General features: G+C 71.5%; 55 protein-coding genes, 1 tRNA gene and 3 pseudogenes (1 of these 59 running past the window's edge). 33 read left to right on the top strand and 26 right to left on the bottom strand.

Translation table 11 applies throughout. From position 1 onward, the window contains the following. Positions 1-1,773 carry the 5' portion of an intein-containing Rv2578c family radical SAM protein gene (locus AB0K00_RS31570; protein ID WP_363527652.1) on the bottom strand. It extends 621 nt beyond the left edge of the window, so only the first 1,773 of its 2,394 coding nucleotides appear in the window; it begins with the start codon at positions 1,771-1,773; its stop codon lies beyond the left edge, outside the window. Between the two features lie 231 nt (positions 1,774-2,004). Next, positions 2,005-2,358: pseudogene (trxA, locus tag AB0K00_RS31565) on the bottom strand (thioredoxin); the annotation flags it as partial. Between the two features lie 123 nt (positions 2,359-2,481). Between trxA and AB0K00_RS31560 the strand changes: the two are divergent. Next, positions 2,482-2,889 carry a DCC1-like thiol-disulfide oxidoreductase family protein gene (locus AB0K00_RS31560; protein ID WP_363527649.1) on the top strand — a complete coding sequence of 136 codons (408 nt, stop codon included), beginning with the start codon at positions 2,482-2,484 and terminating at the stop codon, positions 2,887-2,889. 104 nt (positions 2,890-2,993) lie between these two features. Beyond that, a complete protein-coding gene (locus AB0K00_RS31555) occupies positions 2,994-3,476 on the top strand; it encodes a hypothetical protein (protein WP_363527646.1) in 483 nt (160 codons plus the stop codon). A 119-nt stretch (positions 3,477-3,595) separates the two neighbouring features. Here the strand turns inward: AB0K00_RS31555 and AB0K00_RS31550 are convergent, their stop codons facing one another. Together AB0K00_RS31550 and AB0K00_RS31545 are read right to left on the bottom strand one after the other, a co-directional pair. After that, the gene (locus AB0K00_RS31550) at positions 3,596-4,354 is read right to left on the bottom strand and encodes a DUF695 domain-containing protein (protein ID WP_363527643.1); all 759 of its coding nucleotides are present in this window, start codon (positions 4,352-4,354) and stop codon (positions 3,596-3,598) included. Between the two features lie 24 nt (positions 4,355-4,378). Continuing rightward, complete coding sequence (locus AB0K00_RS31545; protein ID WP_327006459.1) at positions 4,379-4,873, bottom strand: MaoC family dehydratase; 495 nt, start codon at positions 4,871-4,873, stop codon at positions 4,379-4,381. Between the two features lie 319 nt (positions 4,874-5,192). On the opposite strand from AB0K00_RS31545, the gene AB0K00_RS31540 reads away from it, so the two are divergent. The 10 genes from AB0K00_RS31540 to AB0K00_RS31495 all read left to right on the top strand — a co-directional run bounded on the left by AB0K00_RS31540 (position 5,193) and on the right by AB0K00_RS31495 (position 12,945). Further along, a complete protein-coding gene (locus AB0K00_RS31540; protein ID WP_363527639.1) occupies positions 5,193-5,600 on the top strand; it encodes a hypothetical protein in 408 nt (135 codons plus the stop codon). Continuing rightward, positions 5,597-6,586, top strand: a complete 990-nt coding sequence (locus AB0K00_RS31535; protein WP_363527636.1) for an MFS transporter permease — start codon at positions 5,597-5,599, stop codon at positions 6,584-6,586. Before AB0K00_RS31540 ends, AB0K00_RS31535 begins: the two co-directional genes overlap by 4 nt. Before the next feature lie 166 nt (positions 6,587-6,752). After that, positions 6,753-7,370 (top strand): RNA methyltransferase, encoded by a 618-nt coding sequence (locus AB0K00_RS31530; RefSeq protein WP_363527633.1) that lies wholly within the window; start codon positions 6,753-6,755, stop codon positions 7,368-7,370. A gap of 19 nt (positions 7,371-7,389) precedes the next feature. Continuing rightward, positions 7,390-8,070: a DUF6758 family protein gene (locus AB0K00_RS31525; protein WP_363527630.1), complete on the top strand. Its 681-nt coding sequence runs from the start codon at positions 7,390-7,392 to the stop codon at positions 8,068-8,070. Between the two features lie 137 nt (positions 8,071-8,207). After that, complete coding sequence (locus AB0K00_RS31520; protein ID WP_203853873.1) at positions 8,208-8,366, top strand: hypothetical protein; 159 nt, start codon at positions 8,208-8,210, stop codon at positions 8,364-8,366. Between the two features lie 5 nt (positions 8,367-8,371). Next, positions 8,372-9,202 (top strand): PH domain-containing protein, encoded by an 831-nt coding sequence (locus AB0K00_RS31515; RefSeq protein ID WP_363527627.1) that lies wholly within the window; start codon positions 8,372-8,374, stop codon positions 9,200-9,202. Between the two features lie 211 nt (positions 9,203-9,413). After that, positions 9,414-10,109, top strand: coding sequence for a SigE family RNA polymerase sigma factor (locus tag AB0K00_RS31510; protein WP_363527624.1), 696 nt, complete (start codon positions 9,414-9,416; stop codon positions 10,107-10,109). A gap of 2 nt (positions 10,110-10,111) precedes the next feature. Then, positions 10,112-11,338, top strand: coding sequence for a hypothetical protein (locus AB0K00_RS31505; RefSeq protein WP_363527621.1), 1,227 nt, complete (start codon positions 10,112-10,114; stop codon positions 11,336-11,338). Continuing rightward, entirely contained in the window at positions 11,339-12,187 is an 849-nt protein-coding gene (locus tag AB0K00_RS31500) for a PHP domain-containing protein (RefSeq protein ID WP_363527617.1), read from the top strand. Next, the gene (locus AB0K00_RS31495) at positions 12,184-12,945 is read left to right on the top strand and encodes a TetR/AcrR family transcriptional regulator (RefSeq protein ID WP_363527614.1); all 762 of its coding nucleotides are present in this window, start codon (positions 12,184-12,186) and stop codon (positions 12,943-12,945) included. The genes AB0K00_RS31500 and AB0K00_RS31495 overlap by 4 nt, the downstream gene beginning before the upstream one ends. 22 nt (positions 12,946-12,967) lie before the next feature. Here AB0K00_RS31495 and AB0K00_RS31490 read toward each other — a convergent pair whose 3' ends face one another. Next, positions 12,968-14,209, bottom strand: coding sequence for a glycoside hydrolase family 18 protein (locus AB0K00_RS31490; RefSeq protein ID WP_363527612.1), 1,242 nt, complete (start codon positions 14,207-14,209; stop codon positions 12,968-12,970). A 116-nt stretch (positions 14,210-14,325) separates the two neighbouring features. Between AB0K00_RS31490 and AB0K00_RS31485 the strand changes: the two genes are divergently transcribed. Both AB0K00_RS31485 and AB0K00_RS31480 read left to right on the top strand, forming a co-directional pair. After that, positions 14,326-14,943 (top strand): MarC family protein, encoded by a 618-nt coding sequence (locus AB0K00_RS31485; RefSeq protein WP_363527609.1) that lies wholly within the window; start codon positions 14,326-14,328, stop codon positions 14,941-14,943. A gap of 33 nt (positions 14,944-14,976) precedes the next feature. Beyond that, on the top strand, positions 14,977-15,819 hold the full coding sequence (locus tag AB0K00_RS31480; protein WP_363527606.1) for a PD-(D/E)XK nuclease family protein: 843 nt from the start codon (positions 14,977-14,979) through the stop codon (positions 15,817-15,819). Between the two features lie 124 nt (positions 15,820-15,943). On the opposite strand, the gene AB0K00_RS31475 is transcribed toward AB0K00_RS31480, so the two are convergent. Next, positions 15,944-16,519 (bottom strand): TetR family transcriptional regulator, encoded by a 576-nt coding sequence (locus tag AB0K00_RS31475; protein WP_363527603.1) that lies wholly within the window; start codon positions 16,517-16,519, stop codon positions 15,944-15,946. A gap of 83 nt (positions 16,520-16,602) precedes the next feature. Here AB0K00_RS31475 and AB0K00_RS31470 point away from each other — a divergent pair, with 83 nt between their 5' ends. After that, positions 16,603-17,505: an oxidoreductase gene (locus AB0K00_RS31470; RefSeq protein WP_363527601.1), complete on the top strand. Its 903-nt coding sequence runs from the start codon at positions 16,603-16,605 to the stop codon at positions 17,503-17,505. On the opposite strand, the gene AB0K00_RS31465 is transcribed toward AB0K00_RS31470, so the two are convergent. The 3 genes and pseudogenes from AB0K00_RS31465 to AB0K00_RS31455 form a co-directional block, all read right to left on the bottom strand. Beyond that, a complete protein-coding gene (locus tag AB0K00_RS31465) occupies positions 17,439-19,595 on the bottom strand; it encodes a hypothetical protein (RefSeq protein WP_363527598.1) in 2,157 nt (718 codons plus the stop codon). The two genes, AB0K00_RS31470 and AB0K00_RS31465, sit on opposite strands and share 67 nt — an antisense overlap. Positions 19,596-19,637: 42 nt before the next feature. After that, complete coding sequence (locus tag AB0K00_RS31460) at positions 19,638-20,489, bottom strand: oxygenase MpaB family protein (RefSeq protein WP_363527595.1); 852 nt, start codon at positions 20,487-20,489, stop codon at positions 19,638-19,640. Between the two features lie 116 nt (positions 20,490-20,605). Next, positions 20,606-21,040, bottom strand: a pseudogene (locus AB0K00_RS31455) (Fur family transcriptional regulator); the annotation flags it as partial. Between the two features lie 123 nt (positions 21,041-21,163). On the opposite strand from AB0K00_RS31455, the gene AB0K00_RS31450 reads away from it, so the two are divergent. Beyond that, positions 21,164-21,637 carry a DUF2231 domain-containing protein gene (locus AB0K00_RS31450; RefSeq protein WP_363527592.1) on the top strand — a complete coding sequence of 158 codons (474 nt, stop codon included), beginning with the start codon at positions 21,164-21,166 and terminating at the stop codon, positions 21,635-21,637. 43 nt (positions 21,638-21,680) lie between these two features. Here the strand turns inward: AB0K00_RS31450 and AB0K00_RS31445 are convergent, their stop codons facing one another. Both AB0K00_RS31445 and AB0K00_RS31440 read right to left on the bottom strand, forming a co-directional pair. Beyond that, on the bottom strand, positions 21,681-21,980 hold the full coding sequence (locus AB0K00_RS31445; protein WP_363527589.1) for a translation initiation factor 2: 300 nt from the start codon (positions 21,978-21,980) through the stop codon (positions 21,681-21,683). 68 nt (positions 21,981-22,048) lie between these two features. Continuing rightward, positions 22,049-22,213 (bottom strand): hypothetical protein, encoded by a 165-nt coding sequence (locus AB0K00_RS31440; RefSeq protein ID WP_363527586.1) that lies wholly within the window; start codon positions 22,211-22,213, stop codon positions 22,049-22,051. An 85-nt stretch (positions 22,214-22,298) separates the two neighbouring features. Here AB0K00_RS31440 and AB0K00_RS31435 point away from each other — a divergent pair, with 85 nt between their 5' ends. After that, positions 22,299-22,481 carry a hypothetical protein gene (locus AB0K00_RS31435; protein WP_327011986.1) on the top strand — a complete coding sequence of 61 codons (183 nt, stop codon included), beginning with the start codon at positions 22,299-22,301 and terminating at the stop codon, positions 22,479-22,481. Positions 22,482-22,560: 79 nt separating this feature from the next. After that, positions 22,561-22,752, top strand: coding sequence for a hypothetical protein (locus AB0K00_RS31430; protein ID WP_363527873.1), 192 nt, complete (start codon positions 22,561-22,563; stop codon positions 22,750-22,752). A 14-nt stretch (positions 22,753-22,766) separates the two neighbouring features. Here the strand turns inward: AB0K00_RS31430 and AB0K00_RS31425 are convergent. After that, positions 22,767-22,907: pseudogene (locus tag AB0K00_RS31425) on the bottom strand (FmdB family zinc ribbon protein); the annotation flags it as partial. Positions 22,908-22,910: 3 nt separating this feature from the next. Beyond that, on the bottom strand, positions 22,911-23,546 hold the full coding sequence (locus tag AB0K00_RS31420; protein ID WP_363527861.1) for a 5-formyltetrahydrofolate cyclo-ligase: 636 nt from the start codon (positions 23,544-23,546) through the stop codon (positions 22,911-22,913). Positions 23,547-23,617: 71 nt separating this feature from the next. On the opposite strand from AB0K00_RS31420, the gene AB0K00_RS31415 reads away from it, so the two are divergent. The 6 genes from AB0K00_RS31415 (at position 23,618) to AB0K00_RS31390 (ending at position 29,516) form a co-directional block, all read left to right on the top strand. Then, positions 23,618-25,693: a diguanylate cyclase gene (locus AB0K00_RS31415; RefSeq protein ID WP_363527583.1), complete on the top strand. Its 2,076-nt coding sequence runs from the start codon at positions 23,618-23,620 to the stop codon at positions 25,691-25,693. A gap of 9 nt (positions 25,694-25,702) precedes the next feature. Beyond that, on the top strand, positions 25,703-26,638 hold the full coding sequence (locus AB0K00_RS31410) for a UTP--glucose-1-phosphate uridylyltransferase (protein WP_363527580.1): 936 nt from the start codon (positions 25,703-25,705) through the stop codon (positions 26,636-26,638). Next, a complete protein-coding gene (glp, locus tag AB0K00_RS31405; RefSeq protein WP_363527577.1) occupies positions 26,635-27,930 on the top strand; it encodes a gephyrin-like molybdotransferase Glp in 1,296 nt (431 codons plus the stop codon). The genes AB0K00_RS31410 and glp overlap by 4 nt, the downstream gene beginning before the upstream one ends. Beyond that, complete coding sequence (locus AB0K00_RS31400) at positions 27,927-28,541, top strand: GNAT family protein (protein ID WP_363527574.1); 615 nt, start codon at positions 27,927-27,929, stop codon at positions 28,539-28,541. The genes glp and AB0K00_RS31400 overlap by 4 nt, the downstream gene beginning before the upstream one ends. 155 nt (positions 28,542-28,696) lie before the next feature. Then, a complete protein-coding gene (locus AB0K00_RS31395) occupies positions 28,697-29,377 on the top strand; it encodes a hypothetical protein (protein ID WP_363527571.1) in 681 nt (226 codons plus the stop codon). Between the two features lie 65 nt (positions 29,378-29,442). Further along, positions 29,443-29,516, top strand: a tRNA-Ala gene (locus tag AB0K00_RS31390). A 232-nt stretch (positions 29,517-29,748) separates the two neighbouring features. On the opposite strand, the gene fxsT is transcribed toward AB0K00_RS31390, so the two are convergent. The 7 genes from fxsT to phnD form a co-directional block, all read right to left on the bottom strand. Beyond that, the gene (fxsT, locus tag AB0K00_RS31385; RefSeq protein ID WP_363527568.1) at positions 29,749-32,244 is read right to left on the bottom strand and encodes an FxSxx-COOH system tetratricopeptide repeat protein; all 2,496 of its coding nucleotides are present in this window, start codon (positions 32,242-32,244) and stop codon (positions 29,749-29,751) included. Between the two features lie 85 nt (positions 32,245-32,329). Further along, positions 32,330-33,367: a zinc-binding dehydrogenase gene (locus tag AB0K00_RS31380; protein WP_363527565.1), complete on the bottom strand. Its 1,038-nt coding sequence runs from the start codon at positions 33,365-33,367 to the stop codon at positions 32,330-32,332. Between the two features lies 1 nt (position 33,368). Beyond that, entirely contained in the window at positions 33,369-34,037 is a 669-nt protein-coding gene (locus AB0K00_RS31375; protein WP_363527562.1) for an HAD-IA family hydrolase, read from the bottom strand. A 2-nt stretch (positions 34,038-34,039) separates the two neighbouring features. Next, a complete protein-coding gene (locus AB0K00_RS31370; RefSeq protein ID WP_363527559.1) occupies positions 34,040-35,188 on the bottom strand; it encodes a TIGR03364 family FAD-dependent oxidoreductase in 1,149 nt (382 codons plus the stop codon). Continuing rightward, a complete protein-coding gene (phnE, locus tag AB0K00_RS31365) occupies positions 35,185-36,924 on the bottom strand; it encodes a phosphonate ABC transporter, permease protein PhnE (protein ID WP_363527556.1) in 1,740 nt (579 codons plus the stop codon). The genes AB0K00_RS31370 and phnE overlap by 4 nt, the downstream gene beginning before the upstream one ends. Further along, a complete protein-coding gene (gene phnC, locus AB0K00_RS31360; RefSeq protein ID WP_363527553.1) occupies positions 36,921-37,700 on the bottom strand; it encodes a phosphonate ABC transporter ATP-binding protein in 780 nt (259 codons plus the stop codon). The genes phnE and phnC overlap by 4 nt, the downstream gene beginning before the upstream one ends. Before the next feature lie 11 nt (positions 37,701-37,711). Next, positions 37,712-38,641, bottom strand: a complete 930-nt coding sequence (gene phnD, locus AB0K00_RS31355; RefSeq protein ID WP_363527550.1) for a phosphate/phosphite/phosphonate ABC transporter substrate-binding protein — start codon at positions 38,639-38,641, stop codon at positions 37,712-37,714. Positions 38,642-38,807: 166 nt separating this feature from the next. Here phnD and AB0K00_RS31350 point away from each other — a divergent pair, with 166 nt between their 5' ends. From AB0K00_RS31350 to AB0K00_RS31335, 4 genes are all read left to right on the top strand, one after another. Further along, on the top strand, positions 38,808-39,554 hold the full coding sequence (locus AB0K00_RS31350; protein WP_363527546.1) for a GntR family transcriptional regulator: 747 nt from the start codon (positions 38,808-38,810) through the stop codon (positions 39,552-39,554). 157 nt (positions 39,555-39,711) lie between these two features. Beyond that, positions 39,712-41,904 carry an alkaline phosphatase family protein gene (locus AB0K00_RS31345; protein ID WP_363527543.1) on the top strand — a complete coding sequence of 731 codons (2,193 nt, stop codon included), beginning with the start codon at positions 39,712-39,714 and terminating at the stop codon, positions 41,902-41,904. A gap of 58 nt (positions 41,905-41,962) precedes the next feature. Further along, positions 41,963-42,907, top strand: a complete 945-nt coding sequence (gene sigJ / locus AB0K00_RS31340) for an RNA polymerase sigma factor SigJ (RefSeq protein WP_363527540.1) — start codon at positions 41,963-41,965, stop codon at positions 42,905-42,907. Between the two features lie 93 nt (positions 42,908-43,000). Continuing rightward, positions 43,001-44,197 (top strand): FAD-dependent oxidoreductase, encoded by a 1,197-nt coding sequence (locus AB0K00_RS31335; RefSeq protein WP_363527537.1) that lies wholly within the window; start codon positions 43,001-43,003, stop codon positions 44,195-44,197. Here AB0K00_RS31335 and AB0K00_RS31330 read toward each other — a convergent pair. The 3 genes from AB0K00_RS31330 to AB0K00_RS31320 all read right to left on the bottom strand — a co-directional run bounded on the left by AB0K00_RS31330 (position 44,158) and on the right by AB0K00_RS31320 (position 49,108). Then, positions 44,158-44,688 (bottom strand): DinB family protein, encoded by a 531-nt coding sequence (locus AB0K00_RS31330; protein ID WP_363527534.1) that lies wholly within the window; start codon positions 44,686-44,688, stop codon positions 44,158-44,160. The genes AB0K00_RS31335 and AB0K00_RS31330 overlap by 40 nt on opposite strands. 143 nt (positions 44,689-44,831) lie before the next feature. Then, complete coding sequence (locus tag AB0K00_RS31325) at positions 44,832-46,154, bottom strand: ricin-type beta-trefoil lectin domain protein (protein ID WP_363527531.1); 1,323 nt, start codon at positions 46,152-46,154, stop codon at positions 44,832-44,834. A 146-nt stretch (positions 46,155-46,300) separates the two neighbouring features. After that, positions 46,301-49,108: a GH92 family glycosyl hydrolase gene (locus AB0K00_RS31320; protein ID WP_363527528.1), complete on the bottom strand. Its 2,808-nt coding sequence runs from the start codon at positions 49,106-49,108 to the stop codon at positions 46,301-46,303. Between the two features lie 197 nt (positions 49,109-49,305). Here AB0K00_RS31320 and AB0K00_RS31315 point away from each other — a divergent pair, with 197 nt between their 5' ends. Next, positions 49,306-50,109, top strand: a complete 804-nt coding sequence (locus tag AB0K00_RS31315; protein ID WP_363527525.1) for a hypothetical protein — start codon at positions 49,306-49,308, stop codon at positions 50,107-50,109. A 111-nt stretch (positions 50,110-50,220) separates the two neighbouring features. Continuing rightward, positions 50,221-51,048, top strand: coding sequence for a metallophosphoesterase (locus tag AB0K00_RS31310; protein WP_363527522.1), 828 nt, complete (start codon positions 50,221-50,223; stop codon positions 51,046-51,048). Between the two features lie 31 nt (positions 51,049-51,079). On the opposite strand, the gene AB0K00_RS31305 is transcribed toward AB0K00_RS31310, so the two are convergent. The 3 genes from AB0K00_RS31305 to AB0K00_RS31295 form a co-directional block, all read right to left on the bottom strand. Then, positions 51,080-51,994, bottom strand: a complete 915-nt coding sequence (locus AB0K00_RS31305; protein WP_363527519.1) for a TIGR03619 family F420-dependent LLM class oxidoreductase — start codon at positions 51,992-51,994, stop codon at positions 51,080-51,082. A gap of 80 nt (positions 51,995-52,074) precedes the next feature. Continuing rightward, on the bottom strand, positions 52,075-52,893 hold the full coding sequence (locus AB0K00_RS31300) for a S1 family peptidase (RefSeq protein WP_363527516.1): 819 nt from the start codon (positions 52,891-52,893) through the stop codon (positions 52,075-52,077). Between the two features lie 46 nt (positions 52,894-52,939). Then, positions 52,940-53,650, bottom strand: a complete 711-nt coding sequence (locus tag AB0K00_RS31295; protein ID WP_363527513.1) for a DUF2470 domain-containing protein — start codon at positions 53,648-53,650, stop codon at positions 52,940-52,942. A gap of 44 nt (positions 53,651-53,694) precedes the next feature. Between AB0K00_RS31295 and rpsD the strand changes: the two genes are divergently transcribed. From rpsD to AB0K00_RS31280, 3 genes are read left to right on the top strand one after another with little or no spacing between them, the layout of a single operon-like run. Further along, entirely contained in the window at positions 53,695-54,303 is a 609-nt protein-coding gene (rpsD, locus tag AB0K00_RS31290) for a 30S ribosomal protein S4 (protein ID WP_363527510.1), read from the top strand. Between the two features lie 18 nt (positions 54,304-54,321). Further along, positions 54,322-55,470, top strand: a complete 1,149-nt coding sequence (gene solA / locus AB0K00_RS31285) for an N-methyl-L-tryptophan oxidase (RefSeq protein WP_363527507.1) — start codon at positions 54,322-54,324, stop codon at positions 55,468-55,470. After that, the gene (locus tag AB0K00_RS31280; protein WP_363527504.1) at positions 55,457-55,891 is read left to right on the top strand and encodes a hypothetical protein; all 435 of its coding nucleotides are present in this window, start codon (positions 55,457-55,459) and stop codon (positions 55,889-55,891) included. The genes solA and AB0K00_RS31280 overlap by 14 nt, the downstream gene beginning before the upstream one ends. The last annotated feature ends 346 nt before the right edge of the window (positions 55,892-56,237 follow it).

Below are 56,237 nucleotides of genomic sequence, written 5' to 3'. Positions count from 1 at the left end.
CGGGTGCTCGCGGGCCAGCCATGCCTGATACCACTCCCGCGCACCCGGGCGCAGGTGCAGCGCGAGCGGCACGACGCTGGCGGCACCCGCGGCGGCGAGGGCGGCGACGGTCGCGTCGATCGACTCCGGGGTGTCGGTGAGGCCGGGCAGGATCGGGGCCATGAGGACGCCGACCGCGAACCCCGCGTCGGCGAAGCGCCGCACCACGTCGAGCCGGCGGCGGGGGCTGGGCGTGCCCGGCTCCACCGACCGCCACAGCGGCTCGTCGACGAAGCCGATCGACATCGACACGCTGACGCTCGTCACCGCCGCGGCCTGGGACAGCAGGTCGAGGTCGCGGGCGATCAGGGTGCCCTTGGTGAGGATCGAGAACGGGTTGGCGTGGTCGCGCAGCGCGGCCAGGATGCCGGGCATCAGCCGGTAACGGCCCTCGGCGCGCTGGTAGCAGTCGACGTTGGTGCCCATGGCCAGATGCCTGCCCGGCCAGGACGGCGCGGCCAGCTCCCGGCGCAGCACCTCCGCGGCGTTGACCTTGACCACGATCTGCGAGTCGAAGTCGTGGCCGGCGTCGAGGTCCAGGTAGGTGTGGCTGTTGCGGGCGAAGCAGTTGTGGCTGACGACCCCGCCGGCGATGAAGTCGCCGGTGCCGGTGGTGATGTCGAACATCGGCACGTCGACGCCGAGCGGCTCGATCGCAGTCACCCGCAGCCGGTCGTCGCCGCGGACGAGCTCGCCGGCGACGGTGCCGGTCGGCGTGACCGGGGCGAACATCAGCCCGAACCGCAGCCGCTCCCGCACCCCGCCGAGCACCCTGGTCAGGGCGCCGTCGGTGACGGTGGCGAACCCGAGCACCGACAGGCACTCGACCAGCCAGTCGACGACGACCTTGTCGACCACGTCGAAGGCGGGCAGCCCGGCGTCGCCGGGGATGAGCTGGCCGGCGGCGTCGAACAGGCCGGCCACGAACCCCTGCCGCCAAGCGCGGGTGGGCACGGCGGGCCAGTCGAGCACGGCGCTCGCGTCGCGGACGCTGGCGCCCGCATACTCGCGGTCGTCGGCGGCCATCGCGTGCAGCCCGCCGCACGCCGTGGCGTAGTCGCGGGCCCGGCGCAGTGCGGCGGGCGCGACGGGGCCGACGTGACCGTCGCCGTGCACGAACCCGCAGAGATAACCCCGCCGGTAACCCGAGGACTCCTCGGGCCGCTCGGGCAGGGTGCCGAAGCCGGCGAGCCGGTTGGCGGTGGTCAGGTGCGGCCGGCGGGCGCGGCCGTGCCGGGCGCCCGTGACGTGCTTCCAGCCACGGTCGGACAGGAACCGGTGATCGCCGGACGCGACCAGTGTCGTGCCGTCGTGGAGGGTGACGCGGTGTGCCGGTTTGACGGTCGACCAGTGCGCCAGGACCGTGGTCGCAACGTACTTGCGCAGCCGGCCGTCGCGCACGGTGCCGATGATCGCGTCACCGGTGCGCAGGTCGGCGAGTGGCCGGGTGGTGCCGTCGGCCATGAGGATGGCGGTGTCGCCGGCGAGGCAGTAGACGCACGCGTGCGAGCAACCCCGATACGGGTTGATCGTCCATTCGAACGGCACACGTGACTGTCCCGGCACTCGGTTGACCAGGGACTTTGCCTGCACCTCGTAGAACGTGACGCCGCGGAACTCCGGGGTGTCGAAGGTGCGGGCGACGGCCCCGGGCAGTGCGAGCGGCAGGGCTCGCACTGTCCCGGCGTCACCGGTGTCGGGACGGCCAGTCGCCTTCAGGTTGTCCCATCGCACGGGTTCATTCGAACACGCGTACGAACGAACCGCAAGCTACGCCTCGACGGTTTCCCCGACCGCGTTCTCGCGCTCCGTGACCCCCGCCGGCTCGGCGTCCGCGGTCTCCGTCTTCGGAGCGGCGGCAGCCTTCGAAGCCTCAGCGGTCTTCGGCGTGTCGGCGGTCTTCGGTGCGTCAGCGGTCTTCGGAGCTTCCGCCGCGGCCTCGGCGTCGTCGTGCTTGCCGGCCGAGTGCTCGGCGATCTGCGCCCGCACCTCGTCCATGTCAAGCTCACGGACCTGCTTGATCAGCGATTCGAGCTGCTGCTCGCGCATCATGCCCGGCTGGGAGAACACCGCGACCCCGTCCCGCACGATCATCAGCGTGGGGATGGAGCGGATCTGGAACTCCATCGCGAGCTCCTGCTGCGCTTCGGTGTCCACCTTGCCGAAGGTCAGGTCCGGGTTGTTCTCGGAGACCTTCTCGTACGTCGGTGCAAAGGCCCGACACGGCCCGCACCACTCGGCCCAGAAGTCGACGAGGGTGATGCCCTCGCCGCCGACCTTCTCGGCGAAGTTCTCGGCGGTCAGTTCTACGGTTGCCATGTCTGTCCGATCCTTTCGGGCGGTCGGGTACGCACCGTTGTAACCACGTACCCCTTACCTGCATTCCCAACCGGTGTCCGGGCTCACCATGGCGCCGGCGTGCGGGTGATCCATGATGGAGCCATGCATCGGCCGACGTTCGTCTTCGACGGTGACTGCGCCTTCTGTTCATCATGCGCCCGGTTCATCGAAAACCGCATCAAGCCGGCCGCGCACGTCGTGGCGTGGCAGTTCACCGATCTCGACGCGCTCGGGCTCACCGAGGAGCAGGCGGGCGCCGCGGTGCAGTATGTGACCGCCGGGCGCGCCCCGACCGCAGGTCCGGTCGCGATCGCCGACCTGCTCAGGACCGCCCCCGGGCTGGCCGGCCGGCTGCTGTGGCGGCCCGCCGGCGCCGTCCTCGGACTGCGGCCGGTCTCGGCCCTCGCCTGGCCGGTGTACCGGTGGGTCGCCCGCAACCGGCACCGGATGCCCGGCGGCACCGCGGCCTGCGCGTTGCCGCCCGGCCACCCCGCCCGCGCCGGCCACTGAACCAGCGCCGTCCCAGGCTGACCCGGGCCAGCCGCCTAGGGCAAACCAGCAGATTTGCGGCTGGGTCGGACTTTTCGGCATACGCTCGCGGTGGGAGGTACGCCATGTCGAGCCAGCCCACACCGAGCCAGCCCAGCGCCGGGGTCGACCTGCCGCTGCACCGGCACGAGTGGGACCGGCTCGTCCGGCTTCCTCGCCAGGTCCTCGTCGTCGCCAGCGCCGGGGACGACGAGGTCGACGCCGTCGCCGGGGTCGAGGCCATCGCGGCCGGTCAGCGCTCCCGGGCGCTGCTCGTCCGGGGTGTCGTCGCGGCGATCTTCGCCGAGCAGACCACCGACGCCCCGCAGCTGGACCGCGACGGCGTGCTCGCCGAGTGCGGCGCGGCGGTGCGGATGCTGGCCGATCGGCTGGGCGCGGACGTCGCGCTCGCCTACGGCGAGTGGCTGATGGACGTCGCGGCCAGCGTCGGCCGGACCGCGTGGCGGCCCGGCGTGATCCGGCTCGGCGGGGTCGAGGTCCTGCTCGCCGAGCGGGAGTTCGTCAACGAGATCGGTAGGGAATTGGCGCGGGCCCTGCACCGCCAGTAGCGGTCGCGCCGGTGGTCGCCGGTCGGGTGGGCTGGGCAATCCTTCTCATCCGGCTGGCCTCCAACACCCCGACGACCGCCTGAGCCGCCTTGTGCTCACTCAGGCCGGCGAAGGTCGGCTCAGGCCTGGACCATGCAGCCCCAGCCGTCGTACATGCCGTCATGGCGCTCCACGACGCCCCGGACCTCCCAGGTGACCTCGTGCAACGCCGGCGGCTCGACCGCGTCCCGCCGGATCGCCTGCAGCACGAAGTCGGCCTCGTCGCCCCGCTCGACGGTCACCGCGAACCCGAGGTTGCGCAGGTCCTCGGCGGCCGACTCGGCGTGGACGGCGTCGGGGAAGTACGCGAGGAACTCCACCGGCCGCGGCTGGTTGAGCCGGTCGCCGTGGCCCTCGAGCTCCTGCACGACCTGGTTGTCGTCCATGATGTTGCGCTGCCAGGCGTCGGGGGTGAGTTCGTCGCGGACCCTGGTCCAGCCGGGGTCGGAGCTGAGCGTGCCGACGGGGGACAGCGCCGGGAGGTCCGGCAGCGGCGGTGCGACCGCGCCGTCGGGCAGGTAGCCGGTGATGCGGCCGGTGTTGGCCGTGACCACCCGGCCGACCATTGCGCCACCGGCGGCGCGCAGCGCCTGCCGCACGGCCTCGTCGAGCGCGTGGATGGCCCCCAGCTCGGCGTCGGCGGGCATGCCGCTGGTGCCGTCACCGGTGTAGGTGAAATCGACGTCGAGGCGCTGCGGCAGCTTCCCCACCGGCGCGGCCTCGACCGCGCCGAGGTCGATGTTGTACATCGCGAGGGCGTCGCCGATCTCGCCGGGATACACGGCCCAGCGTTCGACCCATGCCGGCTCACGCCCCAGCAGCCTGCGCAGCAAACCCACTGCCGTCCTCCTCAAACGCGCGGTTTATTCGCGGGGCACCGGAAAGCTCGGCATCTCCGGGCCGGCGTGCGACTTCTTCGGCACCATGACCTTGCGCCGGAACACGCAGATCAGGGTGCCGTCCTGCTTGTAGCCCTTGGTCTGGACAGTGACCACGCCGCGGTCATCCTTCGACTCCGACTCGCGCTTGTCCAGCACCGTGGTCTCGCCGTAGATGGTGTCACCGTGAAAGGTCGGCGCGGTATGCCGCAGCGACTCGACCTCAAGATTGGCGATCGCCTTGCCGGACACGTCGGGCACCGACATGCCGAGCAGGATCGAATAGACGTAGTTGCCGACGACCACGTTGCGCTGGAATTGTGTCGACGTCTCGGCGTAGTGGACGTCGAGGTGCAGCGGATGATGGTTCATCGTCAGCAGGCAGAACAGGTGATCGTCGGATTCGGTGACCGTTTTGCCCGGCCAGTGCCGGTAGACGGCGCCGACCTCGAACTCCTCGAAATACCGGCCGAACTGCATCTGCAACTCCCTCGTCGTTGTGGGGTCTGCAAGCATGCCGGGTACGGCCGCGGAATTCAGCCGAGTGTGACAAAAACGCAGTGAGCGGCGGGGCCCTCCCTGGCACCCGCCGCCCACGCTCTGTGACGAGTATCTTGATGCCGAAGGCAACGCTCCGTATAGAGATGCAGATCACAGTTATGGAAATGAGACGAAAATTGAGCGTAACAACTACGGAGTGTGTCAACGGTCTCACTACACAGCGTAGTGGTGTGTCGGGCGACGAGACGGCTGACGGTAAAGTCCGGCGGCGATGGAACGGTTGAGCACGCGGGGGCGCGTGACACGGGTGGCGGTGACGCTGGTGATCGTCGGGCTGACGGTCGCCGGCACGGTCGCCGGCAGCGACAGCCACTTCCCATTCGCCCCGTTCCAGATGTTCTCGATTGCGGACAACCCCAACGAGCCGATCATGGTGCTGCGCACCGACGGCATCGACACCACCGGGGCGCGGATCGAGCTCGACGAGCGCAATGCCGGGGTCCGGCGGGCCGAGATCGAGGCGCAGATCGATCGCTTCAAGGCCGACCCGAGCCTGCTGCGCTCCGTCCAGGATGCCTACGCGGCCCGCAACCCGGGCCGGCCGCCACTGGTGGAGGTCGACATCGTCGAGGTTCAGCACCATCTGCACAACGCCCAGCCGACCGGCGTGATCACCGAGGTCGTGCTGGCGAGGTGGCGGCCGTGAACAAAACCGTGACCGTCCTGCGCAACTGGCTGTTCGAGCCGGTGCCGAAGGGCCGCATCGCCGCCTTCCGCACCCTGGTCTACGTGTTCGTCGCGCTGGACGTGGTGTTCTTCAGCGCGTGGGTGAAGAGCCACGGCGACCTGCCCGGCAACCTGTACCAGCCGCTCGTCATCGGCAAGCTCCTGCCGCTGCCGACCCCGACCCCGCTGGTCGTCGGCTCGATCTACTGGGCGCTGATCCCGCTGTCCCTCGCGGCCGCGACCGGCCGGGCGCACCGGCTGCTCGGCTGGAGCGTGTTCATCCTGTACTTCGAATGGATGATCATCGCGATGAGCTACGGCAAGGTCGATCACGACCGGTTCGGCCTGCTCGTCGCCCTGGCGGTGCTGCCGGCCGCCGGCCGGGCCCGGCACGGCGACAAGGAGACCACCGAGGCCGGCGGCTGGGCGCTGCGGCTCACCCAGGTCGGCGTCGTCTGCACGTACTTCCTGGCGTCCATCGCCAAGCTGCGCTTCGGCGGCCTCGCCTGGCTGACCGGGGCCACGCTGACCCGGTCCTTCATCCGGCGGGGCACCCAGCTGGCCCACTGGCTGCTCGGCATCCCCGGCTTCACCACGGCCAGCCAGATCGGCATCGTGGGCTTCGAACTGTTCAGCCCGCTGGTGTTCGTGGTGAAGCCGAAGCTGCGTTACGCGATGGTCGCCGGGTTCTACGCCTTCCACGTCGTGACCTTCTGCCTGATCACGATCTCCTTCATCCCGCACCAGGTGGCGATGGCCAGCTTCCTGCCACTGGAGAGGGTCACGCCCGTCATCTGGACGCGCCGGCTGCTCAAGCGCGGTGGCTCAACCACCGAAGCGCACGGTGGCCCAACCGCCGAAGAGCACGGTGACTCAGCCGCCGAACAGGCTCGCGAAGAAGTCACCGAAGCCGCCGGCGATGTCCATCAGCGCTCCGCCGATGGACTTGACCACCTCGGCCGCTGACTGCGGCCGATACGCGACGAAGAAGATGAGGAAGGCAATGCCTCCCCAGGTGAGGACCTTCTTGACCATTTTCGCCAATCCCCTCTGGGTCTGCGATTGCAAGGAACGTAGCGTATCGGGTGAGCGCCACAGGGTGAATGAGTGTCGGCCCGGGGATTCACGGTAGATGCACAACGAAGATGAAGTCGGCGTGGGGCCATGGGTCGGTGACCGGCCGGCCGGGGCGCACTACGACCCCGAGCTGCTCGCCGCCGGCGACCGGCGCAATGTCGTGGACCGTTACCGCTACTGGAGTCTCGAGGCGATCGTCGCCGACCTCGACACCCGCCGGCACGGCTTCCACGTCGCGATCGAGAACTGGCAGCACGACCTCAACATCGGCACCGTGGTCCGCAACGCCAACGCGTTCCTCGCCGCCGAGGTGCACATCGTCGGCCGCCGCCGCTGGAACCGGCGCGGCGCCATGGTCACCGACCGCTACCAACACGTGCGGCACCACCCGACGGTCGAGGAGTTCCTCGACTGGACCGCGGCGCACGACCTGCCGGTGATCGGCATCGACAACCTGCCCGGCGCCCTGCCGCTGGAGCGGGCCGAACTGCCCCGCCGGTGCGTGCTGCTGTTCGGCCAGGAGGGGCCCGGCCTGTCGGAACCTGCCCGCAAGGCATGTGCCGCCGTGTACTCCATCGCCCAGTACGGCTCGACCCGCTCGATCAACGCCGGTGTCGCGAGCGGGATCGCGATGCACGCCTGGATCCGGGCGTACGGCGACAACAGCCCATAGGACCCATTACCGTGGGTACATGGGCGTCGCAGTCAGCTGTCCCCGTTGTGGCGGCCCGGTGCGGCCACCGGACCTCATGCACTCCGAGTGGAGGTGCGATGAGGACGGCGGGGTGCTGCCGCTGCACGTTGCGCAGCACATCGGGCCGGAGATCGTCGAGTCGGCGAAGGCGAGGCTGATCGCCGCGGCGCACCGCGTCGGCGACCGGCGGCCGATGCCGATGTGGTGCCCGTGGCCGCTGCCGACGGGCTGGACGGTGACCGGCGTCGGCTGGGTCGGCGACGAGCGCTCCGGCGTGCGCGCCACCGCGGTCGCGTGCAGCGGCCCGGGCCCGGTCGAGAACGGCCCGGCGGACTGCGTGCTCATCGCCGAGGAGCCCGGGATCGGCCTCGGCACCAGGTTCGCCGGCATCCCCGGCACGGACCCCGGCCCCTTCTTCGACGGCGACATCACCAAGACGGTCGCGCACGCCAAGGTCCGCGCCGCCGGCTGGCCCACGCCGCTGTGGATGGCCAAGTCGCCGGAGGACCGCTGCGCGTACGTCGGCGAGGCGATGGGCGTGTGGCTGTATGTGGTGACGTGGCCGGCGGCCGCGGGCTACCTCCTGGAGGAGGGCCTCGACCTGCACGATCTCGCCGACGATGTGCCAACCCATCTCGTTTACGGCGCGCCGTCGCCGTATCTTCACGGCAAGGCGTAGAAGGACACCACTAGGATCAACCTTCGGGTCGATGGGGTCGCTGTCGGCGCGGCGCACATTCACCGTGTGCCGTGCAACTGATACGCTGAGTTCGCCGCGGTGCCGTGCACTACGCCGCGGGGAGGGGATTGACGGCAATGGTCAAAAAGGTCCTCACCTGGGGAAGCATTGCTTTCCTTATCTTCTTTGTGGCATATCGGCCGCAGTCCGCGGCTGAGGTCTTCAAGTCCATCGGCGGCGGCATCATGGACATCGCCACCGGTTTCGGGGACTTCTTCTCCAGTCTGGTTGCCTGACTGCGATGTCCACCGGGCCTGAGCCACCCGCCGAAGAGCCGGGCGCACGCCGCTGGGAAGACCGCGACACCGAGCCGATCCCCCGGGCTCGCCCCACCAATCCCGACCCCGACGATTTCGCCGACCCCTACAACGACGGTGCACAGTCGGCCTCGCTCGGCGGCTACGGCCGCGACGACTACTACGTCGAAGAGGGCCCGCCGACCTTCACCGAGGACGAGTTCTCCGGCCTGCGCTCGGGCGACTCGGGCCCCTCGGTGCCGCCCGGCAGCCGGATGGCGCCCCTCGACGAGGAGGCCAGCCGGCACGCCGCGCGGTATCTCTTCCCGACCGAGAAGTTCCGCGGCGAGTGGAAGCGGCACTGGATCCAGCTCGCCCGCGAGGGCGGCATCGCGGTGGCCGCGACGATCGCGATGGGCTACATCGCGGGCTGGCTGACCAAGCACAACCAGACGCAGTTGCGCACCGCGGTCCTGGTCATCTGGGCCGTCGTGATCATGTACTGCGCCTGGCAGGTCGCGGACTGGTGGTATGACCGCTTCATCCTCACCAACAAACGGGTGATGGTGGTCTCCGGGATCTTCACCCGCAACGTGGCCATGATGCCGCTGCTGCGGGTCACCGACATGAAATACGTGCAGTCGTTGACCGGCCGCATGTTCGGCTATGGGCATTTCGAGCTGGAGTCCGCGGGTCAGGACCAGGCGTTGCGCAACATCCGCAACCTGCCGAACCCCAACGAGCTCTACCTGCGCATCGTCGAGGAGATGTACGAGCCCGAGGCCGTCGAGGCCCGCCTGGGCCGCGCCGCCGGCGTCGAAGACGACGGAACGTAGCTCGAAACAGCGATCGAAGACGACGGCACATAGCTGAAACAGCGTCGTGGACGACGGCATTTGAGACTGCGGAGTGGCTCGTGGGGGTGGGCCCCCACGAGCCGCCACCGCCAGGCCGGAGAATCAGCGACAGATTTCTCCGCCCGAGGTGCAACCGTGCCGCCCCTCTATCGCGTCTTGCCTGGTGGGCGGAGCGGGGGAGGGAGCGGCGGTGCCGGATGAGGCGGGGTTCCGTGAGGAAGACTTCCGTGATTTCGTCGAGACCAGGTCCAGTGCGCTGCTGCGCACCGCGTACCTGCTCGCCGGGGACTGGGCGACCGCCGAGGACCTGCTCCAGATCGCGCTGACGAAGACGTACCTCGCGTGGAAGCGGCTGGGCCACATCGAAGCGGTCGAGCCGTATGCGCGCCGCGTCCTGGTGAACACCGCCACGAGCTGGTGGCGGCGCCGGTGGCACGGTGAACGCCCCACCGAGGTGCTGCCGGAGTCAGCGGCCGCCGACCGGGTCGAGGAGAGCCTCGAACGTGACGCGCTGTGGCGGCACGTCCGGGAGCTGCCCAACCGGCAGCGTGCCGTGCTGGTCCTGCGCTTCTACGAGGACCAGTCGGAGGCGGAGACGGCGCGCCTGCTCGGCGTGTCCGTCGGCACGGTGAAGAGCCAGGCGTCCAGGGCGCTCGCCACGCTGCGGCTGCGGCTCAGCGCGGAAGGCATCGAACCCGCGGCCCGCCCCGCCAGGCCGCCGACCGTCCGGTTGCGGCCCGCCGCCCCGGCGCCGGTGAAGACCGCACAGGCAGTTCAAGTGGTACCGAAGGAGCAGCCCGCACGCGACGACGAGTGCGAGACGCCCGAACGGGAGGCCGTCCTGGTGGAAGCCTCCGGGTCGGTGGAAGTGGGACTGGTGACGTGACCATGATCGAAGATGCGCTCCGCGAGGCGTTCGCGGCCAAGGCGGGCACCAAGCCGCCGACGTCGCTGGACGACATCGCCGACGTCGCCATCCGCAACGCCGGGAGGATCCGGCGCCGCCGGCGCGTCACGGCGACCGGGTTCGCCGCGTTCATCGTCATGGCGGTCGCGGCCGTCGCCACGTTCCACGTCATCACCCCCGGCGCGCCCACCAGCACGGTCGCGCGGGGCGACACCGCCACGCAGGCATCCGAGCCGAAGGCCACCCCCAACACCGAGACCGCTCCGCCGGCTGCCGCACGGGAGGTCGACGCGATCGACGGGCAGGGCCAGCAGTCGCAGAACGTGCGGCTGAAGCTGCCCGACAACGGCACCGTCGCCGCCGCGTACAAGGCGAAGGACGGCTACCTGGTCGTCAACACCGAGCCCGACGGCGACAAGCAACTGGTGCTGCAGGACGAGCACGACAACCAGCAGGTCCTGGTCAACAAGGCCTCGAACATCGCGGTGGCCAAGGACGGCAAGAAGGTCGCCTGGGCGCAGGAGGGCAAGATGACCATCGCCGCCCGCACCACCACGCCCGGCGCCACCACCGCCACCACGAAGTCCGCCCCCGCCGACGAAGGGCTCACCGAGCAGGCGAGCATCGACGTGCCGCAGACCGCGGTGCCGGTCACGTTCGTCGGCTCGGACCTGGTCCTCGGCCGGGAAGAGGGCGGCGGTTTCGACGTCTGGTACACGGACCGCGCCTACAAGGGGTCGTGGGACGCGACGGTCGTGCGGATCTTCGGCACGCACCCCGACACGCGCAGCGTCTACGCCGAGGTCAAGCCCGTCGACGGCGACGCGCCGATGTGCCTGGCCATGCTCACCCTCGGTCAGCCGTTCAAGGTCGAGCACCGCCGGTGCGGCCTGCCGGTGGCGGCGAAGGCCGGCGGCGGCCGGGTCTCCCCGGACGGGCACTGGTTCGCCTACCCCGTCGAGGGCCTCAAGCAGGTCGCGGTGCTCGACCTGACGAAGATCTTCACCGACGCGGCGGCCAAGACCTGGACCAAGACCTGGACGCTGAAGGTCACCACGAAGACGGTGTGGATGAACGCGACGACGTTCGTGGTGGACAGCGGCGGCAAGTTCCGCGCGATCATCCCGACGGCGGCGGAGGGCAGCACCACGGAGCCGCTCGTCGAAAGTGAAGGCGTGGTGCTGATCGAACCGCTCTACTCTGGTTGAGTGCGGATCGATCTTCACTGTCACTCGACGGCCAGTGACGGCACGTCGAGCCCGGCCGAGCTGGTCGCTGAGGCGGCCGCCGCCGGGCTCGACGTCATGGGGCTGACCGACCACGACACGACGTCCGGGTGGTCCGCGGCGATCGCCGCCCGCCCGGCCGGGCTCACCCTCGTGCCGGGCGCCGAGCTGTCCTGCCGGTGGCACGGCGGACCCTGGCCGATCTCCCTGCACCTGCTCGCCTATCTCTTCGACCCGACCGACATCCAGCTGAGCGGGCAGCTGGCCCGCATCCGCGCCTCCCGGGAGACCCGCGCCGAGCGCATGGTCCACCTGATGCGCGCCGACGGCATCGACGTGACCTGGGCCGAGGTCCTCGAACACGCCGGCGGCGGCACCGTCGGCCGGCCGCACCTGGCGCAGGCGCTGATGCGCCGCGGGCTCGTCGACACGGTGTCGGAGGCGTTCCTGCCGGAGTGGCTCGGCAACCGCTACCGGGTGGGCAAGGAGGACCTCGACGTCTTCGTCGCGCTCCGGCTGATCATCGAGGCGGGCGGCGTGCCGGTCTTCGCCCACCCGAGGGCCAGCAGCCGCGGCCCCGTCGTCCCCGACGAGGTGATCGAGGAGATGGCCTTCGAGGGGCTGTTCGGCGTCGAGGCCGACCACACCGACCACACCCCGGCGGAGCGGGCGCACGTGCGGGCGATCGCAGACCGGCTCGGGCTGGTCGTCACCGGCTCCAGCGACTACCACGGCACCAACAAGACGGTCCGCCTCGGCGCCATGACCACGGCACCGGCCGTGTACGAGCAGATCGTCGAGGCCGCCACAGGCTCCGAAGTGATCGCGTGACCACCGAGTACAGCGGCGCCGGCGACCCCAGGCGCAGCATCGAGCTGCTGTGGGGCACCGCCGCGCCGGCCAGGCGCGGTCCGAAGGCCAAGTTCACCGTCGGCGACGTGACCGCGGTCGCGATCGCCCTCGCCGACGCGGAAGGCCTGGCCGCCGTGTCGATGCGGCGGGTCGCGGAGCAGCTCGGCGTGACGGCGATGTCGCTGTACACCTATGTCCCCAGCAAGGCAGAGCTGCTGGACGTCATGGTCGACACCGTGTGCGCGGAGGCGGTCCGGCCGGCGTTCACCGGGTCCGGCTGGCGGGAGCGGCTCGGCGAGATCGCGGCGAACAACTGGGACGTGTACCGGCGGCATCCGTGGCTGCTGCAGGTCGCCACCACCCGGCCGGTGCTCGGGCCGAACGTGATCGCGAAGTACGACTTCGAGCTGCGCGCCTTCGAGTCCTGCGTGGTGCCCGACGTCGACGCCGACCTGCTGCTCAGCCTGGTGCTCAACTACGTCGCCGGCGCGGTGCGCGCGGTCGTGCAGGCCGAACAGGCCGAGCAGCGCACCGGGATGAGCGAGGAGCAGTGGTGGGAGGCGCACGCGCCGCTGCTCGGCGAGGTCCTCGACCCGGCGCGGTTCCCGACGGCGGCGCGGGTGGGCCAGGCGGCCGGGGAGGAGTACGGCGCGGGTGATCCGGTCCGCGCCTACGAGTTCGGCCTCGAACGGGTCCTGGACGGGATCGACGCGCACCTGGGCCGCCCTCGTCACTGAGGGCGGCCCAGGTCCGCAGCTTTTACCTGAGGGCCGTGTAGATCGTCTTGGTGAGGGTGCCGTTGGCGTCGTCACCGTCGAGTGACCAGACCATCGCGCCGCCGTAGCCGGAGAGCCGGATGTACAGCGACTTCTGCGCGACCGTGAGCTGGTCGTCGTAGGTCCAGAACGTGGTGCCGTTGAACAGCCATGCGTGGCCGGAGAGCAGGTCGCGGTACACCTTGTACCCCTGCTGCGGCAGCGTGGCGAGGACCTTGTAGTCCTCGTTGCCGGCGGCCCACGTGCCGGGCGCCGGGCCGGTCGCGGCCTGGAAGAGACCACGGTTGGCGTCGGTCACGCCGGTCCAGCCCTGCCCGTAGTACGGGATGCCCAGGACGAGGGCCTTCTTCGGCGCGCCACGGTCGGTCCAGGCCTTCAGCGTGGTGGCGCCGCTGAAGTCCGGGGTGGTCGGCGCGCCGCGCGGCACGAACAGCGCGGACTGCTGGTTGGTGGTGGGCTCCCACGTACCGTGGAAGTCGTAGCCCTGCACGGTGCCGAAGTCGAGGTACTTGAAGATCTTGTTGACCTCGAACCCGGCGTCGATCTTCGCCGGCGCGGCCGGGAGGAACGCGGTCAGGGTGGCCTTCTTGCCGAGCTGCTTGCGGAACTCCGCGACCATGAGGGTGAAGTTCTGCTTGTCCTCGGGGCGGATCACGTTACCGGGGTTGCCCTCGGAGCCCGGCCATTCCCAGTCGAAGTCGAAGCCGTCGAAGACCCCGGTCGAGTAGAACGTGTCGATGCAGGACTGGACGAGCGCCTTGCGCGACGCGTCGGTCAGCACGGCGTTGGAGAAGTTCGCCGACAGGGTCCAGCCGCCGAGCGACAGCAGCACCTTCAGCCCGGGGTGCTTGAGCTTGAGCTTGCGCAGCTGGTTGAAGTTGCCGTTGAGCGTCTGGCCCGGGGCGTCGGCGACACCGTCGACGCTCTCTTCGGCGGAGACCGGACGCTGGTAGTCGGCCCAGGGGTCGGCCGAGGCGCACTTGCCGGTCGCGTCCACGTTGCCGAACGCGTAGTTGATGTGCGTCAGGCTCTTGGCCTGCCCGCTCGTCTCGAGGTTCTTGACGTAGTACTGGCGGCCGTAGATGCCCCACTGGATGAAGTACCCGACGCGCTTGTACTGGTCCTGATGCGGCGTGCTGTGCGCCTGTGCGGTGCCGGGCACGACTGCCAGCGACGCGAGCGTCAGCGACACCGCCAACCCGGCCAGGACGGAGCGTCTGCCCATGAACCCTCCATGACTGTAAGGAAACTTTGCTGTTCATGGGGAACGTAGGGGTGCCGTTCGATGCCGTCAAGACCCTGGTTTCCCCTCGATGCGGGCGCACCACGACAATCCGGGATGTGGATCTCAAGCTTTTCGGCGAAGTGTTCGTCACCCTCCTCGTCATTCTCGACCCGCCGGGCGCGGTGCCGATCTTCCTCGCCCTGACCGGATCGATGGCCGCCAAGCACCGCCACCGCGCCGCGCTGCAGGCCGTGGCCCTCGCATTCGGCGTCATCGTGGCGTTCGCGCTCGTCGGCCGGCAGATCCTCGCCTACCTGCACATCGACCTGCCCGCCCTGCAGGGCGCCGGCGGCCTGCTCCTGCTGCTGGTCGCCCTCGAACTGCTCACCGGCAAGACCGACGACCCGCGCCAGGAGGTGACGTCCAACGTCGCGCTGGTGCCCCTCGGCACCCCGCTGCTGGCCGGCCCGGGCGCGATCGTGGCCACGATGCTCTTCGTCCAGCGCACGTCGTCGTGGTCGGGCTACCTGGCGATCGCCGTCGGCATCGTCGCCGTCATGGCCATCGTCTACCTGGTCCTTCGCTTCTCCGGCATCCTGGTGCGCATCCTGCGTCCGAGCGGCATCGAGGTCGTCACCCGCATCGCCGGCCTCCTCGTCGCCGCGATCGCCGTCCAGCTGCTCGCCGACGCGATCGGCGCCTTCGTCACCGAATATCTGCATTCACCCCATTGAGGTTTTGTCGTACCCCGGTGGCAGGATCGAGGTGTGGACAACGAGCAGCTCGGTCTCTTCGCCCCGCCCCGGCGCCTGTTCACCTGCACGCCCAGCAAGCTCGGCAGCTATGAGGACTGCCCCCGCCGTTACCGGTTCACCTATGTCGACCGCCCCTCGCCGCCCAAGGGCCCGCCGTGGGCGCACAACTCGCTCGGCGCGTCCGTCCACACGGCATTGCGCAGCTGGTATGCGTTGGATCCTGAGCGCCGCGACCGGTCCGCCCTGCCGACCCTGCTGAAGGCGACCTGGGTCAGCGAGGGCTATCGCGACGACACCCAGGAGCGCGACGTCTTCCGCCGCGCCCTCGGCTGGCTCGAGTCCTATGTCGACGGTCTCGACCCCCACGACGAGCCCGTCGGCGTCGAGCGCACCGTGGCCACCCGCACCGACACCCTCGCTCTGTCCGGCCGCGTCGACCGCATCGACGAGCGCGACGGCGAGCTCGTCATCGTCGACTACAAGACCGGCCGCTCCGGTCTCACCTCCGACGACGCCCGCGGCTCCCGCGCGCTCGCCATCTATGCGATCGCGGCCTCCCGCGTGTTCCGCAAGCCGTGCCACCGGGTCGAGCTGCACCACCTGCCGACGGGCACGGTCGCCGCGCACGACCACACGGACGAGTCCCTGGCTCGTCACCTGCGGCGCGCCGAGGCCACGGCCGCGGACATCACCGCCGCGGACGCCGCGCTGGCCGCGGGGACGCCGGCGGATGAGGCGTTTCCGGTCGCGCCTGGGGCGCAGTGCTCGTGGTGCGACTTCCGGCGGTCGTGCCCGGCGGGGGTGGAGGCCGCGGCGAAGGATCCGTGGACCGCGGTGGACCGTCCTGTGGCGTGACTGCCTCGGGTAGCGCCCTCGGCTGATTCGCTGGTTTGACGTCATTGCGGTTCGCGTGCGGGTTGTCATGCCCGCGAACTGCGACAAAAGGTAACCAGCGCATCGGAAAAGGCGCGGAAGCCGGTCACCCAGGGAACGCGGTGGCGAAGCACTCGGCCAGCAGGGCGTTGAGGTCCGTCGTCGAGCCCTGCTCCACCCACCGCATCAGCGCCGTGTCGAACGCCGCGAACGCGACCGCCACCAGCACCGCGGGCCGCACGTCCGTGCCCGGGTCGACGTCCATCCGGGTGGCCAGTTCGGTGGTGAGGGTGGCGCGCCAGGTGACCTGGCGTTCGAGGTACCGGGCGAGCAGCGCCGGCGTGCTCATCGTGACCTTCGCGAGCCGCTGCGACTTCTCCGGGTGCTCCCAGAAGGTGTCGGTGAAGACGCGCAGCGTGTTCTGCAGGGCGACGGCCGGCGGTTCTGTCGGCGGGCGGGTCGACAGGCCGTGGCTCAGCTGCCGGCCGAGGTCGCTGAGGAACTCGATGATGACGTCTTCCTTGGACTGGAAGTAGCGGAAGAACGTGCGGCGGGACACGCCGGCGGCGGCGGCCATCTGGTCGATGGTGGTCGCTTCGAAGCCCTGGAACGCGAGCAGCTTCAGCGCGGCCTCGGTCAGCTCGTCGCGGACGAGCTGGCGTTTGCGTTCGGCGAGGCTCACGCAGGCATTCTATGCACCACACGGCATGTTGGCACACAAGAGCGATATTGACACTCAGTGCCAACATGTGCACAATGAGCCGCATGCGGTGGACTGAAGCGGAGATCGGTGACCAGGGCGGCAGGACGTTCCTCGTGACCGGGGCCAACAGCGGGCTCGGGTATGAGACGTCCCGGGCGCTGCTCGCCAAGGGCGCGCGGGTAATCATGGCGGTGCGCAACGAGGCGAAGGGGCGGGCCGCACTCGAGACGCTGCCGGCGCGGCAGCACGCCGAGCTCAGGATCGTCGACCTGGCCGACCTCGACACGGTCCGGCGGCTCGCCGCCGACCTGCGCCGGGACCGGGTGGCGATCGACGTGCTGATCAACAACGCCGGGGTGATGATGCCGCCGCGGACGTTGAGCGCGCAGGGGCACGAGCTGCAGTTCGCCGCGAACCATCTCGGGCACTTCGCGCTGACCGGGCTGCTGCTGGACCTCATCGGCGACCGGGTCGTCACGGTCAGCTCCTCGCTGCACCGGTCCGGCAGCATCCACTACGACGACCTGGACGGGGCGAAGAGCTACTCGCCGGCGAAGTACTACAGCCAGTCGAAGTTCGCCAACGTGCTGTTCGCGCTGGAGCTCGACCGGCGGCTGCGGGCGGCGGGCTCGCCGGTGCGCAGCGTGCTCGCGCACCCGGGATACTCGGCGACCAACCTGCAGACGTCCGGGCCGACCGGGGTGATGAAGGCGTTCATGCGCATCGGCAACGCGGTCATGGCGCAGTCCGCCGCGCGCGGGGCGCTCAACCAGCTCTATGCGGCCGTCGACCCGGGCGCCGAGGGCGGGCAGTTCATCGGGCCGGACGGCATGGGGGAGAGCCGGGGCTGGCCGACCGTGGTCCAGCCGGTCGAGGCGGCGAAGGACCCCGCGGACGCTCAGCGGCTCTGGACGCTGTCGGAGCAGCTCACGGGCGTGCAGTTCGAGGTGGCGCGCAGCCGGTAGACGGCGATGTCGCCGCGCTGCCACGCGAGGTCGGTGAGCGCCGGCAGCGCCGCCGTCGGCGTACCTTGGGCGCGGTCCAGCAGGATCCAGCGGACCCGCTGGTCCCACAGCCAGCCGAGACGCGCCGGGGTCGGGTCCAGCACGGCCGCGTCGTTCAGCGCGAGACGGGCCGGGTCCCAGTAGGCGAGCGCCGGGCCGAGGCGGTGCGCGCGCGACTGCGACCCGGTCGACTCCGGCGAGTAGCCCCAGCTGCCGAGCAGCACCCGGCGTTCGCTGTACGCGGAGATCCAGTACGCCAGGCTCTGCCCGCCCTGCAGCCCGCCGCCGACCCGGTGGACGTTGGTCGCCACGTACTGCGCCGGGGTGCTGTGCGCGCGTAGCCAGCGGGCGCCGGCGACCTGGTCGGGGGTCACCCGGACGTGGTACGCGACGCCCAGGTTCGCGCTGGTCACGGCGTCGAACGGTAGCCGCGCCGCACCGGCGGCCAGCACCACGACCAGCGCCGCGAAACGCCCGTGCCGGCGCCCGACCAGCAGCGCCGCGGCGAGGACGAGCGCACCGAGGGCGTAGACGGGCAGGGGGACGCTCCACCGGTACCAATGTGGCAAACGCAACACGACGGATGCAGCGGCCACGGCGGCCGCGACCGTCAGTGCGTGGCGCAACGCGAGGGGTGACCAGGGCAGCCGGACCAGGCCGGCCGCGGACAGGATCGCGGCGCAGGGCCAGGCGGCGACGATGAAGAAATGCTCGCTCCACGAGACGTGCCAGACACACAACGTGCCGGTGACACCTGCCGCGGTCGTGCCGGCGAGGAAGATCTCCGTGTCGCCCCAGCGGCGCCCGAGGCCCACGACGCCGGCGAGGCGGGCACCCATCGCGATCGCGTACGCGCCGGCGCCCAACAGGATGACCGGGACGTCCCGCACCGTGGTGCCGTGCCGCTGGCTGCCGACGAAGTCGAGCATGATCGCGAACGGCCCCCAGCGCAGGCCCTGCCCCTGGAAGCCGTAGAGGACGGCGACCGCGCCCACCTCGACGGCGGCGAGCACCGACCCGAGCAGCCACGGCGTCCACTGTGGTCGTCGCTGCAGCAGGTGTACGGCGCACAGCACGGCCACGCCCGCGCCGACAAGCGGGACGATCGTCGACTTCGCGCCCGTCGTGCCGGTCGCGAACAGGAGCACGAGCAGCCAGTCCCGTCTGGTGCCTTTGCTGAGGACCGTTGCGACGGCCGCGATCAGGGGCATGCTCAGCGCGGCGCCGAACAGCAGGGAGCGGCTCGACCAGCTGTAGTACGCGGTGATCGAGCCGAAGAACGCCGGCGCCTGCCGCTGCGGGACGAGCTCGCCGACGGTGAACATCAGCGCCGCCGCGACCGGGCCCGCCCACGGGTGCCGGGCGACCCGCCAGCCGGTGACGGCGAGCAGGCACACGGTGAGGACGGCGAGCACCGGCAGGTCGAGCCGGAACCACAGCACCGGCAGGTCGACGCCGCTGATCAGGCTGCTCGCGGCGAGGTGGCCGTAGGCGAACCAGTGGTAGCCGAGGGTCTGGTCCCCCTGCTCGGGCACGGCCAGGGGGAAGTGGTGTTTCAGGTCGGCGCTGACGGCCAGGAGATTGAGCTGGTCGATCATGTACTCGTGTGCCCCGCCGGTCGGGACGGGCGGGTTCACGGCGAGGAAGGCGGCGGTCAGGTAGGCGAGGAACCCCACCGCCACCCCGGCGACCGCCCACGACCAGCCGGCGGACGGCCGCAGCGGATAGGCGGGGCCGCGCAGGTGCCGCCGGGCGAGCGGGACGATCACCAGCAGCGGCCAGACCCAGAGCAACCCGCGGACGTCGAGCAGGCTCGCGACGACCAGGGCGGCCGTCTCGGCGAGCAGCCCGACGACGGTGCCGTAGGTCAGGTCCTCCAGCAGCGACCGGGGCGTCGGACGGATCGTGCGGTAGAGGAGGGTGCCGGGTACCACGACGGCATAGAGGATGTAAGCGGCATAACGGACAACGTCGAGTGGTGCGGTGCCGAGCGCCACGGGCAGGATGATGGTCACCGCGGCAAGCGCCAGCCATGGAAGTTTCGTCCTCATGCCACCGGCTCAACGCGCCGGCCGGGTTTTCGGACTCGGCTGTCAGGTGGTGGTAGTGGTGCCGGCTGCGGCTGCGGCTGCGGCTTCGGACTCGGCGATGCGGCGCAGTGCGTTGCGGCGCAGCGGGGAGATCCACTCGATCGGGATCGCGCTCAGCATCCGGCCGAGGACCAGGGCGTTTGCCGAGGCGATCAGGTCGGTGGCGGGCAGGCCGGGCAGCCCGTAGAGCCGGCGCGCCCAGGCCGGCAGCAGGCCGATCGCCAGGGCGGACACCCCGAGCGCGGCACCTCGGACGGGGGTCAGGCCCAGCCCGTACGGCAGCGGCGGCAGCGTCAGGAACAGGCCCGTCGCCGCGGAGTCGACGGTCAGCTCCAGTTCCGGGCGCATGCGCTCGTAGTAGGCGGCGACCGCGGCCGCCGAGTCGGGCACCGTCGCGGGGTCCAGGCCGACGAGCGCCGCCGCCCGGGTCTGCTCCGCGTAGTAGCCGTCGATCTCGGCCCCGGTCAGCCGCAAGCCGCCCCGCAGCGCGGCCTCCATGAACGACTCGACCTCGGTGACGTGCACCCACCGCAGCAGGTCGGGTTCGTCGACGCGGAAGCGCTCACCGGTGCGCGGGTCGGTCGCCGTCATCCTGGCGTGGATCGCCCGGACCCGCTGGCCGGCGCGTTCGGCCTGCTCAGTCGTGCCGTAGATGACCGTCGCCACGTAGGTCGCGGTGTGCTGGAAACGTCCCCAGGGGTCCTTGCGGTACCGGCTGTTCTGCTCGACGCCGGCGACCGCGCGGGGGAGCAGGGCCTGCAGGTAGAGGCTGCGTAGCCCGCCGACGGTGACGATCGGCTCGCGATGCACCCGCCAGGTGATCGAGTCCGGGCCGAACAGCCCGACGTCGCTCACCGCGCCACGTCTCCGACCGGCGTCTCGTGTCCTGTAGTGGCGGCGTGACTGCTTGCGGTCGTGCCGCTGTTCGCGGTCGGGTCAGCTGGCGTCGTCGTGTCGCTGGGCGTTGCCATGTCGTCGGCGCGGCGCTGCTGGCAGGCGGGGCACAGGCCCCAGAACGTGACCTCGGCCTCGTCGAGGATGAACCCGTGCGCCTGGGACGGGGTCAGGCACGGCGCCTCACCGACGGCGCAGTCGACGTCGGCGATGTCGCCGCAGCCACGGCACACGATGTGATGGTGGTTGTCGCCGACCCGCGACTCATACCGCGCGGGACTGCCGGCCGGCTCGATCCGCCTGGCCAGCCCGGCCCGCGACAAGGCGCTGAGCACGTCATACACCGCCTGCGTGGAGACGGTGTCGAGACGCGCACGGACCTGCGCGGCGATCTGATCGACGTCAAGATGACCCTGAGCCTGCCCCCGGGACGCCTCGAGGACCTCCAGCACAGCCAGCCGGGGTCGCGTCACACGCAGACCCCGGGCGCGCAACAGATCCTCACCCGACACGCTCTCAATAACACCACGCAGCCTGGAACCGTTCAAATGTTTCTGGACTCTTGATTGAACTGCTGGTCCTCAGGTTGTGTACACCTCCGGTGGGGGAGGATCGCATGACGAAGAGGAGGCCCCGTGTTCGAACGTGTGCTCGGTCTACCGGCTCACCCGCTCTTCATCCACGCAGCCGTTGTGCTCGTGCCGCTGCTCGCCGTCGCGGGCATCCTGTACGCGGTCTGGCCCGGCGCCCGCAGGCACGTCCGCTGGACGATGATCGTGCTGGCCGTGGCCACACCGGGCGCCGTGTTCGCGGCGAAGGAGTCGGGCGAGGCGTTCGGGGAGAGCGACAACTTCCAGTCGGCAGAGCTGCAGACGAAGATCGAAGAGCACGAGGGCTTCGGCAGCACCCTGTTCCTGGTCGTGCTGGGGCTCGCCCTCGTTGCGCTCGTCATGGCGTACCTGGTGCGCCCGCTCGCCACCGACTCCGTCGGGCCGGTCGTGGCCCACTGGGCACTCGCGGGGCTGACCGTGGTGCTCGGGCTGGCCGCCTTCTACTACGTGTTCAAGGCCGGCGACACCGGCGCCCACATGGTCTGGGAAGGCTTCTAGACCACGCGCCCACGGTGCGGGCGGGCATGGTCCGGGAGGGCTGCTAGAACAGCAGCCGGCCGCAGAAGATCAGCAGCAGCACGACGATGACCGCACCGGCGAAGATGCCCATGCCCTTGGTCAGGATCGTCGCTGCCTGCTCCTCGCGGTCGATCCGCTCGCCGTCCTGGACCGGCAGCTTCCGCGGCGCCGCCGGCCGCTCCACGGTCGGCGGCCGCCAGCCACGCGGCGGCGGTGCGCTGCGGGGAGCGCCGGTGTAGGGCACCGGCGCCGGAGAGCTCGGCGACGGCGGTGGCGTCGCGGCTCCCTCCGGGGGGCGCCGCCAGAAGGCGTCGTCACTCACGCCACGAGCCTACCCACCGGGCGGAACTTCACGGCCCGCCCGGTGGGAACCTCAGCTGCCGACCAAGGTCAGTCGCTGTTGAGCAGATCGGCGAGCGACATGGGACGGGTGGCGTCCGGGTCGGCCGGCGCCAGCCGCATCGTGGGCTGCTCGTCCGCCGCCAACTGCTCCGCGTCGGAGCCGTGCTGAGCGTCGGAGCCGTGCTGGGGGGTCTCAGGGGAGGGTTGTGTCATGCCGCCGAGTGTGACCTGTCGACGGAAGGGCGACTGTCGTCATTCGGCCAACTTCCCGCAAACTCGCCGGAGTACGCTCGGCCGCGTGGCAGGGACGAGTGGGTGGGCATCCGCCGATGAGCAGCGTGAAGTGAGCTTCGAGGACTTCGCCGACGAGCTGGTCGTGTTGCCGGACACCACGACCGACGACACCGATGCGGGCTGGGGTGAGCGCAGCGCGAGCAACGACGACCGCCTGCTCGCCGACCGGCCCCCGCACTGGGACTAGATCCGCCGCTCCGCGGCTGGGGCCAGACGCTCGGTGGCAGAGGTGCATCGGTGCCGCTCAGGCGGCCGAGGATGCTGACTTGGTCGAGGCGCCCGACGACGCGGCCGCGGCTGCGGGCTTCGAGTCCGACGAGGACGAGCTCGACGACGAACCGGAGTCCGACGACTTCGAGCCCGAGTCCGACGACTTCGATTCCGAGGACGAGGTCGACGCGGCGGCCGAGGTCGACGACCCGTTGGACTTCGTCGTGGAGCGCGAGTCGGTGCGGTAGAAGCCCGAGCCCTTGAAGACCACGCCCACGGCCGAGAACTGCTTGCGCAGCCGGCCCTGGCACTGCGGGCACTCGGTCAGCGCGTCGTCCGTGAACGACTGCACCGCCTCGAGCTGGTGGCCGCAAGCCGTGCAGGCGTACTGGTAGGTAGGCACCGTTCAGCCTCCATCATTGGCACTCAACCCTATCGAGTGCCAATAGTGCGGTATCGCACATCCTTTCGTCCAGTGGAGGTGGGCGGTCTCATACCCGGTGGTGGCCCCGACGGCCACCCCGCAGACCCGCTGGTCGTGTGGCTCGGCCGGGAGTGACGGCAGCAGTTCGCCCGGGTGCAGCGGGGCGATCGTGGGTGCGGTGACCCGGGCCAGGACCCGGTCGTAGGAGCCGCCGCCCTGGCCGAGCCGGGTGCCGTCCAGCGCGACGGCGAGCGCCGGGACCAGCATCAGGTCGATCGAGCGGATCGCGTCCACGCCGAGCCGGGGGCCGGTCGGCTCGGACAGGCCGAGGGGTCCGGCGGCCAGGGTCCCGTCGTACACGGCCCAGTCCAGGTCGCGCGACGGCAGCAGCACCGGCAGGAGCAGCCGCGGCGTGGCGGCCGCCAACGCGTCGACGAGTCCGGCACCGCCCGGCTCGGCCGGCAGCGGCACGTAGGCGGCAACCGAACGCGCACCTGCTGCCCGTACAATCCGGGAAAATGCCGAAACAAGCGAATTGTCCGAAACACTCTGCTCGGCAGTGGTCATGGACCTCCGGGCGGACCGGATGTGCGATCGCAGCTCGGATTTCGGGGACACCGCAGACGGCACGGCTCAATTCCTCCTCATCTGTGACAGCATCGCAGAAACACAGCTACGGGAGGACGGACGTGACGCTGCGGGCGCGGCTCACCGCGGCCTTCCTGGCGGTCGTGCTCGGCCCCGTGCTGCTCGGCGCGGTCTTCGTCGGCATCGCCGTCGCCGCCGTCAGCGACCAGCGGGCCCTGGAGCGTCTCGACGCCGGCATGCAGAACGTCCACGCCGCGCTCGCCGTCACCTGCCAGCGCCTCCGGCTCGCCGCGGAGACGACGGCGCTCGTCACCGCCGACGGCGACCAGCCCGACGCCGCCCAGCGGGCCGTGGTGCGTGGGCTCGCCCGCGCGGTGGAGGTGACCAGCGCCGACGGCACCGTCCTCACGACCGCCGGCACGCTGCCGCCGAAGCCGTGGGCCGACTGCACCACGCCGGGCGCCACCGGGTACGCCGCGATCGCCGCCTCCGTCGACGTGCTCGACCCGAGCTCGCGCCGCATCGGCCGGGCGTATGCGGTCGAGCCCGTCGACGCGACCCTGCTGGACTGGATCGCCCAGTCCAGTGGCGTGCGGGTCGACTCGCTCGCATCCGGGCCGCCGGCGTCGGAGGAGGCCGCCCGCATCGCCGACACCGCGCACGACCTCGACGCCGGAGCGACCGGCACGACCGCCGGCGGCCGCCTGGTCCGGCGCCTCGCCCCGGAGCCCGGCCAGCCCCTCGCCCTGGCGCTGTCCGTGCCGAAGCCCGACACGCAGGGGCTCTACGCGGTCCTCGTCGCCGTCGTCGCCTGCGCCGGGGTCGTCGCGATCAGCGTCGCCTGGTGGCTGGCCCGCTCCACCACCCACCCGCTGACCGAGCTCGCCCTGGCCGTCGAGCGCGTCGCCGACGGCGACCTCAGCGCCCGCGTGCCCGTCCGCAGCCAGGACGAGGTCGGGCGGCTCGGCCAGACCTTCAACCGCATGACCCGAGAGATGCAGGGATACGTCCAGGCCCTGACCGCCAGCCGGGACCAGCTCCGCGGCCAGCTGGGCGTCCTCGGCGACACCCTCGCCGGCACCCACGACCTGGACCGGATCCTCCAGGTGATCCTGCAGACGGCGACCGCCGCGACCGGCGCCCAGTCCGGGGTGGTCCTCATGGTCGACCCCGCCAGCGGCGAGCTGCGCGGCCAGGTCGCCGAGGGGCTCGCCGGCTTCGACGTCGCCGAGCTGCGCCTCCAGCTGGGCGACGGGCTGCTCGGCGCCGTCGCCGCGTCCGGCGAGCCGCGGCGCGGCCGGATCGACCGGGACGGGCCGGTCCTGTCGCCGACCGAGCCGCGCTGCATCACGTATGTGGCCGTGCCGATCGCGGCGCCGGGCGTCGGACCCACCACCGGCCTCGAACCGCAGTCGGACCTGCCGCCCGCCGCGCGGGGTGTCCTCGCCCTGTACGACCGGCACGGCTTCGACGAGTTCGACGACCCCGACCTGATCACGCTGCGCACGTTCGCCGGGCAGGCCGCGGTCGCCGTCGACAACGTCCGGGTCCACGAGGAGGCGCAGCGGCTGTCGCTCACCGACCCGCTGACCGGCCTGTCCAACTACCGGTACCTGCGCGAGTCGCTGCGCCGCGAAGTCGAGCGGGCCAACCGGTTCGGCCGCAGCCTGGCCGCGCTGGCCCTGGACCTCGACCGTTTCAAGGAGGTCAACGACACCTACGGCCACGCGGCGGGGGATGCGGTACTGGCCGAGTTCGCCCGACGGCTGCGCGCCGAGATCCGTGAGGTCGACTTCGCGTTCCGGCAGGGCGGCGAGGAGTTCGTGGTCCTGCTGCCGGAGACCGACGCGACCGGCGCCGCGGTCCTGGCCGAGCGGCTCGGCGCGGCGGTCCGGCGTACCCCGGTGCTGGTGATCTCGTCCACACCGGGGCAGGCGCCACGGCACATCCCGGTCACGGTCTCGATCGGCATCGCGGTGTTCCCGATCCACGGCGCGACCGGTGCCGCCGTGCTCGAAGCCGCCGACGACGCCCTGTACGCGGCCAAGGCCGGCGGGCGCGACACGTACAAGATCGCGCCTGTCGCGGCTCCGGACGAGCCCGTGAAGGCTAGTGCGGAGGTGACGCCCGGCGCGCCAAAGGCGGCACAACCGCCACGACAGAGCCGCGGCGGCTAGCCTTGCGACATGCCTGACACGACTCCTCACCAGCCCGCGCTGCCGCGCCAGCGGGCTGTCAAAGCCGTGATCCCGGCGGCGGGCCTGGCCACCCGCTTCCTCCCGGCGACAAAAGCCGTGCCGAAAGAGCTGCTGCCGGTCGTCGACCGGCCCGTCCTGCAGTACATCGTGGAAGAGGCCGCCGCGGCCGGCATCAGAGACATCCTGCTGGTCACCGGCAGGGGCAAGACCTCGATGGTCGACCACTTCGACCGCCGCCCCGACCTTGAGGCGCGCCTCGCCGAGAAGGGCGACCACGAGCGGCTCGCCGCGGTCAAACGCCCCAGCGAGCTCGCCGAGATCTACACCTGCCGGCAGGGCGAGCCACTCGGCCTCGGCCACGCCATCTCCTACGGCGAGTCCCACGTGGGCAACGAAGCCTTCGCGTGCCTGCTCGGCGACGAGTTCGTCGAGGAGACCGAGCCGCTGCTGCCCGCAATGCTCGACCTGCAGGCACAGACCGGCGGCATCGTCCTCGCGTTCATCGAGGTCGAGCCGGAGGAGACCAGCCGCTACGGCATCGCCTCCGTCGAACCGTCCAACCTCACCGGCGAGGCGGGCGAGGTCCTGAAGGTGACCGGCCTGGTCGAGAAGCCCAAGCCCGAGGAGGCGCCGAGCAACCTCGCCGTCATCGGGCGCTACGTGCTGCCACCCACCCTGTTCGACGCGATCCGCCGCATCGGCCCCGGCGCCGGCGGCGAGATCCAGCTGACCGACGCGATGGCCCTGCTGCTCGCCGAGGGCACCCCGGTGCACGGCATCGTCTACCGCGGCACCCGCTACGACACGGGCATGCCCCTGGGATACCTGCAGGCCGTGGTCCAGCTCGCGTGCAAGCGCGACGACCTCGGCCCGGCGTTCAGCCAGTGGCTGACCCAGTTCGTGGAGAAGGAACTGCTCGGGTGACAGCGGTTCCAGCGACGGGCTCCCACCACGACGCCGCACGCGATGCGGGCGTCGGGTCGAACGCGCGCGTCCCACTCGCCGACTATCTCGCCGGCGTGCTCCGGGGCCTGCGCCCGTTGCCCCCGCTGGACCTTGAGATCACCGCCGCGCACGGCAACGTGCTGGCCGAAGACGTGGTCGGACCGGGCCCGGTGCCCGCGTTCGACCACTCCGCGATCGACGGCTACGCCGCCCGCTTCGACGACATCAGCGACGCCCAGCCGGGCCGGCCGGTCCGGCTGAGCGTCGTCGGCGACCTCGTCGCGTCCAGCTGGCGACCCGTCCGGCTCACCCCCGGCACCTGCTTCTCCGTCGCCGCGGGCGCGCTGATGCCCGTCTCCGCCGACGTGGTCGTGCCGCCCGGCATGACCGATCAGGGCATGGCGGCGGTCGAGGTGTACCACCCGACGAAACGCGGCCACGGGGTGCGCCGGGCCGGCGACGAGCTGCCCGCCGGTGCCGTCCTCGCCCGCGCCGGTGCCTACGTGACCCCGCCGCTGGTCTCGGTCCTCGCGGCGAGCGGCATCGGGCACGTCGTCGTGCGCCCGAGCCCCCGCGTCGTGGTCATCGCCACCGGCGACGAACTCGTCGACGTCGGCCGTGCCAGCCAGCCCGGGCAGGTCGTCGACGCCAACTCCCACGCGCTCACCGCAGCCGCCGCGGAGGCCGGCGCCCACGCGTACCGCGTCGGCATCTGCGACGACGACCCCGAAGGGCTGCGCGGCCTGCTCGACGACCAGATGCTGCGCGCCGACCTGATCATCACCACCGGCGGGACCGGCACCGGCCCCGGCGACATGGTCCGCCGGATCCTGTCCCGGTCGGTCGTGTTCTCCGACCTGTCCGTGTACCCGTGCTCGTCGCTGGGCTACGGCACCATCGGCGGCTCCGGCGGCGCCAACGGCGTGCCCATCGTCTGCCTCCCCGGCGACCCCGGCGCCGCGCTCATCGGCTTCGAGGTCCTCGCCCGGCCCGTCATCCAGCTCCTCGCCGGCGCCGACCCCGTCTTCCGGCCCAGCGTCCGCGCGCACCTGCTGGAGACCGTCAGCTCACCCTCGGGCATGCGGGAGTTCCGCCCCGCGTACATCACCGAACGTCGCGGCGGCGGTTACACCGTGATGCCGCTCGCCGGTGGCCCGTACACCCTGTCGGGCCTCGCCGACGCCAACGGGCTCATGGTCCTCGGCGAGAAGGTGATCAGCGCAGCCGCGGGCTCTACAGTGGACGTCATCATGTTGGATAGACGGCGATGAGTCAGCCCGGATGGCCGGCGGTGCTGGTCGACGGCCCGGTCACCCTGCGGCCCTACCGGCGCGCCGACGCGCGCGCCTGGGCCGAGGTCCGCCGCTCGAACGAGCAGTGGCTGTCCAAGTGGGAGCCCACGCCCTACGGGACCTGGCACGACCTGAACTCGCCGGCCGCGTTCCGCGCCGTGCACGCCGACCTTCGCCGCGCCGCCCGGCAGGGCAGCGCGATGCCGTTCGCGGTCTGCTACGACGACCAGCTCGTCGGCCAGCTCACCCTCGGCAACATCGTGCGCCGGGCGTTCTGCTCCGGTTACGCCGGATACTGGGTCGACGCCCGCCACGCCGGCAAGGGCATCACCCCGACCGCGCTCGCGCTCGTCGTCGACCACGCGTTCAGCGTCGGCGGCCTGCACCGCATCGAGGTCAACATCCGCCCCGACAACCTCGCCAGCCGGCGCGTCGTGGAGAAGCTCGGCTTCCGCCAGGAGGCCTACCACCACCGGTACCTGCACATCGACGGCGACTGGCGCGACCACCTCGGCTACGCGATGACCACCGAGGACGTCTCCGCCGAAGGCGGCCTCCTCGCCAGATGGCACAAGGTCCTCGCCTCCTAGTTTTGCCAGCTGTCACGCTTCCTCCTGCGTGTTGACGTGGTGTGACCCTGCGCAACCCGTACTGTTCTGAGACGGAGTTACCACGTTGTAACTTCCACAGACTTGGATGACTCGCGCACCCGGGGGGACCGGTGCACGAGGTGTGAACAGGAGGCGTGAGGGTGCCGACCTCGGTGCTCCTCGCCGTCCTTGCCGCTGCTGGGCTCCTAGCCTTGGCGCCCGCGTTGGTGCGCCGGTACGACGCCACAGAGCGGCTGGTGGCGGAGCGGGCGTTGTCAACCGCACGGGTGCTCACCCGTGCCGGGATGCGTCGCGACCGCCGCCGCCGGACGATCCCCGGCCGCCGGCCCGTCAACCCACCCCGCACCGTCGTGCACCGCCCCGTGCCCGCACCTGCCCCGCTGCGGGTCGTCCCACCGACCGCCCGGCGCCGCCGCCCGCCGCGCGCGCCCCGCGCCATGTACCGCCGCCGCCGCGTCCTGCTCGCCCTGGTCCTGCTCAACCTCGTCGAGCTCGGCGGCGTCGCCCTCGTCAGCACCGGCTTCTGGGTCGGCTTCGCCGTCACCGGCGCCCTCCTCGTCGCCTACACCGCCCACCTGCGCAACCGCGCCCTCACCGAACAGCGCCGCCGGCGCCGCGAGGCCCACTACGCCGCCTGGATCGCCCGCCGCCAGGCCCAGGTCCGCCGCGAACAACTCCGCCGCGCCGCGCTGCGCCGCGAGGCGGTCGCCGCCCAGCTCGCCGAACGCGACCGAGCGCGCCGCGAAGCCGCCCGCCTCGGCGCCCTCGGCGCCGTCCGCGGCCGCCCCTACGACACGCGGGCGTCAGGGCAGTGATCTGATTCGCGCCCCCTCTCCACCGTTTGCTACTCTTGGCCCCGGCCCACTCCGGCGGGCCAGCTGGGGTTGTGGCGCAGTCTGGTAGCGCACCTCGTTCGCATCGAGGGGGTCAGGGGTTCGAGTCCCCTCAACTCCACGTTTGGCGCAGTCTGCTCAGCGGGCTGCGCCGCTTCGCGTTGGCGTGGAGTTGGTTTCCCGCGCACGGCTTCGCCGTGCTCCCCAGTGGGGGAGCTTCGCTCCACCCACGCCCCCTCAAAACCGTGCCCGGGCCCCACTGGTCGCAATCGGTGCTTTGGTTGCGTTTTGGGTGGTGTACTGCGTTGCTGGGCTGGAGCTAGATGTCCATGAGGACTGTGTCGCGGGCAGGCTCATGGGTCGTCCTCTGGGGGTGGTTGTGTCGATGGTTGGTCCTGAGGCGGGGTCAGGCGATCCAGGTTGATGCGGATGGTGCGTACCTGGGGGTGGTCGGGGCCGAGGGTCGCCTCGCTGATGTGCAGCGCCTGTTCGAGCTGGTCGCGGGCGCCGGTCAGATCGCCCAGGTCCTGCAGCACGCTGCCGAGGCGGCTGCGCCGGATGCCGACGTGGGGGTGGTCGGGGCCGTGGGCGGCCTCGGTGATGTGGAGCGCCTGTTCGAGCTGGTCGCGGGCGCCGGCGAGATCGCCCAGGTCCTGCAGCACGCTGCCGAGGTTGCCGCGCCAGATGCCGACGTCGGGGTGGTCGGGGGCTAGGGCCGCCTCGCCGATGCGGAGCGCCTGTTCAAGCTGGTCGCGGGCGCCGGTCAGATCTCCTAGAGCCTGCAGCACGCTGCCGAGGCTGCTGTGCCAGGTGCCGACGTGGGGGTGGTCGGGGCCGTGGGCTGCCTCGGTGATGCGGAGCGCCTGCTCGTACTGGTTGCGGGCGCCGGTCAGATCCCCTAGGGCCTGCAGCACGCTGCCGAGGTTGCCGCGCCAGATGCCGACGTCGTGGTCGTCGGGGGCGAGGGCCGCCTCGCCGATGCGCAGCGCCAGCTCGAACTGGTCGCGGGCGCCGGCCAGGTCTCCTAGAGCCTGCAGAACGCTCCCGAGCTCGTCGCGTCGCCAGGCGACGTCGGCATGGTCTGCGCCGAGCGCGGTCTCGGTGACGGTGACGGCTTGTTCGGCGAGGGGTCTGGCCTGCCGGTACTGCCCGCGTTCCCGCAGGTAGGTCGAGGCGCGGTCCAACAGCCAACCCGCGTCTTCTCCAGCTACGCCGAGGCGCTGGGCGTGGGCGGTGACGGCGAGCAGGTGCGGTAACAGTCGTTCACACTCGGGCCATCTCGCCACCTCCCAACTGTCGGCGGGGAACGCGGCACGGATGACCTCTACCGCGGTCGCGGCCCAGGTGCGTTCGCCGGCGGGGCCGAGCCGGGCGTGGATCACTGCCTGTACCAACCGGTGCAATCGCAGCTCACCGCCGCTCACTGTGGCGAGGGAGTAGCGACCTATGGCAGCCACCAGCCGGTTGTACGTCAGCCGGTCACCGACCGCCGTCCCGAGTGGGTCGGGCAGGGCCTGCGGCTGCTCAGCCGGCAGCGTCCGGGGTACCTCCGGGGCGAGGAACGCCAGCAGGTTCAGCAGCGCCCCCGCGGCCGGGGCTTCGACACTGACCCGGTCCAGCGACACCGACCACACCGTGGCCACCCGGCGACGATCACGCTCGTCCGCCCCACCACCGCCATCTCCCGGGCGGTCGAGCCCGAACAACTCCCGCGCCCGGCTCCGCAGCAGTTCCAGATAGTCCGGCAGGCTCTCCCCGGTCTCCTCCAGATACGCCGCAGCCTCCTCCAACGCCAGCGGCAGATCCCCCACCAACGCCGCCAACTCCGACCAGCCAACCTCCGCAACAGCCGAACCAGCGCGCCTGCGCAGGAACTCGACGGACTCCTGACGGGCCAGCACATCCAGCGGCAGCGGCGATGCAAGGGCCGACCATGCCGCCCACCGCGACGTCACCAGCACCTGACCGCCCCCACCCGACGGCAGCAATCCCTCCAGGTCAGCCGGCGACTCCGCGTTGTCATACACCAACAACCACCGATCCCGGCCCCGCAGCAACTCCAGCACACCTGCGGCGAGGTCGGTCTGATCCGTCGCCTCCGGCACACCCAACCGGCGCGCCAACCTCGCCAACTCCGCAACCACCGCGCTCGGCTGCTCCGCAGGGATCCACCACACCACGTCGAAGTCACTGCCGTACCGATGCGCGAACTCCACCGCCAGCTGCGTCTTACCGACCCGGCCCAACCCGTGCACCGCCCCGACCGGCAACACCGCCGTCACCGACCCCGCCCGAAACACCCCATACAACCGCTCCAACACGGCATCCCGGCCGCAGAAGTTGCCGTTGCGCGCCGGGAGATTCGACACCTGCGGCCCCGAACCCGGAAACCGCCCCACCCCGCCACCCGGCCACGGCACCGCGACCGGCCGGGCTCGGCCCTGGTCGACCGCCGCGAGCAGCATCCGCCGGGCACTGGTCTCATCCGCACCGACCAGATCCACATACACCCGCGTTGACAGCAACCCCGGCGGCTCGCACGGCTGCACCCGCACCGGCAGCAACAGACCCAACGCACCCGACGGATCCTTCGCGAACGCGACCCGCCACTCCGCCTCACCGAACCGCGAACCGAAATACGCCGGCGACAACACCGCGATCGTCCGCACCGCCGAACTCACCGCCCGCTGCATCTCATGCACAAAATCCGCACCCGGCCGGAAGTCGAACGACTGCACCACCGTGGAATAACCGGCCCGCTCCAACTCCACCGCGATCCACTCAGCCCACGACCGGTTCACCCCCGCATACGAGATGAAGAAATCCCGCCCCGAACCGTCAACAGCCACAACCCCACAGCCAACCACCAACCACCCCACCCAGGAAGGCGTCACCTGCGGCAGGTGTGACAGTTTCAGGCTCGACCGGCGCGGGTCAGTGCTGTGGGTTGAGGGCCTGGCGCAGGACGGGAGCGTGGGCCGCCTTGAAGGCCTGCTCGATGTCGGCCAAGGCGTGCTGGTCGCCGACCAGGTCGGCGAACGGGAACCGGTGATGGTGGCCGGCGAGGAACTCGACGGCGCGGGTCAGGTGGTGGGGGCGGTAGTTGTGCACGCCGGTCACGGTCAGCAGGTGCCGCACGAGGCGTTCCGGGTCGAGCGGGACGCTCGGCCCGGGTGAGACCGAGCCGGCCAGCACCGCGTGCCCGCCGACATCCAGGGCGGCCAGGCAGCCGGCGACCGCCGCGGCCGAGCCGGACAGTTCGAAGGCGACGTCGACGCCGGTCGGCAGGGCGTCCGGGGTGACCGTGTGCGCGGCGCCGAAGCGGCCGGCGAGAAGGCGGCGGGCCGGGTCCGGGTCGCAGACGGTGACCTCGGCGCCCGCGGACGCGGCAAATGCGGCGGCGGTGACGCCGAGCAGGCCGGCGCCGGTGATGAGGACCCGCCGGCCCGCGACGGGCGGCACGGCGTCCAGGACCGCGGCGACCGTCGCGGTCGCGCAGGAGGCCGGCGCGGCCACGGCGTCGGGCAGGTCGTCGGGGACCGGCACGATCGTGGTGCCCGGCGGCAGCACCGCGTGGGTGGCGAAGCCGCCGCTCAGGGTCCAGGCTGCGGTGATCGGTTCGTGGCCGAACTTGCGCAGTCGCAGGCATTTCTGCTCCAGCCCGCGGGTGCAGCGGGCGCACTGGCCGCAGGACACGGTGACGGACCAGACCACCCGGTCGCCGGGGCGCACCGACGTCCCGGCGCCGGTGGCGACGACCCGGCCGACCTGCTCGTGGCCGAGGATCGTCGGCGTCGGGGCCGGGCGGTGCCCGGCGACGGTGTGCAGGTCGCTGCCGCAGACGGTGGCGAGCTCGACCGCGACCAGGACCGCGCCGTCGCCGAGCTCGCCATGTGCCGAGTCAGGATCAGTGACGAGCTGGAACGGCCTGCCGACACCGTCCCAGCGGGCGTACCGGACGTCCCCGCCCACGTCAGCTCCGGGCGTCGATCAGCGCGGGCAGCTCCGCGACGCTGCCGAGCACCTCGTGCGCGCCGGCGGCACGCAGCGCCGCGTCGGTCCGGGTGCCGGTGAGAACGCCGACGACCAGGCCCGCGCCGGCCGCGGTGCCGCAGGCGGCGTCGGACTCGGTGTCGCCGACGACGACGAGCGCGGCGACGGAGCTGGCGCGGGTGCGCAGCAGCGCGGTCAGTGCCAGGTCGGGTGCGGGCCGGCCGCGGCCGGCGTCGGCGGGGGTGAGCACGGCGTCGGCGAGGTCCCGCCAGCCGAGGGCGTCCACGACGGCGTCGGCGGTGGCGCGGCCGAAGCCGGTGGTGAAGACGACGGCGAGGCCGCGGTCGCGCAGTTCACGGATCGCCTTCTCGGCGCCGGGGATGGGCGCGCACCGGCCTTCGGCGACGAGTTCGGCGTACGCCTGCTCGAAGGTCAGGTTGAGCTGCTGCGCGGTCGCCTCGTCGACGATGGCGCGGAACACCTCGATCTTGGACTGGCCCATGGTGGCCCGCACGTGCTCGGTGGCGGCGGCGCGGCCCGGGTCGCCGGGCAGCACCCGGTCGTAGGCGCGGGTGAAGGCCTCCTCGACCAGGCCGTCGTCCAGGACGGTCGTTCCGGCGAGGTCCAGCACAACGGTTTCGAATGGCATGGTCAGGCTCCTGGGACAGTAGGGACGGCACGGCCGGTGGACCGTGCTCCGAACAGGTCGGCGACGACGGCCTCGCCGAGACCGAGACCGGTCGTCATGCCGATGCCGGTGGTGACCGACACGACCCGCAGCCCGTCGGCCGGTGCGGCGATGAGGAACTCCTCCGGCGCCGAGGCGTAGACGCCCTGCCAACGTTCGCGGACCGGCAGCCGCGTCAGCCCGAACAGTTCGCGGGTGACGTCGGCCAGCGCGTCGAACGAGGACTCCGCCTGGAACGGCGCGACGCTGGTGCTGCGGTAATGGGTGTCGCCGACGATGACGGTGCCGTCGGGGCGCTGGGTGTACATCTGGTTGAGGTCCAGCGCGTACAGGTCGGGGTGTTCGGTGGCGAGCCGCTCCCGCAGCGCCGCGGCGGCCGGGACGTCGCGGCTGCCGGAGTACCGCAGCAGGGACCACCCGGTCAGGACGGGGGCGCGCAGCGGCGCCGGCAGGGCGGCGGGCTCGACCAGGAGCATGTCCAGCCCGCATCGCAGCACCCCGGCGGCCTCGGCGACGTGCGGGTAGAGCTGGTCGACGTCGTGCCCGACAGCGACGACGACCGCGTCGGCGTGGATCGGGTCGCGGGTCGTGTGCAGCACGCCGCCGGCGACGCCGAGGGCCGAGGTCCGCCAGCGGAACTCGACGCCGGTGTCGGCGAGGTGCCGGGCCAGGGCCGGGGCGGCCTGCCGCGGGTCGACCTGCAGGTCGCGGGGCAGCCAGGCGCCGCCGACGGCGCCGACCACCGGCGCCTTTCCGGTCACGTCGCCGGCGCCGATCAGGGCCACACCCGACTCGGCGCGGCTCCACTCCTGGATGACGGCCAGTTCGTCGGCGGCGCGTGCCACGACGACCGTGCCGGATTCCCTGACCCAGAAACCGGCCCGCCCGGCGTAGCGCAGCCACAGTTCGCGGGCCCGTTCGGCGTACTGGCGGGCCTCGCCGCTCTGGGCGGTGACGCAGATGTGCCCGAAGTTGCGCACGCTGGCCCCGGTGATCTGCGTCGCCCGGTCGATGACGACCACGCGCAGCCCGCGTTCCCGTGCGGCGGCGGCGTGGCCGAGCCCGACGATCCCGGCGCCCACGACGGCAAGGTCGTATCCGGTGGCGGTCATCGCAGCGCCCGGCGGATGACGAGGGAGAGGCCCTCCACGACGAGGGTGGCGAGGACGAGCACGATGACGAACGCGGTGACCTGGTCGTAGCGGGAGACCCGGGTGGCGTCGATCAGGTAGTAGCCGATGCCGCCGGCCGCGACGATCCCGAGCACGGTCGCCGAGCGGATGTTCGAGTCGAAGAGGTACAGCGTGTGCCCGACGAGGGCCGGCACGCTCAGCCGGGCGCCGGCGGCGAAGAACACCTGGGTCCGGGTGCCGCCGACGGACTGCACGGCGAGCTGCGGGCCGAGGGGCGCCTCCTCCAGGGAGTCGGCGATGAGCTTGCCGAGCAGCCCGACGCCGACGAACGCGAGCGCGATGGTGCCGGCCTGCGGGCCGAGCCCGGTGATGATGATCAGGACGATGGCCAGGATGAGCTCCGGGATCGAGCGGACCACGAGCAGCAGCAGGCGGGCGGCCAGCCGCACCGGCCGGTTCGGGGCCGCGTTGCGGGCGGCGAGCGGCCCGATGAGCAGGGACACGACCGTGCTCAGCAGGGTCGCGGCGGCCGCGATCTCGAGCGTGACCAGCAGGGCGTCGAACACGTTCGTCCAGGTGCGTGGCTCGATCGACGGAGGCCAGGTCCGTTCGAGCAGATACGGGATCTCCGTCCAGAAACTGAACAGGTCGAGCCAGTGGGCCTGCGACCCGATGACCGCCGCGACGGCGACCGCGACCGTGGCGGCGATGGCCGTGGTGGACCTGACGCGGTCCCGGGTCCACGGCCGCCGCATGGCAGCGGCCACGCCGTCCGGAGCACGCGCGCCGTCCGCAACAAGCGCGCCGTCCGCATCACGCACGCTGGTGGAGGACGGCAGGCGGCGGGCGACGCGGGCGCCGATGCCGCGCCCGGACGGTGCGACCCCGAGCAGCTGCGCCCGGATCACCGTCGAGGCGATCTCGAACAGGACGCACAACCCGAAGATGACCAGCGCGAGGGCCATGGCCAGGTGGTAGTTCAGCGATTCGAGGGCCAGCCGCAGGTCGTAGCCGAGGCCGATGATGCCGGCGTACCCCAGCAAAACCGAGCCGCGCAGGTTGATGTCGCTGCGGTGCAGGGTGGTGGCGATCCAGGACGGCAGCACCTGCGGGAGGATGCCGGCGAGGAACTCCTGGCCGCGGGCGGCGCCGGTGGCCCGGACCGCCTGGCGTGGTCCCTCGTCGATCTGCTCGATCGCGTCGGCGAACAGTTTGGAGATCATGCCGATGGAGTGCAGGGCGATCGCCAGGATGCCGGGCAGCGAGCCGAGGGTGAACAGCAGCACGAAGAGCATGGCGAGCACGACGTCCGGCACCGCCCGGGCGACCACGCCGATCGCCCGGCCGACGGGGACCAGCCACGGCGCCGGGCTGGTGTTGCGGGCCGAGATGTAGGCGACCGGCACGGACAGCACGGCGGACAGCACGGTGCCGCACAGCACCACGCCGAGGGTGATGCCGATCGAGCGCAGCAGGTCGGCCGCCGGGGGGAACTGCAGCGGCAGCATGCGGTCCAGGAACGGCCCGACCTTGCCGGCGCTCTCGGTGAAGGTCTCGGCGGTGAAGCCGACCTCGGCCAGTGACCAGACCGCGAACGCGAGCAACGCCAGCAGCAGCCCGGCCGCGGTCAGGGTGGACGCCGGTGGTTTCGGGCGTTTGACCAGCTGGTCCAGCTCGGGCAGCGGCGGCGCCTCGGTGGCGCCGGGGGCGCTCACTTGGCCTCCGCGAGGGTCGCGGTCATCCGGCCGTAGATGCGCATCGCCGCCTCGCGGGTCAGCTCGGCCGCGGGCGTGTCGAGCACGATGCCGCCGCTGCGCATGCCGACGATGCGCTGCCCCCAGGCCAGCGCGACCTCAACCTGGTGCAGGCTGCAGATGACCGTCAGCTGGCGTTCGGCGGCGATGTCGCGCAGCAGGGCCATCACCTGGTCGCTGGACTCGGGGTCGAGCGAGGCGACCGGCTCGTCGGCGAGCAAGATCTCCGGCTCCTGCATCAGCGCCCGGGCGATGGCGACCCGCTGCTGCTGGCCGCCGGAGAGGGTGTCGGCCCGCTGGTAGCTCTTGTCGAGCAGGCCGACCCGGTCGAGCTGGGTCAGTGCCCGCCGGCGGTGCTCCCGCGGGTAGGACGCGATGCCCAGGCGCGGGCCGCGCAGGCCGGCGAGGGAGCCGGTGAGGACGTTCTCCAGCACGGTGAGCCGGCCGACCAGGTGGAACTGCTGGAAGACCATGCCGATGCGGCTGCGTAACCGGCGCAGGTCGCGGCCCCGCAGGCCGGCGATGTCCTCGCCGAGGACGTGCAGCCGGCCGGTGGTCGTCGTCTCCAGTGCGTTGAGGTGGCGCAGGAGCGTCGTCTTGCCCGAGCCGGAGAGCCCGAGCAGCACGACGATCTCGCCGCGGCCGACCGTCAGCGACACTTCCCGCAGCGCGGTGACCTGTCCGAAGGTCTTACTGAGCCCCTGTGCCTCGACGGCGGGCGTGTCGCTGACAGTCATGGTCGGCTACCTCAGCTGCCGCAGGCCGCGGCCTTGGTCTGCTTGCACAGATCGCGGATGATGTCGTACTTCGCGTCGTCGACCGGCGCGAGCGCGTAGAAGGTCTTCTTGAAGTTGTCGCTGTCGGCGTTGGCCACGCCGGCCGCCTTGATCTGGTCGATGGTGACGTTCTGCAGGCCGGTGGTCAGCTTCTGCTTGAGGTCGGCCGGCAGGTCGTCGGCGAGGGTCATCGGCGCGCCGACGACGAACGTCTTCGCGACGACCTTGAGACCGGACTGGGCCTCGACGGCGACGTCCTCGGCGAAGCCGGCCTCGCACTCGGTGCCTTTGGAGACCTTGAGCGCCGACGCGTCGTGCTTGCCGGCGAAGACGGGAGTCACGTCCTTGGTCGGGTCGATGCCGGCCTTGAGCAGGTTGTAGCTCGGGTACAGGTACCCGGAGGTCGAGGTCTGGCTGACGAAGCAGACCTTCTTGCCCTTGAAGTCCTCGATGTTGCTGATCGGGGAGTTGGCGGGCGCGATCGCCTCGGAGTAGTAGCCGGGCTCCTGGCCCTGCTTGGTGATGATGGAGGCGAACGGCGTGATCTTGGCGCCGTTCTTCTTCGCCGTCACATACGTGAAGCCGGAGAAGCTGGCGATGTCGACCTTGCCCGAGACTGCGGCCTCGATCAGGGCGGCGTAGTCCGACGACTCCCGGTACTCGACCTTGAGGCCCGAGATCTTGCCGATGTAGTCCTGCAACGGCTGGTAGTTCTGTTGCGTGGAGGCCGTGTCCGGCACCACGCCGAACACGAGCGTGCCGGCGTCCTTCGCGAACTTCCCGGCCGGGGCGGTGGAGCCCGCGCCGGCGGTGGTGTCGGTGTCCGAGGAGCACGCCGCCGTGCCGGCCAGCAGCACAGCGGCCGTGGCCGCGCCGAGCACCACTCGAGCGGAGATCTTCATGGTCAACCTTCCCGACGTACGCAAGAGTCGAACGTTCAAGCACCTGATGGCGGGCGCCAAGGTAGGGAAGGCAGGTGAACGGGCCGGGAACGACCAGTTGTTCGCGGGAAAAGGTTCGTACCTGTTACCGAACAGTTATGGAAGGAACATGCCGTAGGGTGGCGCCGTGTCGGTCTCCTCGTATCGCTCCGGGATTCCCGATCACGGCCGGGTGCCGAAGTACTACACCGTCAAATCCCTGATCCTGGACGAGATCAGGCAGCTCGGGGTCGGTGCGCTGTTACCGCCGGAGCGCGACCTCGCCGCCCGTTTCCGGGTCGCCCGGTCCACGGTGCGCCAGGCCATCTCCGAGTTGGTCATCGAGGGCCGGCTGGCCGCCCAGCGGGGCCGCGGGACCTTCGTCGCCCGGCCCAAGCTCATCCATCCGCTGTCGCTGGCCAGCTACACCGAATCGCTGCGGGCGATGGGGTACGAACCGTCGCGGACGGTCGTCGCGGTCGAGGAGGCGCGAGCCGACGACGAGCTGGCCGCGGCGCTGGAGATCGAGCCGGGCGCCCCGGTCATCCGGCTGGAGCGGGTGCTGCTGGCCGACGGCGACCCGCTCGGGCTGGAGATCACCGAACTGCCGGCCGAGCGGTATCCGACCCTGCTCGACGTGCTCGATCCGAGCGGCTCGCTGTACCGGTGCATGCAGGACGAGCTCGGCGTGGTGTGGGCGGAGGCGACCGAGCGGATCGAGACCGCGCTGGCCAGCCCCCGCGAGGCGCTGCTGCTGCAGACGAACCCGGCCCTGCCGATGCTGCTCATGCAGCGGATCAGTCGCGACCCGTCGGGCACCCCGATCGAGCGGGTCCGGTCGCTGTACCGGGGGGACCGCATCGGCTTCGAGACCCGTTTGGTCACGGGTCGATAACAGGTACGAACCTTTCGATCGCATTCGCCGGCTGGTCGCCCGTCCGGCGCCGGAGGTTCAGCTCGGACCCCGACATTTCGTCCCGTGCGGAAATCCATCGACAACGATGGACGTCCACGCCGGACCTGTCGAATCCGAGAGAGGAACACCCACGACCATGTCCCTCCGCCGATCGCTCATCGGAACCGCGACGGTGGCCCTGGCCGCCGGCATGCTCATCGCGACCCCCCATCCCGCCACCGCCGCGACCATGACCACCCAGAGTTTCGAGTCGCTCGCCGGCCAGCTGCAGCCCGCGCTCGACGAGCCGATCTCGGCCGGCACGCTCGGCTGGACCCACACGCCGCCGGCCGGCTGGTCGGTCGCCGTCAAGCCGGCCATGGGCGACGGCGTCCGCGAATGGCGCGGCTGGTCGTTCACGACGATGCCGTTCTGGACCGCGGCCGACACCCAGGACCGGGGCGCCTTCACCCGCGCCAGCGGGGTCTTCGCGGTCGCCGACCCCGACGAGTGGGACGACCGCGGCAACCCGACGGCGAGCAGCACGTTCGACTCCACCCTGTCCGGCGAGCCGGTCAGCATCCCGGCCGGGACGAGCACGCTGTACCTCGGCTTCGCCAGCCACTACCGCCAGGAAGGCAACCAGAAGGCCGACGTCACCGTTTCCTTCAACGGCGGGAGCGCCGTCACCGTCGTCCACTACGGACCGTCCACTGCGGACGCCAACGCGGGCGCCGACGCCCAGAACGCATACGTGACCCGGTCGATCGCGGTCCCGGCCGGGGCGACCACGGCCCGGTTCGCCTGGCGGCTCTACGACGCCGCCAACAACTGGTTCTGGGCCGTCGACGACGTCACCGTCGCCGACACCCCGATCAGCGCACCGCCGCCGCCGGTGTCCAACCCGGTCCCGGCGCCCACCCTGCCCAACGGCGTGAGCACCGACAAGACCCTGGTGATCGGCCTGGACGGCCTGCGCAACGACAAGATCTCCGCGGCGAACTCGCCGAACCTGTGGAGCCTCATCACCGGTGGCCTCTACGGCACCAGCCTCCTGTACACCCAACCGATGGCCTCGACGCTGTCCGGGCCGGGCTGGTCGACGATCGCCACCGGCGCCTGGCCGGACAAGCACGGCGTCACCGACAACTCCTTCACCGGCCAGCGGTACGGCCAGTACCCGGACTTCCTGACCCGGATGGAGCAGGTCCGCCCGGCGCTGTCCACGTTCGCCGCGGTCGACTGGGCCGCGCTCGGCACCAAGGGCACCTTCTCGCCGGCCATCGACGGCCGCGTCGTGCTCGACGGCGACGCCGAGGGGTACACCGGCAACGACGCCCGCATCGCCGATGTCGCCGGCCGCGTGCTGCGCCAGCAGAACCCCGACGCCGCGTTCGTCTACCTCGGCGCGATCGACGAGGCCGGGCACTCCTCCGGCGCGGCCAGCGCCGCCTACCTCGCCGCGCTCGCCCGCTCCGACGCCCAGGTCGGGCAGCTGCTGTCGGCGGTGCGGTCCCGGGCCACGTACGCCGGTGAGCGCTGGCTGATCGAGGTCGCCACCGACCACGGCCACACCGACGCCGGCGGCCACGGCGGCACCTCGATCGCCGAGCGCCGCACCTTCGTCATCGCCAACGCGCCAGGCATCGCCGCCGGCCAGCGGCCGATCGACACCCGCCTCGCCGATGTCGCCGTGACCGCGCTCGGCCACCTGGGGGTCACCGTCAACCCGTCGTGGAACCTCGACGGCCGGTCCCTCTTCGCGGCCCGCGGCGACGACTTCGACGCCGCCTACCCGAGCCTGTCGGGCCGGGTCGACGAGACCGGGGTCCCGGCCGGCGTCCTCGGCTTCAGCCACGCCGGCGTCAACGGCTGGACCGTCGACAACAGCCGCATGCCCGCCGGCGGGGTGACCGAGTGGCGCGGCTGGGCGCTGACCACGGACGAGTTCTGGACCCGGTGCGAGGCCGGGCAGTCCCGCGAGCTCGGCGTGCGGGGCCGCGGCGTGGTGGCGGTCGCCGACACCGACGAGTTCGCCGACAGGTCGGGCGGCACCTCGTTCGACTCGTCGCTGGTCTCCCGGGCGTACCCGGTCGCCGGCCGGACCTCTGTGAGCGTCGCCTACACCACGCTCTACCGCCAGGAAGGCAGCCAGAAGGGCGACGTCATGGTGTCCTTCGACGGCGGCCCGGCCACCACGGTCAAGGCGTACCGGTCCGACGCGATCGCCAAGGACGAGGCGCTCACCGTCGCCGTGCCCGCCGGCGCGCAGGCGATGCGGGTCACGTTCCGCATGTACGACGCGAACAACAACTGGTACTGGATGGTCGACGGCGTCACCGTCCGCTGAGCGAGGCCCCGCCGCGCCGGCCCAGGTCGGCGCGGCGGGGTGCGGGTTAGGATCGGGCGTGGCGTTGACCTCGGGGGACGTGGAGCGGTTCGAGGCCGCCCGGCCCCGGCTGGAGGCCATCGCCTATCGGCTGCTCGGCTCGGCGGGGGACGCCGAGGACGCCGTGCAGGAGACGTTCCTGCGCTGGCAGGCCGCCGACGCCGAGCGCATCGAGGTGCTCGAGGCGTGGCTGACGAAGGTCCTCACCAACCTCTGCCTCAACCAGCTCACCTCCGCGCGGGCGCGGCGCGAGGTCTACGTCGGGCAGTGGCTGCCCGAGCCGCTGCTCGCCGGGGACCCGATGCTCGGCCCGGCAGACACCGCGGAGCAGCGCGACTCGGTGTCATACGCGGTGCTCACCCTCATGGAGCGGCTCGCGCCCAACGAGCGGGCGGTGTATGTACTGCGGGAGGCGTTCGGCTACCCGCACCGGGAGATCGCCGGGATCCTCGACATCACCGAGGCCGCCAGCCAGCAGATCTTCCACCGGGCCAGGCAGCACGTCGCGGAAGGGCGGCCCCGGACGGAGATCGACGAGGCGGCGGCCCGGCGGGTCGTCGAGGAGTTCCTGGCGGCGGCGACCAGCGGCCGGACCGAGCCGCTCGTGCGCCTGCTCACCGGGGACGCGACGTCGATCGGTGACGGTGGCGGGAAGGTGCCGGCCCGCGCCACGGCGTTCGAGGGTGCGCTCGCGGTCGCCAGGTTCCTGCGGGGGCTGTTCCGGCCCGGCGAGGCCAAACGCGCCGTCGCCGGTGGGTCGCCCGAGGTGTACGCCTCGACCGCCAACGGCGACCCCGCCGTCGTGGCCGTCGTGGACGGGCGGGTCATCGGGGTCATGTGCCTGGAGGTCACCGCCGAGGGGATCGTCGCGCTCCGCAACCAGGTCAACCCCGACAAGCTGGTCCGCGCGACCGCCCGCTGGGCGGTCACCGAGCACGGGAAACCCCTGTTCAACGCGTTCTGACCGCCGTGTGAGGTGCTTCACACGGCGTAGCTGTCAGGGAACGGCGGGCTGCCCGGTTCAGGAGGCAAAACCCCGCAGGACAGGAGCAAGGACATGCCGCACCGCATTGTCGTTCTCGGAGCTGGATACGCCGGAGCCATCGCGGCCGGGCGCCTCGCCAAGCGGCTGCGCCGCGAGGAGGTCGCCATCACCCTCGTCAACGCCGAGCCTGACTTCGTCGAACGGGTCCGCATGCACCAGCTGGCGACCGGGCAGGACCTCAAGCCGCGGCCGTTCAGCGCGATGTTCGCCGGCACCGGCGTCGAGCTGCGGGTCGCGCAGGTCACCGGCGTGGACGTCGAGCGCAGGAAGGTCGCCGCCGGCGCCGAGGAGATCGGCTACGACACGCTGGTCTACGCCCTCGGCAGCGGCTGGAACGCCCAGGGTGTCCCCGGTGCCGCCGAGCACGCGCACGAGATCGCCAGCCGTCCCGGGGCGCTGCGGCTGCGGGAGCGGCTGGCCCGCCTCGACGCCGGGCAGGCCGTGCTCGTCGTCGGCGGCGGTCTCACCGGACTGGAGGCCGCGACCGAGATCGCCGACGCGCGGCCGGACCTCGACGTCGCCCTCGCCGCCCACGACGGCCTCGGCGACTGGCTCTCGCCCAAGGGCCGCGAGCACGTGCGGAAGGTCGCCGGCAGGCTCGGGATCACCGTGCACGAGCACACCACCGTCACCGCCGTCGAGGCCGGCCGGGTCCGCACCGCCGGCGGTGGCGTCATCCCGGCCGCGGTCACCGTCTGGACGGCCGGTTTCGCCGTCCACCCGATCGCGGCGGCGACCAGCCTCGAGGTCACCGACACCGGCCGGATCGTCGTCGACGGGACCATGCGGTCGGTTTCGCATCCGGAGGTGTACGCCGTCGGCGATGCCGCCTTCGCCATCGGCGCCGGGGACAAGCCGCTGCGGATGTCGTGCGCCTCGGGCACCCCGATGGCGTGGCAGGCTGCCGACGCGATCGCGGCCCGCCTGACCGGCGGGAAGCTGCCGGACGTGCCGCTGCGCTACTTCAACCAGTGCATCTCGCTGGGCCGCAAGGAGGGGCTGATCCAGTACGTCACCGCCGACGACCGGGCCGTGCGGGCGGTCCTCACCGGGCGGCTCGCCGCGGTCTACAAGGAACTGGTCTGTAAGGGCGCCGCGTGGGGCGTGGCCAACCCGATGCTCGGGCTGCCGACCCGCCGCGCCGCGATCCGCCCGGCCCGGGCCGAGGCCTACTCGGCGGGCGCGAAGCGTTCCAGCGCCGGCATGTAGCGGCGGTACGGGCCGACCTCGTCGCGGTACCGGCCGGCCAGGACCTCACCGATCTGCGCCAGGTGCGTCAGGTCGTGCGCGACCCAGGCGGCGAGGACCTGCTCGAGGGTGACGGTGCCGAACTCGGGGTGGGTGCCGGACCGGGCCAGGTCGTCCTGGGTCAGCCCGAGCGCGTCGAGGTCCTCCAGACTGGCCGCCCGGGCCGACCGGAACCGCTCCACCAGCTCGGCCACCGGCTCCCGCTCCCAGTCCAGCATCGCCACCCGGTTGAACGGCGCGAACGTTCGGCCTGTGCCGTGCTCCACGATCACCCGGATCCGGGGCAGCCAGTTCGTCGCGTCGCCGTGCAGAAGGTGGCCGGCCACGGCGTACGCGCTCCACGTCCCCTCGCCGTCGTCGCGGTGCACCCACGCGTCGGGCAGCCCGCGCAGCAGCGCGGTCACCGCGTCGGGCGTGCGGGCCAGCAGCGTCGTCGCGTCTGAGATCAGCATGAGCCCATGCTCGGCGGCCGGGGACGCGGTGGACAGGGCCACCTCGCGATGACTGGCCTGACGCCGACGCCGACGCCGACGCCGACGCCGACGCCGACGGGCCGGACCTGGGACCTGGTCCGGCCCGCCAGCTCAGTGATCCGCTACCGGTGCCACTTCTGGTTGCTCGCGCCGTTGCAGGTCCAGATGTGCAGCTTCGAGCCGCTCGCGGTGGCCGCGTTCTGCACGTCGACGCACTTGTTCGCCTGGGTGTTCACCAGGTCGCCGGCGGCGGTGAGGGTGAACTTCTGGGCGCCGGTGCCGTTGCAGGTCCACAGTTGCACGACCGCGCCGTCGGCGGTGGAGCCGCCCGAGACGTCCATGCACTTGCCGAGCGCCCGCACCGAGCCGTCCGCGTTGAACGACCACTGCTGGGCGCCGGTGCCGTTGCAGTCCCAGATCTGCAGCCGGTTACCGTCCACGGCGTTCGAGGACGGCACGTCGATGCAGCGGTTGCTGCCGTTGCCGATGATCGCGCCGGTACCGGTGCCGCCGCACGGCGGTGCGGTGTCGAACGTGTCGGTGAAGGTGCTGCCGGCGGCGCGGTACGCCGCGACCTGCGCGGTTGCCGCGGCGGGCGACAGGACCTGGTTGCGGGCGAACAGGAACCAGTCGACCTGCTGGACGTAGGTGGACGTGCCGCCGGTGTGGGTGGCGGTGTCGATGAACCAGAGGTTCCAGTTCACGGTCATCGTCTGCCGCGGGTAGAACTTGCCGGAGTGGTCGCCGACCAGGACGCCGTCGATGTGGTACTTGACGTGCCCGCCGGACACCTGGACCACGAGGTCGTGCCAGCCGTCGTAGCTGCGCCGCTGCTCCGAGTGGGTGTTGTCGGCGAGCCACGGCTCGTTGCGGTACGTGTACCAGCTGGTCTGGTAGTTGATCGGGCCGGTCTCGCCCCAGCCGCCGTTGGGCAGGTACTCGGAGAAGTCCAGCTCGCTGTAGGTGGGGTCGAGGTCGCCGTTGAGCGGGCTGATCGCGAAGAACGTCTCGTTGACGTGGTCACCGTCGGCGCCGCCGGTCGGGGCGTCGGTGAACCGGATCCGGCTGGCGTAGGTGCCTTCGAAGTAGCGCTTCTGCGCCGAGTACACCTCGGCGTGCCTGGTCCCGGCGCCGGTGCCGTTGGTCGACGCGGTCAGTTGCATCACCTTCTGCCCGCTGGACGTGGGGAACGTGATGTTGGCCGGGGACCAGGTGGCGCCGGGGACGCCGGGTCCGCCGGCGTTGCCGCGGGGCACCCAGCCGTGGCCGGTGAACCCGGCGTCGCCGGACGAGGCGTAGTTGAAGTCGTCGAACACGTTGCCGCAGCTGTTGGCGGCCGCGCCGGCCTGTCCCGTGGTCGCGGCGGTCACCGCGACAGCGCCGAGCGCGGTCGCGAGGACCAGCGCCGCGGCGGCCAGGACAGGGCGCGGCGGGGTGTGGTTCATGGGCATGGCGGTGCCTCCGAAGCATCCCGTTGGCGGTCGGAATTTTCATCGGTTATCGATGTGGATGAAAACTACGTCCATCACTGCGTCAGGTCAACTCCTCCCGGCCGGCCCCACGATCCGCGGGACCGGCCGGGAGGGGCGGGTCAGTACACCTCGAACTCGTAGATGCGCGTCGCGCCGCCGGAGCCCTGCTCGGCCGCGAGGACGTTGACGCGGACGTAGCGGGCGGTGGCGGTGAACGGGTGCGTCGAGACGTTCGCCGTGTTGCCGCGGACCTGGGCGACCGTGCTCCAGCCGGCGCCGTCGGTGGAGACCTGCAGGTCGAAGTCGCGGGTGTTCCAGGTGGCGCTCTCGCCGCCGGCGCCGGCGTGGCGGAGCGTCACCGAGTGCAGTGCGGTGGCGGCGCCGAGGTCGACCTGGAGGTACTTGGTCGCCGCGGTGGAGCAGAACTTGTCGCTGGTGCCGCCGGAGACGCTGCCGTTGACGGCCTTGGCGGGGCCCTCGTTGGCGTTGCAGGCGGCGGAGCCGGTGGCGGGCCGGTTCAGTGCCAGGTTCGTCGACGGCGGGGCCGCGGTGTCGAACGACGGCGGCGCGTCAGCCGGAGCGCTGCCCCACGACGGGTTGGCGGTCGTGCCGACCGTGAAGGCCAGCGTCCCGCCGGTGGCGACGAAGGACTCCGGCAGCCACGAGCGGTTGGAGGCGGCGCCGTTGACGGTGAGGCTCTGCACGTACGGCGCGGCGGTCGGCGCCGTGACGCTGATCGTGGGCCCGTTGCCGCGGTGGATCGTGACCTGCGGGAAGAGCGGCGCGGACACCAGCAGCTCGGCCCGGCCCGGCGTCAGCGGGTGCAGGCCCATGGCGGACCACACGTACCAGGCGGACATCGCGCCGAGGTCGTCCTGGCCGGGGATGCCCGACGGGGTCGGCGCCCACAGCGCGTTGAGGACCTGGCGGATCGTCTGCTGCGCCTTGTCGGGGCGGCCGGCGAAGTTGTAGAGCCACGGCACCCAGATCGAGGGCTCGTTGTCCATCTCCGACTTGGTGCCGCCGGCGTTGGTCAGGGCCCAGCTGCCGTCGCTGTTGTGGAAGAAGCTGTCGAGCCGGCTGACGGCGGTGGCGTTGCCGCCCATCTTGTCGAACAGGCCGCGGACGTTGTGCGGGATCATCCAGGTGTACTGCGCGGCGCTGCCCTCGGCGAACCCGCTGTCGCTGCCGGGGCTGAACGACGGCCAGGTGCCGTTGTCGTTGCGGTCCTGGATGTAGCCGCCGTTGGCAGGGTTGTAGACGTTCTTCCAGTACTGCGCCCGGGCCAGGAACTGCGCGGCGGTGGTGGTGCTGCCCAGGCGCTGCGCGAGCTGCGAGACGCCGAAGTCGGCGACGGACACCTCGAGGGTCTCACCCGCGCCGCCCCAGGCGTTGCCGTTGGTCGGGATGTAGTGGATCGACAGCCACTTGTCCAGCGACGGCCGCTCGCCGACGACCATGACGTTCCAGCCGTCGCGGCTCAGGTCGGCCGCGGTGACGTTGGTGGCGGCGCTGACCATCGAGTTGAGCGCGCCGGTCGCGTCGAAGCCGGTGCCGCCGAACGCATAGATGCTCGGCACCGCCGCGTGCGCCGGGTCGCCGGTCATCACGTGGGTGCCGCCCTGGTTGTGGGTCCAGCGGTCCCAGACGCCGCCGTTCTGGTTGGCCTGGTTGAGCAGCGACTGGGCGATGTCGGCGCCGACGTCCGGGCGCAGCAGCGTCACCAGCTGGACCTGCCCGCGGTAGACGTCCCAGCCGGAGAAGTTGGCGTACTGGGCGTGCCCGCTCGCCGCCGTGTGCACCTGCTGGTCCATGCCGACGTACTGGCCGTTGACGTCGCTGAAGACGTTCGGGTGCAGTAGCGCGTGGTAGAGCGCGGTGTAGAACGTCTGCAGCTGGGTGGTCGTGCCGCCGCCGAGGTCGATGCGGCCGAGCTCGGTGTTCCAGGCGTCGGTCGCCCGCTGGCGCACCGTGTCGAAGGTCGTCCCGGCCGGGTTCTCCGCGGCGAGGTTGGCCTGCGCGTTCGCCTGGCTCACGTACGAGATGCCGACCCGCACGCCGACGGTGCTGCCCTGGCTGAGGTCGAAGGTGACGTAGCCGCCGGAGCCCTTGCCGGCGACCGGCCAGCCGTCGGTGCCGTAGGTGGTGCCGCCGGACGCGCTCGTCGTGCCGGGCCGCAGGGCGTTGTCCTGCCACGTGCCGACGCTGCTGAACGGCTTGTCGAACACCGCGGTGAAATGCAGCGTGTAGTAGCTGCGCCGGCCGACGGCGTTGATGTAGCCGCAGAAGTTGCCGCTGGTCACCGAGCCGCTGATGGTGCGGTTCGCGGCGTCGATGTTCACCGTCGCGGCGCTGCTGCCGACCTCGGAGTTCGACGTGCGGACCAGCATCGAGGCGGTGCTGCCGGTCGGGTAGGTGAAGCGGCCCGAGCCGGTGCGGGTCGTGGCGGTCAGCTCGGTGTTCACCCCGGAGTTGAGCCGCACCCGGTAGTAGCCGGCGGTGGCGGTCTCGTCGGCGTGCGAGAAGCCGCTCGCGTAGGTGGCGTCGGTCGTGTCCGCGGACGGCGACGAGCCGACGGTGCCGACGTGCGGCATGAAGGGGATGTCGCCCGAGCCGCCGGCGCAGCCCGTGCCGGACATGTGGGTCAGGCTGAACCCGCGGGTGCGGGTGGTGTTGTACCCGTAGCCGCCGGGCCGCACGGTGCGGGTCTGGTTCCCGCCGGTGTTCTCCGGGCTCCACTGCACCATGCCGTAGGGCGTGTCGGCGCCCGGGAAGGTCTCCCCGCCGTTCGTGCCGACGAGGGTGTTGACGTAGCCGGCGGGGTTCGTGACCGCCTGCGCGGGTGCGGTGCCGGCGAAGGGCGCCACGGCGGCCCCGGCCAGCACCGCGACCGCGGCGAGCGTCCGCCCGCCTCTGATTCTGCTCATAGTGCCTCCATCCATCCAAGGATGTGAAAACTATGAGTATCAGTAGCCGCAGGTCAACGCCGGTGACATCGTTGGCACATTTTTTTCATCGCGACATCACGAAATGCCGTGCGATCTTCGTGTTTGAGCTGTGTGTAGTTAGTCAAATACGTAGAGTGAAGGACACGTGAACCGAGACCAACGGGGGTTTCTACGAGATGGCTCAGACACGGCAGCAGCGTCTGAAAGGTGGCCGGCTCCGTATACCGGTCGTGGTCGGGGCGGCGGGTTTCCTCGTCGCACTGACCGGGGGGATCGTGCAGACGGCCGGCGCGCACACGACGGGGGGTGACGCCACGACGCGGGTCGCGGAGACCATGCCGCCGGGGACGGACCCGAGCACGGCGGTCCCGCCGGACCCGTCCATGAGCTCGGATGTGGGGCCGTTCTCGACCCCGGACCCGTGCTCCACGGACCCGGGTGGCACCGCGGGCCCGTTCGGCAGCCCCACACCCGGCGCCAGTGCCAGCGCCAGTGCCACTCCCGGCGTCAGTCCCGGTGGGACGGTCGATCCCGGCCTTCCCACGGACCCCGGGGTGCCCGTCGACCCGAGCGTGCCGGTGGATCCCGGCACGGGCGAGACGCAGCCGCCGCCCGGGTGGTGGTCCGGCCCGGGAGGTCCGACGGGTCAGGCCCTGGCCCGCGCCGAGGAGACGCCGATGGTCCCCGGCCCGACCGACCCGACCGGGGCGGTGCCGTCCGGCACCGGGCCGGCGGTCATCATCCCGCCGGGCATGAACGGCGTCACGCCGACCGCGACGCCGAGTGACGGCACGACGCCGGTGCCCGGTGCCACGCCGTCGTGCGCGACCGTCCCGGTGCCGATCCCGACGGACACGCTGGTGCCCGCCCCGACCGACACGGCGGCGCCGATGCCGACCGACACCCTGATGCCCGCGCCGACCGACACGCTGGCGCCCGCACCGACCGACACCGCGGTGCCCATCCCGACCGTCGGCTGACGGCGACAACCGCAGCGGGGCCGCACGGAAGCGGCCCCGCCGCCGTCTGCGCACGCGTGCCGGTCACCCGCTCGATCGTCATCGGGCGATGCCAGCGGATAAGGTCCAGTCGTGACCGGACGACTGCTGGCGATCAGTGATCTGCATGTGTCGTACCAAGAGAACAGGGAGATCGTCGAGCAGCTGAAGCCGACGCATGATGACGACTGGCTCATCGTGGCCGGCGACGTGGGGGAGAAGGTCGCCGACGTCACCTGGGCCCTGCGGACGCTGCGGGAGCGCTTCGCCAACCTGATCTGGGTGCCGGGCAACCACGAGCTGTGGACGACCCGCGACGACCCGGACCAGTCGCGGGGCGAGGAGCGCTACCGGCGGCTCGTGGCGATGTGCCGCAACATCGGGGTCGTCACCCCCGAGGATCCGTATCCGGTGTGGGACGGCCCCGGCGGGCCGGTGATCGTGGCGCCGCTGTTCGTGCTCTACGACTACTCGTGGTGGCCGGCCGGGACGTCGAGCACCGAGGAGGCCATGGCGACCGCGCAGGCCGCGGGGATCGTCGGCACCGACGAGGTGCTGCTGCACTTCGACCCCTACACGGGGCGCGACGCGTGGTGCCGGGCCAGGGTCGAGCTGACCGAGCCGCGGCTGCAGGCGGCCGCGCAGCAGCTGCCGACGGTGCTGGTCAACCACTTCCCCCTCGTGCGGCACCCCACGGACGTGCTGCGCTACCCGGAGTTCGCGCTGTGGTGCGGCACCGACCTGACCGCCGACTGGCCGACCCGGTTCCGGGCCCAGGAGGTCGTCTACGGCCACCTCCACATCCCCCGCACGACCTGGCAGGACGGGGTGCGGCACCAGGAGGTGTCGGTCGGCTACCCGCGGGAGTGGAGCCGCCGCCCGACGCCGCCGGCGCGGCTCGTCCCGGTCCTGGAGCGGTGACGCCGGCGGCGGGTCCTCGCAGGACCTGACATCAGGTGCGCTTCGCCACCGCCGTCTGGAGCCGGTCGAGGAGGCGCAGCTCCAGGTCGAGGTCGGTCTGGCGGATGCTGGCGATGATCACCGTGTCGACGCCGCTGCCCTCGAGCCGGGCGATGTCCTCGGCGATCTGTTCGGGCGCGCCGCCGAGGTACGGCCGGTGCTCGGTGATCGGCCCGTCGGTGAGCGGTACGTTGGCGCGGGCGACGACGCTGAGTGCCGTGGCGTCGCGGCCGGCCTCCTGGGCGAGCCGGCGGAAGGTTGCGGCCGTCTCGGTCAGCTGGTCGGAGGAGAACGCGATCGGGTTGAGCCCGTCGGCGATCCGGGCGGCCCGCGCGATGCCGGCCGGCGTGGTGGCGCCGACCAGGATCGGGATCGGCTGCTGCACCGGCTTCGGGTTCACCTCGGCCGCCTCGATCCGGTAGAAGCGGCCCTGGAACTGCGTGGGGTCCGGCCCCCAGCAAGCCCGCATCGCCGCGACGACCTCGTCCAGGCCGGCGCCCATGCGCTTCATCGGCACGTTGGCGGCCTCGAACTCCTGCGGCATCCAGCCCTGCCCGATCCCGGCGACGACCCGCCCGCCGCTGAACTGGTCGAGGGTGGCGAAGCGGCGGGCGAGGACGATCGGCGGGTGCAGCAGCGCGTCGATGACGCTGGTGCCGAGCCTGACGGTGTCGGTCATGCCGGCGACGTAGCTGAGCGTCTCGAGCGGCTCGTAGGTCAGCCGGTAGGTCTCCGGGATCCGCGCCGGTGGGGCGCCGAACATCGAGATCTCGGCCATGGGCCGCAGCAGCCGCTCGTAGGTCCAGACGGAGTGGTACCCGAGGCGCTCGGCCTCCTTCGCCACCCGTGCGATGTTCGCCGGTCCCGCGAGGGCACCACTGGTCGGCAACTGCACGCCGAGCTGCATCCGCTTCCCCTATTCGTAGATCGAAATCCCTTCTCCTCAAACGTGGCACGGGGCGGGGCGGTCCACCATGGTCCACACAGTCAGTAGGGCGCGACCCCGTATGCGGTCGCCGCGCGGCGGACGGACGAGTAGTAGCTGGTGCCGCCGGTGGCGCAGTTGCCGCTGCCGCCCCAGTTGATGCCGATGCCGACCGTGCCGGCGAAGAGCGGGCCGCCGCTTTCACCGGGCTCGCTGCACACGGTGGTGCGGATCATGTTGTACACGGTGCCGCCGGCGTAGTTGATGGTGACGTTCAACGAGGTGATCGTGCCGGTCCGGGTGCCGTTCGGGCCGGTGCGGCGCACGGTCTGGCCCACCGTGCCGGTGCCGAACGAGGTGATCGGCTGCAGGCCGCCGGCGTACAGGTCGACCGCGCTGGGCTTGGCGATGCTGCCGTTGGTGTACCGCACGAGCGCGTAGTCGTAGCTGGTGTCGCGGGCGGCGACCACGCCGAGGACGGTGCCGGTCCCGGTGCCCGCGTAGACGGTGACGCCGACCGCCGGGACGCAGTGTGCGGCGGTCAGGAAGTAGTACGTGAGGCCGGCCTTGGCGTTGAAGCCGATCAGGCACCGGCCGCCGACCGCGCCGGCGTTGAACGTGTCGCCGCCGGCGATGTGCGGGGCCAGGATGCCCGGCTCGCGCAGGACCGTGCCGCCTGCGTGGGTGACGGCCCTGGTCAGGCCGGCGGCGACGGACGGGCGCACCGAGTCGTCGATGCTGACCGTCAGCCGCCCGTCGGTCCACCAGGCGGTGCCGGCGGTCGCGGCGAAGGCCTGCAGGGGTGCGGCGGCCGCCGCGTCGGGCGCGGGTAGCAGTACCGCCGCCGCCACCGCCACGCCGAGAAGCATTCGAAGACGCATGGTGCCCCCATCTAGAGATAGATGTAAATCTCTAGATGGTAATGGGTCAGTGCCCGGAATGGTTGCGCTGGCAGCAGCGGGCGCGGGCCAGGAGTTCGTGCATGCGGGGCGCGGCCTCGTCGGCGGTGCGCAGCGGCGCGCTGAACGGCAGCTGCACGTCGCGGTGGCGGCTGGCGAACTCCAGTCGCAGCACCACGCCGAAGCGGTCCATCCGCACCGGCACGACCCGGTGCACGCCGTGCAGGTGGTGCGGCGCGATCAGCCGGGACAGGTGCTCGACCGCCTCCGGGTGCGCGGCGCTCAGGTGGCACAGCAGGTCGGCCTCCTCGCGGGCGAGGGGATCGGGGCTGGCCGCGGTGAACGCCTCCGCCTCGACCTCGACCTCGCCGAGGATCGGGTCCAGCAGGGTGGCCGAGGCGAGCTCGAGCGCCGCCCGCAGGTCGCCGTCCGCCTCGCCGGCCGGCTGCAGCCAGCCGGAGAACGTCGCCCTGGAACGGATCCGGCCACCCGCGGACCGCACCGGCGTCGGCGCGATGTCGGTGATCTCGATCGCGGCGGCCAGGTCGGGCTCGGCCTCGACCAGGCGGGCGACGTGGCTGCCCGCGGGCAGTTCGACGACGATGCGGCCGGCCTCGTCGACGTGGTGGCGGCCGATGAGGTCGCAGCGGTGGCCGGGGATGTGCAGCGTCAGGGACGACGCCGCGGTCAGCAGCGTGCGGAGCCGTTCCGCGGCGGTGGGGAGCTTGATCCCGGGCATGGCAACCTCCTAAGGTTAGGCTTACCTTAGTAGAGAGGTGACGAATGAACCAGTCCCGGCCGAAGGTTCGGCTGTCCCGGGCGCTCGGCATGCCGCTGACCCCGAAATGCGTCAAGTACTTCGAGCGGCGGCCCTTCCCGCCCGGCCAGCACGGTCGTGCCCGCCCGAAGCACAGCGACTACAAGGTCCGGCTGCTGGAGAAGCAGCGGTTGAAGGCGCAGTACAACCTGCGGGAGAGCCAGCTGCGGCACGCGTTCGACCGGGCCGCGGGCCGGCCGGGCAAGACCGGCGAGGAGCTGATCGTCGACCTGGAGACCCGGCTCGACGCGCTGGTCCTGCGGGCCGGCTTCGCCCGGACGATCTACCAGGCCCGGCAGGTCGTCACCCACCAGCACCTGACCGTCAACGGCCGCCGGGTCGACCGGCCGTCGGCGCGGCTGCGCCCCGGGGACGTGATCGAGGTCGCCGAGCGCAGCCGGCAGAAGACGCCGTTCGTGATCGCCGCGGCAGGGGCACACGTCGGGGAGCGGACCGCGCCCTACCTGAGCGTCGACGTGTCCGGGCTGACCGCCCGGCTGCTCCGCCTGCCGCTGCGCCGCGAGGTGCCGGTGATCTGCGACGAGCAGCTCATCGTGGAGTTCTACAGCCGATAGCACCTACAGTTGCGACCAGTGGAAACGTATGACGTGATCGTGGTCGGGCTCGGCGGGATGGGCAGCTCGGCCGCATACCATCTCGCCGCCCGCGGCCAGCGGGTGCTCGGCCTGGACCGCCACGGGCCCGCCCACGACCAGGGTGCCAGTCACGGCGGGTCGCGCATCACCCGCCAGTCCTACTTCGAGGACCCGGCCTATGTGCCGCTGCTGCTGCGGGCGTACGAGCTGTGGGAGGCCCTGGAGCGTGACTCCGGACGGGACCTGATGGACCTGTGCGGCGGCCTGATGCTCGGCGCGCCCGACAGCCTCACCGTCGCCGGCAGCCGGCGTTCGTCCGAGCAGTGGGGTCTGCCGCACGAGATGCTCGACGCCGCCTCGATCCGCCGGCGCTTCCCGAACCTCCGGCCGGCGCCGCACGAGGTCGGCCTGTACGAGCGGAAGGCCGGCCTGGTCCGCCCGGAGGAGACGGTCCGTGCCAACCTCGACCTGGCCGCCCGCGCGGGTGCCGACCTGCGGTTCGAGGAGCCGGTCCTGTCGTGGACCTCCGACGCCGGTGGGGTCTCGGTCCGCACCGCCCAGGGCTCGTACCGCGCCGGCGCGCTGGTGATCTGCCCCGGACCGTGGGCGCCCTCGCTGCTCGCCGACCTGGGCATCCAGTTCTCGGTCGAGCGGCAGGCGCAGTTCTTCTTCCAGCCCGTCGGCGGGGTCGACGCGTACCTGCCGGACCGCCAGCCGATCTTCATCTGGGAAGGCCCTCCGGGGACGCAGGCGTATGGCTTCCCGGCGCTCGACGGTCCCTCCGGTGGCGTCAAGGTCGCCTTCTTCCGCGGTGGTGAGGTGACCACGCCGTCGACGATCGACCGGTCGATCCGCCCCGACGAGGTCGCGGCCGTCGCGGCGCACTTCGCCGACCGGGTGCCCGGCCTCGCCGGGCGGTTCCTGCGCGGCAAGACCTGCATGTACACCAACACCGCCGACACCCATTTCGTCATCGGGCGGCATCCCGGGCACGAGCGGGTCACCGTCGCGTGCGGCTTCTCCGGGCACGGGTTCAAGTTCGTGCCGGTGGTCGGGGAGATCCTCGCCGACCTGGCGCTGACCGGGGCGACCGCGCACCCGATCGAGCTGTTCGATCCGCGGCGGCCGCGCAGTGTTCACGCCTGAGGAGCTCCTCGACGAGACGTGCGTCGCGTGTCCCGGGCAGCGCCTGCCGCTCGGCGCGTTCGACGTGGCGCCGCGGCCGTCGCCGGCGATCCCGTTCTCGGCGGTTCTCGGATACCGGGTTGCGGCGGCGACCGGGGTGCCGACGTGCGTGCACGCCTTCCGGGTCGGGGTACCGCCGGGGTTGTACGCCTCCGGGGGTGTGCCCCTGCCCACATCTTCCCCGGTGCCGGCCCCGTCACCCGTGGATCTGGAACTCCCGGCGGACGGGACGCTGCTGGAGGCTTGGCTGCTCGCCGTCGTCCGGACCACGCCCGCGGACCGCTTGCCGGTGACCCTCGCCCGTGCCGAACAGCTGGCGTTGGAGCGCTTCCCACCTGCGGAAATCCTTGCGGCGATGCGGAGAGTCCTCGGAGGTGGTTGACACTGCCGCGGGGGGCGAGTAAGTTTGCACAGCCAGCACGAGCCGGGCAGATGGGTTGCTTAGCGACCATCGGCCGGTGTGCGAGGCCATCCGTAACTTCACTCACCTAACGGTGAGCGTCAGCACGGGTGTGTTCGGGCGATGCTAGCGAATCCCCTGGGAATCGCGATTTGGCGAAATCGACCGGCGCGTTCTACAGTATTGAAGGCCCCAAGAGAGCGCCTCAACAAAGAGGCGGTTTCGCGGTGTGTGTTGGTTGTTTGAGAACTCAACAGGGTGCTTGTTAAGCCAGTGCCAATTGATATGACCCCGTGACACGGGCCTTTGGGTTTCGTGTCCGAGGATT

Source organism: Dactylosporangium sp. NPDC049525 (assembly GCF_040676755.1).
Classification (GTDB): domain Bacteria; phylum Actinomycetota; class Actinomycetes; order Mycobacteriales; family Micromonosporaceae; genus Dactylosporangium.
The sequence above is the reverse complement of the archived record's forward strand: the minus strand, read 5'-3'. Positions and strand labels throughout refer to the sequence as shown.

Bases quoted from the DNA above. Each gene is read 5' to 3' on its own strand.
- phnC (WP_363527553.1), bottom strand. From the start codon at position 37,700: ATGACTGTCAGCGACACGCCCGCCGTCGAGGCACAGGGGCTCAGTAAG.
- AB0K00_RS31305 (WP_363527519.1), bottom strand. From the start codon at position 51,994: ATGCAGCTCGGCGTGCAGTTGCCGACCAGTGGTGCCCTCGCGGGACCG.
- AB0K00_RS31370 (WP_363527559.1), bottom strand. From the start codon at position 35,188: ATGACCGCCACCGGATACGACCTTGCCGTCGTGGGCGCCGGGATCGTC.
- AB0K00_RS31530 (WP_363527633.1), top strand. From the start codon at position 6,753: ATGCACAACGAAGATGAAGTCGGCGTGGGGCCATGGGTCGGTGACCGG.
- AB0K00_RS31345 (WP_363527543.1), top strand. From the start codon at position 39,712: ATGTCCCTCCGCCGATCGCTCATCGGAACCGCGACGGTGGCCCTGGCC.
- AB0K00_RS31515 (WP_363527627.1), top strand. From the start codon at position 8,372: ATGTCCACCGGGCCTGAGCCACCCGCCGAAGAGCCGGGCGCACGCCGC.
- AB0K00_RS31375 (WP_363527562.1), bottom strand. From the start codon at position 34,037: ATGCCATTCGAAACCGTTGTGCTGGACCTCGCCGGAACGACCGTCCTG.
- AB0K00_RS31505 (WP_363527621.1), top strand. From the start codon at position 10,112: ATGATCGAAGATGCGCTCCGCGAGGCGTTCGCGGCCAAGGCGGGCACC.
- AB0K00_RS31400 (WP_363527574.1), top strand. From the start codon at position 27,927: ATGAGTCAGCCCGGATGGCCGGCGGTGCTGGTCGACGGCCCGGTCACC.
- AB0K00_RS31520 (WP_203853873.1), top strand. From the start codon at position 8,208: ATGGTCAAAAAGGTCCTCACCTGGGGAAGCATTGCTTTCCTTATCTTC.
- rpsD (WP_363527510.1), top strand. From the start codon at position 53,695: ATGAACCAGTCCCGGCCGAAGGTTCGGCTGTCCCGGGCGCTCGGCATG.
- AB0K00_RS31470 (WP_363527601.1), top strand. From the start codon at position 16,603: ATGCGGTGGACTGAAGCGGAGATCGGTGACCAGGGCGGCAGGACGTTC.
- AB0K00_RS31335 (WP_363527537.1), top strand. From the start codon at position 43,001: ATGCCGCACCGCATTGTCGTTCTCGGAGCTGGATACGCCGGAGCCATC.
- AB0K00_RS31330 (WP_363527534.1), bottom strand. From the start codon at position 44,688: ATGCTGATCTCAGACGCGACGACGCTGCTGGCCCGCACGCCCGACGCG.
- AB0K00_RS31465 (WP_363527598.1), bottom strand. From the start codon at position 19,595: ATGAGGACGAAACTTCCATGGCTGGCGCTTGCCGCGGTGACCATCATC.
- AB0K00_RS31325 (WP_363527531.1), bottom strand. From the start codon at position 46,154: ATGAACCACACCCCGCCGCGCCCTGTCCTGGCCGCCGCGGCGCTGGTC.
- AB0K00_RS31315 (WP_363527525.1), top strand. From the start codon at position 49,306: ATGGCTCAGACACGGCAGCAGCGTCTGAAAGGTGGCCGGCTCCGTATA.
- AB0K00_RS31300 (WP_363527516.1), bottom strand. From the start codon at position 52,893: ATGCGTCTTCGAATGCTTCTCGGCGTGGCGGTGGCGGCGGCGGTACTG.
- AB0K00_RS31440 (WP_363527586.1), bottom strand. From the start codon at position 22,213: ATGACACAACCCTCCCCTGAGACCCCCCAGCACGGCTCCGACGCTCAG.
- AB0K00_RS31560 (WP_363527649.1), top strand. From the start codon at position 2,482: ATGCATCGGCCGACGTTCGTCTTCGACGGTGACTGCGCCTTCTGTTCA.
- AB0K00_RS31410 (WP_363527580.1), top strand. From the start codon at position 25,703: ATGCCTGACACGACTCCTCACCAGCCCGCGCTGCCGCGCCAGCGGGCT.
- AB0K00_RS31490 (WP_363527612.1), bottom strand. From the start codon at position 14,209: ATGGGCAGACGCTCCGTCCTGGCCGGGTTGGCGGTGTCGCTGACGCTC.
- AB0K00_RS31555 (WP_363527646.1), top strand. From the start codon at position 2,994: ATGTCGAGCCAGCCCACACCGAGCCAGCCCAGCGCCGGGGTCGACCTG.
- AB0K00_RS31295 (WP_363527513.1), bottom strand. From the start codon at position 53,650: ATGCCCGGGATCAAGCTCCCCACCGCCGCGGAACGGCTCCGCACGCTG.
- AB0K00_RS31320 (WP_363527528.1), bottom strand. From the start codon at position 49,108: ATGAGCAGAATCAGAGGCGGGCGGACGCTCGCCGCGGTCGCGGTGCTG.
- phnD (WP_363527550.1), bottom strand. From the start codon at position 38,641: ATGAAGATCTCCGCTCGAGTGGTGCTCGGCGCGGCCACGGCCGCTGTG.
- AB0K00_RS31525 (WP_363527630.1), top strand. From the start codon at position 7,390: ATGGGCGTCGCAGTCAGCTGTCCCCGTTGTGGCGGCCCGGTGCGGCCA.
- AB0K00_RS31545 (WP_327006459.1), bottom strand. From the start codon at position 4,873: ATGCAGTTCGGCCGGTATTTCGAGGAGTTCGAGGTCGGCGCCGTCTAC.